This window comes from Enterococcus sp. C63, from assembly GCF_040887215.1.
GTDB classification, from domain to species: Bacteria; Bacillota; Bacilli; order Lactobacillales; family Enterococcaceae; genus Enterococcus_B; species Enterococcus_B hirae.
The window spans coordinates 1-57671 of the sequence record NZ_JBFOFI010000006.1 but is presented as its reverse complement, the minus strand read 5'-3'; the positions used below and the strand labels follow the sequence as shown (position 1 = coordinate 57671).

The window sequence follows — 57671 nt, the reverse complement described above, 5'->3', positions numbered from 1 at the left end:
AAGGACTTCTGGTTCATACCAAGAGACTGCTTCACTTACTTTAGAAAATAAACTTCCTGCTCTCGCATATAACGCTTGATAAGTCGTATTTGCTGTATCTTGGTCATTTTTTAAATGAGCATAGACATAAATGAGTTCCACTTTTCGGTAAACATCTAAAACAAATTCAAGCGCATTCAGAAATTCTGTCGCACCCTTTGCTAATGTTCCTTTATATTGATCGGAATTTTTTAATTCTTCTGTTAATTCTTGGTATTTTTCATCAAATTCTTGATCGCTAGAAAAGATTTTGGTGAGATCCCAAGTTAGTTCTTCAGGCAATTCTTCTCGTTTTGGTAATTGGGTCGTTTCACTCATTTAATACACTCCTTTATTGTTTTCACTCTTTTTTTCTAATTCATATTGAAAATAGAAAAATGAATAAGCCTACTAAAATCAGCTACTCTTAATTAGTGTATCATAATTTATTTCTGTTTGACATCAAGAATATCTCCTCACACTCCTGGTAAAGCAATTGGAAAATCTTTTTCTTATCAACCATTGAATAAAGCCAAGTTGTTTTATTTGGTTCAATTTTTTGGAGCCAATTGAGATACTTCCATTGTTGGCTTCTGCCTGCTTGTTCACTGATGATTTCTTCAAATAAAAGACGATAAAAGAAAACTTTTTCTTGAAAATAAAAAAAAATCGACTTTCTGCGTACATCCACGGAGATAAATAAAGTAAATGTTTTTTTCTAAGATAGAATTGTTTTTGTAAATGAACGTATTTAGACTGACGATAGTATAACTTTTTTTGTAACCATTTTTGACAGCCAACATTAGTAAGAACTTTTTGCCGATTTTGATTCTCCCACTGTTTTTCTAATAGACTTACAGGAGATTCACTAAAGAAAGGCCAGCTAATTGTTTCATAGGTTACTGTTCCAGAAAATAATTCTGCCAAATGACAAAACAAATATAATCTTTTTTCCAGCCAATCAATTTTCCATAAATGAGTGCCCATGGTGTCATTGTACATACAAAAGTACTTTTCTCTCATTTTTAAACGATCATTTTTGAAAAAAGCAGAACCTAAGATCCACCAAACACGATAGTTTTTGCTTAGATACCCTTTTGTTCGTTCTTTCATCCGTTCATAATCGAGAACTGAACACTGAATTTCAATGGCTAGATCCCCGCAAAGGATATCTGGTCTTTGTCGAAGGGCTGGTAAATAGGCTTCTAAGACAGGCGGATGAGTAACAAATTGTCTACACCACTCAAAAAAATATTTTTTGAGTTGGAGATGCTCCGTTGTTTCTTTCTCACTAAAACCAAAACAATCCTGTAAATTTTTGTGAGCAAAATGTGCTGTTTTTTGCTGCCCAGTTTTTAATATCACTGGTTCCTTACAAGCTGGGCAGAAAAGACTTTGCCGTTTCGTACATGTTGTAGCCAGAAATCTTTTTCCATGTTTATCGATTGCAACCATCATAAATTAGCTGCCCCCCTTCTAAAAGAAAATACGTCAAAAAAAGAACCTGATCATTTTCATTGATCAGATTCTTCAAATTGTTTCTTTGATTATTTGCTGCTTACGCAAAATAAAATTTTGTACGTTCCAAAGCATTTCGTTCCATAAGTAATTGCGCATATTCGTTCAATGTTTCAATGGTCCGATCGCTTCTTTCTGCAAACTCTAAAATTCGAGCTACTTCATTCGCGACATCTGTTTGGTTTAAATCTTCCATCCAAAAATGTACGGCTAAATAGTAGATACCATCTAGTAAATACAAATCTGTCCAGGCTGATTCCAACTCGACATCATTGGCTAGTTGAATCATTTGTTCAAAGTCTTCAAAAGCAAAAATCGCTTGGTGTTCTGTTTCATCGGAAATGCGTTCAGTCGTTTCTTCTTCATTATTTAAGATTTGTTGCTGGATAAATTCAGTTACATCATCAGAATCTAAAGAGTCTTCGTCTTCTTGGAGCATTTCTTCATTCGGTAAGTTTTTACTAATAAAAAGTTCTAAACCGTCTCCTTTAGGAAGCACTTGAAATGTAACAGCTTCGCTACTGCGGAACTCATCTTCAATATCAACTTCTTCTAAAATACTGTAGAAAAAATTTTCGATCTCTCTATGGTTACCAAGCAAGTCTAAAAATGAGACGCCTCGCTCTTCTAAATCTTCATGACCGATCATTACTCGGATCGTATTTTCATTAATATGTTCCATTTCCATCTGGCTACACCTCACTTTGCCACAACTATCAATATAACTTCATTGTAGCGAAATAAGCTTAAATGTAAAGAAAAAAAATTACCATTTAAAATCAAAATAAGTTTTTTATTTAACCTTGACATCATTTTTTTCACTTAGCTAAACGTAAAAAAGAGCTTAGGACAAAAAGCCACTCCTAATGCGAGAACGAATAAACGGCATTCAAAAAGTAATCCTTAACAATAAATCGAATTTTTGAGACCAAGTATTTTGGTTTTCTCAAATCTTGCTATCAGCAAAAGAATAAAATTCATTTACATGTTACATCTAGTTATATGTACTTTCTATTCTGGTAAAAAAAAACTTAGAAAAACTACAAAAATAGTTTTTCTAAGTTAACGTTTATTTTCTATAATCCAGCCATTAATTGTGCTTGACGCAATTCCAATTGACGTACATCACGTGGTAAGAAACGACGGATTTCATCTTCATTGAAACCAACTTGTAGGCGTTTGTCATCGATCATAATCGGACGACGCAACAATCCAGGGTTATTTTGAACGAGTTCTAACAGTTCTTGCAATGGTAAATCATCAAGATCCATGTTTAGTTTTTGGAAAACTTTTGAACGTGTTGAAATAATTTCTTCTGTGCCATCTTCAGTCATTTGTAAGATTGCCTTTAATTCTGAACTATTTAATGGTTCAGAAAAGATATTTCGTTCAACAAATGGAATTTGATGTTCTTGTAACCACGCACGGGCCTTTCTACAGGAAGTACAACTTGGGGAAGTATATAGTGTTAACAACGTGCACCACTCCTTTTCATGACTAATGTCACTTTTTTGTAACAGAAGATCATTATAATCTTCCATCTGTTTCTATTATACATAATCAACTTTTAAATAGCTAGCTTTTTTCATAATATTTTATCAAAAAAATGAAAGTTATCTAAGATTTATATTCCGTAAAACCAACACTTTACGTTTAGTTAGCAATTAAAAAATGAGAGTTTTCAAATTTAATTCAAATATAACCTGCCATTGAAACAGGCTTTAAAGTTGTACTATTATTTTATTACTCACCCCACAAAAAAACGGTTTCTTTGAAAAAATTATGTTTTTTATTTCTGTCTGCTTTATTTTGTTTGCTATTACAACAGTCCTTTTAATTGAACCTAACCCTTATTTTGTCCGCTAATTAAGCACCCTTTTATATTACAATGGTTATAAAATGAAAATCACTACAAAACGCCTTATCGCCATCATTAAGTGTTATTTTATATTTTAATCATTTTCGTTTTTCTGTATTAAAAAAAACATTCTTTATCAAGTAAAATAGGATTATTCTATTAAAATTAGTCAGAATTTCGTTTCATTGAGGATTAATTTATTCATCAGATAATCAAATGATATTCAATTTTACTATTTTAGTGAAAAAAACTGAAACTTGAAAAGCTTATTCTGTCAAGAAAAGCGAAATATAGTAATAAAAACCTTTATTTAACAACGTTTTAACCGGTATTTTTCTGATACAATAGTCGAGGATTTATGAAAAAAATGATGAAAACCGAAAGGCGTGTAGAATTTGATTAAGTCAGTTGTTTTTGACGTTGATGATACGATGTACGATCAACAACAGCCATTTAGAAATGCGGTAAAAAAAGTAGTGCCGCTTGTTTCAGATATAGATATGGGACCATTATATCTCCGGTTCCGTCATCACAGTGATGAAAATTTCCCTAAAGTGATGGCAGGAAAATGGACCTTGGAGTATATGCGTGCACATCGAATCAGCCAATCACTAAAAGACTTAGATTATCCACATATTACTGAAGAAGAAGGTCTTTATTTCCAACAAGTTTATGAAGAAGAATTAGATAATATCTGTCTTCATGAGGAAGTAAAGAAAACATTGGACTTCTTGACTGAAATGAATATCCCTCTCGGAATCATTACCAATGGTCCCACCGATCATCAAACCAAAAAATTGAATCAACTTCAATTAGCAAACTGGATTCCTTCACAGCATATGATCGTTTCGCAAGCAACAGGATTTCAGAAACCAGAAAAAGAGATTTTTCAACTTGCTGAAGAACGTTTCAATCTAACTGCAGAAGAAACTCTATATGTAGGCGATAACTACGACAATGACGTATTAGGTGCTAAAAGAGCTGGTTGGCAAGCGCTTTGGTTTAACCATCGTGAACGAAAAGTTGATGGTCCATTGAACTGTGATATCGAAATCACCTCATTTGATCAATTATTAGAAACGATGAAAGTAATTTTCAGCTAAAGCATCCATGCACAGCTCCTAGCAAAACAAATAACTAAAAAACTCTCGAAACATAATCTTGTTTCGAGAGTTTTTTATTATTGAGTCTTAAGATTTAATTATTTTTTGTTTCAAAATTTTTTAGTCTTCCAGGTCTCCGACACTCAGAATCATCCGGATATCATCTTCCGTTAATTTGGTTAATTGGTCTTCATTTCCTTGGATGACTTTTTGGAATAACTCTCTTTTTTCTTGTTGTAACGAATCCATCCGCTCTTCAATCGTTCCTTCTGCAATCATGCGCCAAACTTCGACCACATTTTTTTGTCCGATACGGTGCGCACGTCCTGCCGCTTGTTCTTCAATGGCTGGATTCCACCATAAATCATACAGAATTACCGTGTCTGCTCCCGTTAAGTTGAGTCCGGTTCCGCCAGCTTTCAATGAAATCAAAAAGACATCTCGTTCTCCTTCATTGAATGCATCTACCATCGTTAAACGATCTTGCGGTTTGGTGCTTCCTCTTAAGTAAAAAGTAGAAATTCCTAATTCTGCTAGTTCTTCTTGTAAGATGGTCAACATACCTGTAAATTGAGAAAACAACAGAACCCGCCGATTGTTTTCTTTGGCTGCGACCAGTAGATCTTTGACTTGTTCTAGCTTTCCTGAGCCACCTTCATAATCCTCCAAGAATAATCTTGGATCACAGCAAATTTGGCGTAATCGTGTCAAACCAGCTAGAATACCGATGCGATTCTTTTTAAAAGCTTCTGAGTCCATAGTAGAAATCTCTTCTCGCATCTGACGTAAATAAGCCAAGTACACGGTTTTTTGCTCTTCTGTCAATGCAGAATAAAGATTCATCTCGGTTTTTTCTGGTAGATCGCTTAACACGGTTTGCTTATCCCTTCGTAACACAAACGGACGAATCATTCGGGCAATTTCTTCAGGTGCCAGCTCTCTAAAGCGGGTCTTATTCGGGAAAAATCCCGGCATAATCGTTGCAAAGAGCGACCATAGTTCTTCTAAATTATTCTCAATTGGCGTCCCACTTAAGGCAAAACGTTGCGGTACACTTAATTCTCGTAGCGCTTGAGCTGTTTTGGTACTACTATTTTTAACCATCTGAGCCTCATCAAGGATCAAATAATTAATCGCATGTTTTTGATAATCTGCTAAATCTTGTCTTAAACTAGCATAAGAAGTGACTCTGATATCTGCCTTACGAGCTAATAGTTCTTCTCGTTCCTTTTTATTCCCGTTGATTACTTGGATGCTCAAAGAAGGAGCAAATTTTTTCACTTCTGCTTGCCAGTTATAGATCAAACTAGCAGGAGCGACGATCAAAGCAGAGAGTTCGCCTTTTTCTTCTTTTTCTGAAAGCAAATAGGCAATTGTCTGAAGGGTTTTTCCTAGACCCATTTCATCTGCTAAAATTCCGCCAAACTGGTAATTTCCCAGCATTTTCAACCATCGAAATCCTTGTTTTTGGTAATCACGCAATTCAGCTTGTAGACCTGCTGGCAAGGATACTTGATATTGTTCAGGTTGTATTAGATCTTGGATCATTTTTTGATAGGAGTCACCAAAAGTTGCTGAACTTCCTGCTAACTTATCTTGAATGATCAATCCTTGGTTTTTAGGTACATGGATCGTTCCAGATTCTGAACGGATCGATTCACGGAATTGTTGCAAGATTTGACTTGTTTGCTGAAACTCTTCGGAATCAAAGGACAGTACTTGCCCATTTTCTAACGTATAGAAAGCATCATTTCGCAACAAACTTTGTAAGACCTGATTGATTTCTTGTTCCTCAATCCCAGTCACATCAAAACGAATATCTAACCATGAACTGGTTTCTTCCACTTCGATCTTCGGTTGATGTCGATGTGCATCTAAATACAATTCCCGAAGTTTTTTCCCAAGGCGGAGCTCACCAAACTGACGAAAAACGGCTAACTCCGTACGGAAAAAAGTATACAACTCTTCTCCTGTTGGCAATAAACGTTCATAGCCTGTATCATTTCGTTGGTAGCGATACATTTTGAACAAGTCTAATACGCGTTGTTCTTGAGCTTTGTCTCTTAATACTTCAGAAGCATTTTCAGCAATAACTTCATGTTTTTTATCTGTTGAAAAAACGACTTCATCATAGACAAAATCAACACGAGCCTGGATCTTGCCTTTCGATTTTCTAAAGAAGAAAATAAATTCCACTGGCACGTCAGCAACTTCTGCTTTCACTTCATCCGCTATGCTCACTTGACCAATTTCAGATAGCAATGGAATGATTTCTTTGAATAATGAGGATAGTTCTTGCTTAAGAAACAATACTTCTGGTTTCTCAAATCTTCTCATAAGCTGTTTCCAAGTTAAATAGACTGCTTGTTGACGTTTTGTTAATGAATAAAAAGTTCCTTGGATCATTCCCCATTGATAATGAGTAAAGAACAACTCAAAGTCATTCAGTGCGCTTAATTGATAGGCCTCTTCTTTTTTTGTTACTTCAAATTCTAAGGAAGGCTCATTATCAGAAAATCGAACCCCTTGATAATTCACTTCTCCGATCTTCATTTGGAGTTTTGTCGTTTGGTTCATCTGTTCTAACAATGTTTTTGCTTGTTCGATCGGTAATAACAAATAACGTTTATCTAATTTCCCTTTGACTTGTAGACCGTTTACACCTAAAAGAAGTTGCGTTTGGGCACACTCAGCTAACGTTTTTAAGATTACTTGATCTTCTCCTTGAAAAGCTCGTTGATCTAGATGGAACTGGTATTGTTTATTCACAGTGTAGCGTTCATTTTCCATATAGGAATGTAAAAAATCAAAAATGTTTTTAACGATATACGTTTTCTTTGGCTGATCTAAATAGCCAATCCGCAAATAAACGGCTAAAATAGCTAATTCCGGATGATAATGATTGGTCTCAATCGTTTCTACTTGATATTCCACAATTAATGGTTGCGTCCGTGGTGAATGGTTTTTGACAGTTAGCCTTGAAAAACCTTTCGTTAAAATTTCACCTTCGCTACTTTTTTTGACTGGTTCTAACGTAGTTTGATCTGCCTTGATTATTCGTGAAAGATTCTTAGAGCGCAAGTACAGTTCGACTGCCACTGTATGCTTACAATAATGATGTTCTTCCCAATAAGGGCATTGGCAGAAATCGACTTCTTTGGCTGTCCCATCTAAATCGACCATATACAATTCACTGCCTAAGACTTCCGCATGCCAAACTTTTTCTTCTTGGTCAGGGACAACCGATAATACCCGTCCTTCTTGCAGATATTGACGTCCTCTTGCAATGACTTTTTCTGGAATGCTCCATTTCATCAGTTAATCCCCCTCTTATCCAAGATGATAGCGTACTTTACTTTGTCCGCTACCTTCTGTTTCGATTCTGATTTGTTGTACTACTCGTTCTTTTAATTCTCTCACATGGCTGATGATCCCGATCATACGACCTTCACTTTCAATTGTTTCTAATGCTTCAATCGCCATTTCAAGTGCTTCTTCATCTAACGATCCAAATCCTTCATCAATGAATAACGCTTCGATCAACACACCACCGGCTTGTGTCTGGATCACTTCAGCTAAAGCCAACGCTAAGGATAAAGCTGCAATAAAACTTTCGCCACCAGATAGCGTATGAGCCCCACGTGTCAGACCTGCTTCATCATCATAGATATTGATCTCCAACCCTGTTTTCCCACGGTAACTTCCCACTTCATCTGCAAGCTCAAATTGGTAACGATTTTTCGTCAGACGTTGCAATCGCACATTTGCCACTTGTAGTACTTCTTGTAAATACACTTGTAGTACGTATCTTTCCAAGCTGGTTTTTCTAGGGTTTTCCCCATTCATCGTTTGCGATAATTGTTGTAGTTGGATCAATTCATCTAATTGTTCTTGACTCGCTTGATAAATCGAAGAAAATTCTTCGATGATTTGCTGATTCTGCTGTTCTTGCTCTTGCAAGTGATAACAATGTTCCTGTTGTGTTTGAACCGCAGCTTTTAGTTCATCTAGTTGTTGCTCCAATTGTTCTAAATCAGGAAGTGTTTCAGCTAAAGCAACATAGTTCAACTGGCTTAAGCGGTCTTCAACGATTAATCGTTCTTTCTCATATTCGTTGACCAGTTGACTCTTCTCTTGGTATTCAACTGTTTGTTTAGCAAATGCCAATACCTCATCTGCTTCTTTAAAGTAAGCTTGCTCTTTTATTTTTGCTGAAATTTGCTCTTGGATACGCTGAATTTTATTTTCAATTTTTGCCTGTTGCTCATGAATATTAGCCATTTGCGCTTTTAACAAACTGATTTCTTGAGAAAAACGAAGTTCTTTTGTTTTTTCTTCTGCTAACCATTGGGCTTTCATCGCAACATTTTCTTCTAATTGGTTGACATCCTCAATCAAAGTCTGAGTATTTTGTCCTTCTAACTGTTTCGTCAAGGTAACAAGCTCCCCTTGTACTTGTTGGAGCTCTTCTTTGTTTTGGCTGATTTGTTCGGTGATCTTCTTTCGCTGATCTTCGATAAGACTTAAACGTTCAGTTAGTGTTTGAGTAGCGATTTTTGCCTGTGTGATGGCCTCTGCACGCGAATCCAAATCATGCTGGATTTTTTCTAAGGATACAAGAGGATCATCTGCTATGGCAAATTTAAACGATTGCTGGATCAAATGTTGTAATCGTTCTTTGCTTTTTTGGATCTCTACTTGTTTTTCTGTTCCGAAGTTTTCCAAGTCAGCTATTTTTTGTTCTATTTGTGCTTTTTCTGCTTCACTACGCCCTATTTCTTGATTGATTTGTTCAAGATTTGTTTCTGCCTCGGCTAAATTTGCTTCCAGTTGGACAAATTCTTCTTGATTAGGCAATACATACTCATTTTGTTGTTTAGGATGCTCCGTTGACCCACAAACTGGACAAGGTTGCCCTGGTAATAATAGCAATTGCAACTTCGCAATTTGTTGGCTTGCCCATTGACTCTTTAAAAGATCAACTTGATTATTTTGTTTGCTTAACATTACTTGTTGAGCTTGGAGTTTTGTGATCAGTTCGGACAACTTGGTTTGATTCATCTTTAACTGTTCTGTATTCTGGTGATTTTCTGTAAGGATAGTTTGGTACTTTTCTTGCTCATGCCGAAGTTGTTCGTAACACAATTGATCACTGTGCAAGCGATCTTGGTCAAGCAGCAGTTCTGCTAGTCTTTGTTCTTCTTCTTTTAACTGGACTTGTTCTTGAAGAATTTTTTGTTCTTTTTCTTCTGCTTTTTTCTTAGCCTTTTGTAACTCTTCACTTTCATTTTGCTTTTTTTGCCATTCTTCCGCAATTGGGATTAATGACTTCATGACTTGTAATCGATTCGCTGCATGTTCCATTTCTTGTTGGGCATTTTTTCTTTCAGGTTCATCTTTATGCCACTGTGCATACGCTTGTTCTTGTTGAACGAATATTTCAGAACAAGTCTGTTCTTTATCAATCAGTTCTGCTTGTTCTTTCTGGTATTCTTGGCTTCGTGTCAACGTGTCGAACAGTCGTTCAGAAAATTCATAATGAGTGATCCATTGTTTTATTTCATTGATTTCACTTTCTTGCTTGATCAATTCTGCATGTTTTTGCTCTAATTTTTGCTTTTCTTCCTGACGTGTTTGCAATGTTTGCGAATGATAATAGGTATCTTCTAATTGCTTTTGTTGTTCTTGTAAATGAACCAGTTTATTTTTTTCTTGGAGAAGTCTTTCTTGTAATGTTGTTTGCTCTGCCTGCCAATAAGTGAATAACGCATCAAAACTTAAGGTTTCAGGAACCGTTCCTGTGTCCAAAGGGATAAACCGTTTTTGCAGCAAACTCAATTCTTGCTCAAGATGATCTAATTTTTTTTGATGTTCTTTGGCTTTTTCTTTCAATTGTTCATTAAGTTGTTGGAAAAATTGCGTGCCAAACAAATTACGTAAGACAATTTCTTTCTCACTACTTGATGAAATTAAAAAATTACGAAATTCTCCTTGAGGTAGTAAAACGATCTGAGAAAACTGTTTCGCATCCAGATTCATTAATTCTTTGATTAATTGATCCACTTCACTACGTTTCGTGTATTGGCGCATTTCTTTGCCCGCTTCATCAAAGATCGTCAAAGAAACTTTTGCTGCTTGCTTTCGATTGCCTTCACCTTTACGTTTGGCCAAGAGTTGTTCTGGCTTACGTTCAATCTCATAATTCAGGCGCTGATGCTCAAATGAAAAAAAGACACACGTTTCTTCTTCAGGCGTAGCAAAAAGAGACCGCATTTCTTTACCAGTCCTGATTCTGCCAGAAGTTTCACCAAACAATGCATAAGTCATTCCATCAAAAAGAGTCGTTTTTCCTGCACCTGTTTTTCCAGTAATCAAAAATAGTGGTGCTTCGGTCAATTTCGCAAAATCAATTGTCTCGTCAATAAAAGGACCAAAATTTTTTAGTCGTAATTTCTTGGGTTTCATTACTGATCATTCCTGTCCGTGAGTTCTTGTAGCGTTTCTTTTAACCAGATTTCCTGCTTGTTCGTCAACTGTTCCTTGGTCATTTCTTTGAAAAAGCCTTGTGCGATCTTATGTGGATCCTTTGTCATCATCTTTTTTTGTTTTCCCTGTTTCAGTTCTACTCGACCGTTTGAACGTTCCACACCAAGTATCCGTGGATAGATTTTTCTTAATTGATTCATCATGTTAGGGATAATCGTTCGATCTTCCAAATAAATTTGGAGATAATTTTCACGATTGATCGTCTGATAAAAATCTGGATTCAACAGCTCTTTAAAACTTGCTGTTATTTCTTCAATATCATATAACGGGGTCAGTTCTCGAAAATTCAAAGAGACGTCCTCTTCTAAATCTACGATCCAAACACCTTTTTTTTGATTGATTTCTGACAATGAAAATTTTAAAGGCGACCCACTGTAACGGGCATTTTTTTGATTCAATGCTGCTTGATTGTGGAGGTGTCCTAATGCGACATAATCAAATGGTTCAAGTAAATCTCCTGGAACAGCATCTAATCCGCCTACTTCAATTTTGGTTTCTGAATCTGATTTCATACTCCCGGTCACAAAAAAGTGACTCACTAACACTTGTTTTTTTGTTGAGTCAAACTGCGTTTTCATTTTCTCAATGACTTTTTCCATTGCTTGTTGAATGGTGCGTATCTGCTCATCTTCAAAATATATCCTCGCTGAGATTGGTTCAAAATAAGGCAAAAGGAAAAATTGCGTATCCTTGAATATGATTGGTTGAAAGGCTTCTGCCAATCTAGTTTGTAAATAATAATCGGACTGACTGAACCAAGGTGTTCCTGTCGAAAGACGAATACCGCTATCATGATTTCCGGATATCGCAAAAATCGGAAATCCTTCCCGTAGATTCCATTCGACCATCAATTGATTGAACACTTCAATGGCATCCACTGACGGAACACTTCGATCATAAAGATCTCCCGCAATCACGATTGCATCAACATTTTCTTCTTTTGCAATTGCTAAGATCTGGGTTAAAACATGCTCTTGTTCCTTGATTCGATCGTATCCTTGTAGTTTTTTTCCAATATGCCAATCAGCTGTATGTAAAAAACGCATCTCATCACCTCAAAAAATGTCCTTCTAATTATTATAACACTTCCCCTCATTACATGATACCTAGGATCATTACGGACTAAAACAAATAGACAATGAAAAAAAGTTGCTGATTCCGTATAAACATAGATAGTCCCATGCTTAGAAAGAATCACAACTTTTATCATTACCTTGCGCTTTGATTTTTATTGAAAAAGAATCATTTACTTTTTATTTTTGATTTCATATTTAAAGTCAGGATTGACTTCTTTGTCTAGTTGATCGAAAGCGGCTTGTGTTCTACGTTCGATTTCTGCCATTCCTTCTTTGTCTGTTTTTTTGATATCAGACAAATCGATTGGTTCACCAAAACGCACAACCACACGTTTGCGCTTGAATAAGTCACCCAAAGTCAATGGTCCTTGGTAGACAGCAGGAACGATTTTTGCTTTTGACATTTTAGAAATCAATGCCATTCCGCCTTTTAATTCCGTTGCATGTCTTGTTCCACTTGGGAACATGATCAAACCTAAATGAGTAGATTTTAAAATTTTAACAGGCGTTTTGATGACACTAGGTCCTGGATTTTCTCTTTTTACTGGAAACGCATGGGCATGTGTCAAAATAAATCGTAATACTGGATTTTTGAATAATTCTTCTTTTGCCATAAAGCTAAATTCTTTAGGCGAAGCTGCTACAGCAAGATATAAAGGATCCCACCAAGTTCGATGTGGCGCTACCAAAATATAATTCTCATCTTGTGGTAAAACTTCTTTATTTTCATATCGGGCATTGCCGTTGATCACTGCTAAGATCACTCGGACTAGCCCTCTCATAAATCGATAGAACATAGTCTCTTCCTTTCTAGGTGTATGGTCATAGTATGCCTAAATTTAGGAAACTTTACAAGGTACCTTGGTTCTTTTTTATAAAAATAGTATAATACAATCACTTAGTTTTTTCATTTTGGAGGGAACCCATGCTTCACGAAGATGAACGGATCGATCAATTATATGCAAATGATATTAAAATCATTCAAAGTCCTCACGTTTTTTCTTTTTCACTAGACGCTGTTTTACTTGCTCATTTTGCACGTGTACCGAAAAAAGGACAAATCGTTGACCTCTGTGCAGGAAATGGTGCAGTCGGTCTTTTTTTGAGCAAACGAACGAATGCGTTGATTGATGGAATCGAAATTCAACCACGTTTAGCGGATATGGCAAGACGTAGTATCCAATTAAACGAGCTAACACACCAAATGACCATCCATACGCTTGATTTAAAAGAAAGTTTATCCGTTGTTCGTCATAATTCATGTGATTTAGTCGTCTGTAATCCCCCTTATTTTAAGGGATTACCAACCAATAAAAAAAATCCGAATGAGCATTTAGCGATTGCTCGACATGAAATCCATACTACCCTTGAAGATGTGATCCAAATTTCTAGTAAATTATTAAAAACCAATGGACGCTTTGCAATGGTCCATCGCCCAGACCGCTTTTTAGAAATTATTCAGTTACTAGAAAAACACCGTATCGCCCCTAAAAAAATTCAATTCGTTTATCCAAAAATGGGGAAAGAGGCAAATATTTTGTTGATCGAAGGAATCAAAGAAGGCAAATTAGATGGCTTTAAAGTTGCTTCACCGTTGATCACATACATGCCTGATGGTAGCTATACAAATGAAATCCGAGAAATTCTTTATGGCCAGTGAGCATTATTTTTATGTCTTAGCTTGTAAAGATGGCACGTTTTACGGTGGCTATACGACGGATCTTTCAAGAAGATTAGCAGAACACAATCATGGGACAGGAGCTAAATATACCCGATTACAAAAAAGGCGCCCCGTCAAAATGATCCATGCTGAGGTGTTTGCAACTAGGAGTGACGCAACAAAAGCCGAAGCAGCCTTTAAAAAACTCACGCGCACTCAAAAAGAACGGTATTTAAAGACACAGCCCTCTCACATGTTGCCAGAACAATAATTTGGGTCAATATTACTGGGGCTGAATCGACCTTTTAAGGGAATGTACGAGAACTAAACAAAAACACAAAAATTAGTTTTTTGGCTGTTGATTGTTACCTACTTCAAACAATTGAAAAGACATCTTGAGATCCTTTCAAATGAGTTCAGCACTTATTGATAGAGGAAAATCGGCTCTATAATTTATGGGACTGATGATGTATCGAGGTTGCTTACGAAAGCTTCCAGAAGAATCCCCACATAAAGACAGTCAAACGTGTAGCTTACGGATTTAAATCATTTGAGAACATGAATATTAGGATCTTTTTGAGCAATCAATTAATTGACGTTAAATAACAAAAAATCCGGGTCAGAATGAGGTTCATTCTGATCCGTATTTGAATTTATACCACTCATCGGTTCTTATTGACAAAGAATTAAAATAATGTTGAGGCGTTTTATGGATTTGATGATTTTTACATAAAGTTACAACCAAAAATCAAAAATTATTAGCAGTTATAAGTTTAAAACGATACTTTGTGAAAATATCGGCAGCATTTAAAGGTAACGTGATAAATTGAAATAGGAAGTATGGTGTCAAATTAATTTAAGGAGGTGAAGAATAATGAAAAAAGTGATACTAAAAGGCTTAATTTTAACTACATACATGGTAATGACGTGTTCAATGATTATTATAGATGAAGTTGCTTTTGCCAGTGAAAACACTATGGCTGGTACTGAAGAAGTTATAGCCGAACCCACTAATAATATACAGTATGACATGTCAGGATTAATGATACATAGTAGCGCCAGCACGCTTAATTTTTCTGAGTATGTTTATATGCAAAACAAACCACATGGATCAAGTCGTTGGATTCCAAGCTTGACAAAAATTTGGCAAGTTAAATATAAAGACGGAAAAAAATACCAAGGCTATGTGAAGTGGACGGGCAAGTATAAAAACGGCACGCATATTGGTGCATATTATCAATACACTGGCGTATTAACTTTATAGGAAAGATAAAGTTATGATTCTTGTATAAACGAAAGGTGACAGTATATTGAAATTAAAAACGATTCGTTCTATTAGAATAGTCAAAGTAATACAGTTCTTACTTAGTTTTTCTTCTGTCTACTTACTAATAAAAGGATCTAAGTATGTATTTTTAATACCATTATTATTTGGTTTTCTCTTGGAACTAATACTTCCAAAAGAATATGGTGGTGGACTAGTTAAAAATAAAAAGAATGTATTTATAAATTCAGAAAAAATTTGGATTGAACCACTGATTGAAATTATACTTTTGATTTTATTTATTATTTTTTCAACTATTAATTGACCTAGGAAGAAGAAGATGTTTCATCTCAAAGATTCTATCTTATTCTTCTCCTTATTAAGAAAACTTCCAGAAGCGCTGGATGATCGCTTTTGAGCGAAACTTCAAAACCTTCTTTCTTATGAAGAAGGAATTACCAATGCACTGATTTACCCTTACTCTAATGGAAAAATAGAAGCAAAGAATCCCCCCATAAAGACAGTCAAACGTGTAGCTTACGGATTTAAATCATTTGAGAACATGAATATTAGGATCTTTTTGAGCAATCAATTAATTAACGTGAAATAACAAAAAATCCGGGTCAGAATGAGGTTCATTCTGACCCGGATTTAATTTTATAGCACTTATCAGTCCTTATTGACAAAGAGCTGGAAAATCAAGATGTCTTATCTCTTATTCAACTATTCCGTACTACCATTTCCATTAGCAGAACTAGCTACACTACCACTATTAGTATTCGTATCATTTTGGGTTGATTCACTTGAAACAGTTTTCTTCGTTTTATCTTTCCCTAATAAAGTTTCACTTACTAAATGGATATAGTGTTTCATTCCTTCTGGATTTGGATGTACTTGGTCATCATAAAACCAATCATTGTGGCTATTACTATAATCATACCAGTCGATCAATGTAAGATTATCGTATTTTTTAGCCATTTGTGCTAACAAGGCATTCACATCGTTTTGCCAACGTTTTGTAGGAACGCGGACATTTACCCAGTAAACTTTACGATCTCCTAAGGCACTCATGATGCTATCAAATTGCGATTCAGAAAAGGCTCCATTTGTTCCTAAGCCAATCAAAACCGTATCTTTCAATAAGTTTTGTTTTTTCAGTTCTTCAATATATGGCTCACTCGCATATAATTGTCGACCAACGTCTCCATCAACAACAACTTTAGGATATAACTCCTTCAAATCAGTCGCTGCATCTAACATGACTGAGTCCCCAAATGCTGTCAATTCTAATTTCTGCGCTTTCTTTCCTTGTTTAGCTGTTAGCCCATATTTATCAAGAACTGCTTGATCAACGGTGTTGGAATTATTATCTTCATTTTTCTGGCTTTCCTCCGCCAATCTTTTACTTTCAGCAATTTGTGCTTGTAATTTTTTTTGATCCGCAGTCACTGAATTCTTAGGTGCTGTAACAAAACCAACAAGAGCGATCAAAACCATCAATGTTCCCGGAATGACCCAAGGTTTTTGCTTGCTGATAATCGGCTTAGTGAACCAGCCTTTGACTACTTGAATCGTTTGTCCATAATCGAATCGTGCCAAAGGACGTTCAATGTAGCGATAAGAAAGTTCGCTAATGATCAGGATCAATGAAATCTCGATCAATGTATGAAGCAAAACATGATCCGCAATATTCGCAACTTTTGCTTCATAAAAAATCATGACTGGAAATTGATACAGATAGATGCCGTAACTTCGTTTACCGATCCAAGAAAACACGGGATTGGTTAACCATTTGTTCACACTTGCGCCTGGATGCGCTGTTACCGCAACTAAAACGACACAGAAGAGACTAACTAACAGCATGCCCCCATAATAGACAAAACTATAATGATCATCTAACAAGAAAAAGAAGAGGATCAATGCGATCAGTGAAATCAATCCGGCTAGATTCAACACCCGTTTTGCTTGCTTTGGAATATTTTTTTTCAATCGGGTACTTGGCCAGACAAAAGCCAAAGCACTTCCTAACCAAATTGAAAACAATCGCGTATCTGTTCCATAATATACTCGAGTTGGATCGCCGCCTGGCGTAAACAGGATCATCATGAGGATCGCAGAAATAAGTGATCCTCCTAAGACTGTATAAACGATCCACTTCTTTTTACGTACAAAAACCATTAACAAAACAAAAAGAATGGGCCAAACTAAGTAGTTTTGACCTTCCACCGCCAATGACCAAATATGGGTAAACGGTGATTCATTGGCAAATCGATCAAAATAAGACAAACCATTTTTTATTTGCCACCAGTTGTTGACATACAATAAACTACTAACGACTGTTCCTCGTAAGTTATTCAATAACCCTCGTTGAAATAACGTAATATAAGCAGATGCAGTGATTAGTAAAAACACTAATCCTGGATATAACCTTTTCATTCGTCGGACATAAAACTGCCAAATATTGATTTTGCCATTTTGTTCCCATTCTTGCCGTAATAAATCAGTGATCAAATAGCCTGATACAACAAAAAATATCGGGACGCCCAAATAACCACCCTTCAAACTTGTAGGGAGCAAATGGTACAAAATCACTCCTACTACTGCCAAAGAACGAATACCGTCAAAACCAGTAATGTAGCGACTATTTTTTAACCTTTTTTGTTTTTCCATTCAATATTCCAACTTTTCATAAACTTTTTTCATTTGTAATATACGTGTATTGTACAAAAATAGCAAGAAAAATTCATGTGATTTTCGCTATCATTTCTATCTTCCCATAAAACTTTGAAAAAAAGAATAACTTTTTCCGCAACTTTAATAAAAATTCAACTATGAACAACGTATAACTAAAAATAACCTTGAAGTCTCAGTAAGATTACATCTAACTGAAAGAATCACTTTACTAAGATCGTTACGACAAATTTAGCAAAATGAAGGGTGAAAATCTCAAAACAGGATAAACTGTTTGAAGATTCTCACCCTCCAGATACAAATCAAGCTACACAATGCCCAACTTTATCAAACGATTTGTAGAATAAAGTTGTTTCCAGCCACACTGATCGATTCATTTATTTGGATATGTCACTTTTTCTGTCAATAAGTTGCACTTGCACTAAACGCCCTCTTCATAAAACCGACCAAGAATTTGGACATTTTCGGCGATACTGACAAACGCTTGTGGATCAGAAGCTTTCATCGCTTCTCTTAACAAAGGCAACTCATAGCGTGTAACGATCGTCATCAACACCGTTTGTTTATCGTGCTTGTAAGCTCCTTCTGCCTCATTGATGATCGTGATTCCACGACGCATACAGTTTTGGATTTCATTGACTACTCGTTCGGGATGCTTCGTTACGATCATCACTTGCATTTTCTTTTGTTTCGTATACATCACGTCGGTTACTTTCCCACTGACAAAGATCGAAAGTGCGCTATAAAACATGTATTGCCAGCCAAAAAGGATACCAGCTACGAAAACAATCAATGCATTGAAGTAAATCGAAATTGAACCAATCGATTTTCCTGTCTTTTTACGAATAGTGATACTGACGATATCCAAACCACCTGAGGATAAGCCATTTCTTAAGGCTAACCCGATCCCTAACCCCATCACAGCTCCCCCAAAAATCGCGCAGATGATTGGATCAGTTGAAAGAACCGTTAGAGGAAGGATATGGATACAAAGTGACGTCAATGTCACGGTGATAAATGTAAAAATCGTAAACTTCTTACCGATCTTCACCCAAGCAAGAACAAATAAAGGAATATTCAATAAGTATAAAGTCGTTGAGACGGGTACTTCGAATCCAATCAACGATTTAGATAAAGTAGTCAGTATTTGTGCCAAGCCAGTGATTCCGCTTGAATAAATATGTCCTGGTTGATAAAAAAAGTTTAGTGCTACTGATGCAATCAATGCATAAACGATAGATACCGAAAGCTTGGTCGTATAATCATGATGCGCCCAATTTTCGAAAGTTTTTTTCATTGCTTTGTATTTCCGGTTACGATCTCGTAATTTTCATATGAATTCGTATGAAGAGACAATCATTGGCTGGAAGTCAATTTCTCTCTTTACCCGGAATTTCCTTTCTTAATTTTAATTTGGATAGTGAGTAAAGATACGTAGTATATAATGAAAGAACGAACGATTACGTTCAGTGACTACTCTATAATGATCCATCATTACACTAACCAAAAAGAAGGATTCATTCTTCGCCTATCGCATCACTAAACGTAGCATCCATTGAAAATATGGGTTAAAACTCAACTGACATTATACGCTATGACTTAATTATAAATCGTTTTGGAATTAAATCAAGACAACATAAACAAGTACGAGAGTCTTTTTACACCTAGTCCAGACTCCCGTACTTATTATTTATAAAACGATCAATGGAATTGAGTTACTAGTCTTTTGTTCAATACGAATAAACTTAGTCCATGCTGGTTACATCAATATTCAAGTCAAATAATTGGGCATCTGATACCGTACTTGGTGCATCACTCATGACATCTGCTGCTCTACCATTTTTAGGGAAAGCAATAACTTCACGAATGTTTTCTTCACCAGCAAGTAACATCACAAAACGGTCCAAGCCAAGAGCAATACCGCCATGTGGTGGGAAACCATAATCCAATGCAGTTAATAGGAAACCAAATTGTTCTTCCATTTGTTCCTTCGTAAAGCCTAAAGTTTCTAAGACTTTTTCTTGGATTTCACGAGTATGGATCCGGATTGAGCCACCGCCTAGCTCATAGCCATTCAATACGATATCATATGCTTCTGCATAGACACTAGCTGGATCTGTACTCAAGCGTTCAAGATCTTCTTCTTTTGGCATCGTAAATGGATGATGAGCGGATACGTAGCGTCCTTCTTCTGCAGAATATTCAAATTGTGGCCATTCTGTGATCCACAAGAAATTGAATTTTGATTCATCAATTAAGCCTAATTCTTTTCCTAAGCGTGTACGGATTGCCCCTAGTGTTGCAGCTACGATTTCTTTTGTATCCGCACCAAATAATAAAATGTCTCCAACTTCAGCGTTTGTCGCTTGAACGATTGCTTCTGTTGCATCTCCCATAAATTTAGCGATTGGACCTTTCAAGCCGTCCTCTTCTACTTTTAGCCAAGCTAATCCCTTCGCACCAAATTGGCTAGCGTATTGCCCAAGATTATCTAAATCTTTACGAGAGTAGTTGCTTGAAGCATTTTTAGCATTTAAAACTTTGACGACGCCACCTTTTTCAAGAGCCATTTGGAAGACTTTGAAATCAACATCTTTGACGATTTCACTTAAGTCGATCAACTCCATCTCAAAACGTGTATCTGGTTTATCACTACCGTAGCGATTCATTGCTTCGTCATACGTCATGCGAGGAAACGGTAAAGTAACGTCGATTCCACGAACATCTTTCATCACTTTCGCAATCAAGCCTTCGGTATAATCTTGGATTTCTTCTGCCGTCAAGAATGTCGTTTCAATATCTACTTGAGTAAATTCTGGCTGACGATCACCACGAAGATCTTCGTCACGGAAACAACGAACGATTTGGTAGTAACGATCAAACCCTGCGTTCATCAATAATTGTTTAAACAACTGCGGTGATTGAGGTAAAGCATAAAAGTGCCCTGGGTAAACACGCGAAGGAACAAGATAGTCACGAGCCCCTTCTGGCGTTGATTTTCCTAAATAAGGTGTTTCGATATCCATGAAATCATTATCATCTAAATAATGACGGATTGCTTTCGTTGTTTCATTTCTCATTTTGATATTTTTCGTCATTTTTGGACGACGCAAATCTAAATAACGATATTTCATACGGATCTCGTCTCCGACTGTTTGATCGTCTTCAATCAAAAACGGTGGTGTTTTTGCTTTGTTCAAGATAACAATTTCGTTTGCGAATACTTCATATTCACCAGTGACCATTTTAGGGTTGATGGCTAGCTCCTCACGTTTACGAACCACACCAGTGATTTCAATCACGTATTCACTCCGACATTTATCCGCGATTTCCCATGCTTCTTTATTGACTTCAGGATTGAAAACGATTTGGACGATTCCTTCTCGGTCACGTAAATCAATAAAGATTACTCCCCCTAGGTCTCTTCGCTTTTGTACCCACCCTTTTAATGTAACAGTTTGATCTAGTTCTTTTGCTGAAATCAAACCGCAATAAGTTGTTCTTTGTGCCATTTTTCTTTTTCCTCCTACTCGAATAAAGTCATTTCATCATAGACTTCATCAAAATGTTCATAAACTTCTGTTAAACTAAAGCTTTTTTCTTTTCTATTAGCCATTGATTTGACTGTGACCGTTTGGTTTTCCAGCTCATCTCCGCCAATAACTAACACTAACTTAGCATTCGCTTTATCAGCCGTTTTGAATTGTGCTTTTGCTTTACGATCCATAAAATCACGATCAGCTGAAAACCCAAAATTGCGGATCGTTTGCACCAGTTTCAATGCTTCGATATTCGTTTCTTCGCCTAAAGCCACAACATAAGCATCTAATTCATTAAATGCCGGAATCACGACTTCTTCTGCTTCCATTGTTAACAGCAAGCGTTCGATCCCCATCGCAAAACCAAAACCGGGTGTTTGAGGTCCGCCTAGTTCTTCAACCAAATTATCGTAACGTCCACCTGCACAAATCGTCGCTTGTGCGCCCATCTTTGGTGCATCACTCATAATCTCAAAGATTGTATGTGTATAGTAATCCAACCCTCGAACCATCGTGCTATCGATTTCGTAAGGTATATTAAGTGCATCCAACATAGCAACGACCATATCAAAATGTTTTTGTGCTGTTTCGCTTAAGAAATCTAAAATCGATGGTGCATCAGCAACAAACTTTTGATCACGTTTGTCTTTACTATCTAACACCCGCAACGGATTCTCATGCAAACGACGTTGTGAATCTTCACTCAACTCTTTTTCAAATGGTGAAAGATAGTCGATCAATGCTTGACGATATGCTTGACGCGTTTCTTTATCTCCTAGCGAGTTGATCACTAATCGAATTTGAGTGATTCCTAATTGTTTGAAGAAATCAAGGGCCATAACCATACTTTCTACGTCAGTTGCTGGATTGTCAGAACCAAAAGCTTCTACTCCGATTTGATGGAATTGACGTAAACGACCTTTTTGAGGGCGTTCATAACGAAACATTGGTCCCATATAAAATGTTTTATAAGGTTTTGCATATTCTGGTCCAAATAATTTATGTTCCACAAAAGAACGAACGATCGGTGCTGTTCCTTCTGGACGTAAAGTGATGTGGCGTTCCCCTTTGTCATAGAAATCATACATTTCTTTTGACACGATATCCGTTGTATCCCCTACACTTCGAGAAATGACTTCATAGTGTTCAAAAATAGGCGTGCGGATTTCATTGTATTGATAATCTCTAAACAATAAACGCGCTGTTTCTTCCACGAACTGCCATTTTTCTGACTCACCAGGTAAAATATCATTTGTTCCTTTTGGTCTTTGGAAACTCATTTTTTTCTCCCCTTTACTTTTCTATGTAAAAAAAAATCCACCCTTATTCATTACGAACAAGGGTGAATGACTAATTCATACACGGTACCACCTATTTTTGAAAGATTGCTCTTTCCTCTAACGATTAACGCTCGTACACGGGACGGCTTTTCACTCGTCCATCTCCAGAGTGTCTTTTAGAACCTAAAACTTTAGATCATTTTCAGCCTTGATGATCCTCTCTTGTAAAGCTTCAGAAACTTACTCGCTCTTTCATTGATATTTTCAATATTACCTATAACCTACTAAAAACAAGGCGTAAAGTCAAGAAAAATCTGTAAATCAGCTGAGAATTAATAAGGTGCTAACCGACTAGCTGAATGAAACATCTCCTTAATTACTAGCCTCCTTCATTCCAGCACACGCTCATTTTTTTCAGAGCTAACTTCTTCTGTCACGACCTTCTCTGTATTTTTCTAAAAATCTTTAAAGAGTTGATCAATGGTATGGTAATCAGTGGACGATAAATGAATATCTAATGCACGAGCATTATCTCTAACTTGTTCCGGTTTTTTCGCTCCAGGTATCACGACAGAAATCCGTGGATTTTTCATATACCAAGCTAAAACGAGTTGAGCAATACTAGCTTGATTGTTTTTCGCAATCGGTGCAAGTTGTTCGACAGCCTGAATGATTTTTTCAAACCTCTCTCCTTGAAAATCCGGATTCTTCTTACGAGGGTCATCTGGCGCCATACTTTGAAGACTATTTAAGTGATATTTTCCCGTTAACAAGCCGGAAGCAAGTGGAAAATAAGGGACGAAACTAATGTTATGTTGTTCAAGATAAGGCCAACGTTCTTTTTCAGCTTCACGATGGATCAAACTAAATTTATCTTCAACAACATCAACATAACCATCTTGATTTGCTTCTTTCAGTTGAGCCATTGAAAAATTAGAAACACCGATTGCACGGATCTTCCCTGCTTCTTTTAGTTTGTGCAACGCAGCGACTGCTTCATTTTTTGGCGTTTCTTTATCTGGAAAATGGATATAAAAAATATCAATATAATCAGTTTGTAAACGTCGGAGTGCTTCTTCTACAGAACGGGTCAAAAATTCTGGTGAATTATTGAATACCCCTTTTTGTCCAGGAACATGGGCAGCTTTAGTGGCAATGATCACCCGTGAACGATCAAATTCATTTTCTTGCAAGACTTCACCGATCAGTTCTTCTGAACGTCCATTTCCATAAGCATAAGCAGTATCAATTAAATTGATGCCGTTTTGCAAAGCGGTTCGTACAACTTCTTTCCCAGTTTCATCTTTTAAGTTAGCAAAGAGATTATGACCACCGATCGCATTCGCTCCTAAGCCAAGTTGTTCAGCGTAAACTTGTGAATGTCCAATTCTTATTTCTGCCATTCGCAATTCCTCCTTTTTTCTTTAGTCTAAAACAAAAAGAAAAAAAGCTAAACTAAAAGAACTTTTGAAACAAGAGGTTGTGAAAGAAGCGATCAGCTCCGAGCGAATAAGAGAGGATTTTTTAAAATAGCTTCTCATATTTTAGAAAATCATCGCTTATTGCTGAGGAGTTGCTTCTTGAACACCGTTTACTTGTTTTAGAATAAAAAATAAAGCGCCCCCCAAAAGTTAGTTTTTTAGTCTAACTTTTGGGGGGCACTACAGAATGAGATTTATATTTCAGACTTTTTATTTTCTACGTACTATTCTTTATATAAGAGTACACGACTATTAGGATAAGTTGGAAATTGATTACTAGGGATCGTCCAATCTTGTTCAGGTACTGAAAATTCATAATGATTGACTAATTGGTCAGAAAAGACCCGTAAACTGTGTAAAGTGATCCATTCTCCTGCACAGCGATGCATTTGTCGAAAGTCTCCTCCACCTTGAGCAATCATCTCATATTCCTCTTCGTAAGAAAGATCTTTTGCTTTCCCTAAATAACGTTTGATTATGAATGAATCTGGCACATCGATTGTACGCTCATCATGATTCGTCCCATATAGATCCAAAATAACCCAACTATCTTTAGGAATAAGATAGCCGTCAACTGACACATCTTTTAAAGCAATTGCTGGCAACATTGGGAAAAATGGATAGTAACGGCGCATTTCCTGAATAAACGGATCTTGAAGTTCTGTAAAGTCATTTTTCAACTGCTGTTTTAAGTCTGGTCGACTGAATAAAGCATGTCCCATCAAAGCTGCCCAGACTGTCAATGCTACAGTTGGTCGAATAATATTGAGCAATTCCACCGCAGCCACTTCGATTGGCAACAAATTACCATCAAGATCAGTTGCTTGGGCAAAAGCATATAAAGCGACATCTTCTTTACTTGGAACAGGGTTTGCTCGTGCATCCTCAATCAACCTTTGAGCCCATTGTTCAGATTTTTTACGATTTTCAACCCCTTTGATATGATCGATTGGCGACGTAAATGTCCCACTGATCATAGAAATTTGGTAATCAGCGAACTGATTGATTTCTTCATCGGTCAATTCTGCTAAGTTGATTCCTGACCATTCACAAATCGAAGTAAATAGTACTTGTTTACTTAAATCAAATAATTCAAATTGTCCATGTTGTTCGTTTAACGCTTGAGACAAATTTTTTTCTAAAATTTGATGGTACGTATCCATTCTTTCCGGTGTCATCAAATCCATAAAAATCGATTTGCGATGATGGTGTTGGGCACCGTCTAGTGTTTGAACACCATCTTTCCCAAACAACGTTTTTAATACTAATTTAGGCATTGCTCCTTTTCGTTTGAAATTCCTTGGATCATAAAAAATTTGAGCGGCTTCTTTTCCATAGATCACAATCGCTTCTTTATTGAAGATTTTTGCTTTCACTACTGGCGCATTTACCTCTTTACGTAATTCCTCTAACAAGTGATAACCTTGCTCATATCGTTTTTTAATCTCGGTTATCTTTATATCGACTACTGGTACCTCTTTCATCTTTTATCTCCTCCAATAGAACACTTCATCTATTATTAGCTTATCTTTTTTTAGATAGCTGACAAAAAAAGTGTTCTAAAACCAAAAAGACCAAATGGACTCGATTTTAGGACTATTTCTCCTCTAAAATCACTCTTTTTTCCTTAAAAAATAGGTTCCCCCATCTGTATGACACTTTTCGAGTAGGCACACAAAAAACCGATCACTCAAAGATTCATCGCTTGTGCGAATCACTGAGGATCGGTTAAAGAAATTGACGAGTCCTGCTCATCTTATTTCAATCAATTATGAATATACTAGCATCTCTTATTTATTTTGAGAATCAATAATGATAGTAACCGGACCGTCATTGATCAAAGATACTGCCATGTCAGCTCCAAATTGGCCGGTTGCTACGGTAATCCCTCTATTTCTAATCCCTTCATTAAAAGCCTCGTATAGTGGAATAGCTGTTTCGGGACGAGCTGCTGAGATGAAACTTGGACGATTTCCTTTTTTAGTATCTGCAAACAGCGTAAATTGGGACACACTCAAAATTTGTCCTTCGACATCTTCTACACTACGGTTCATTTTTCCTTGTTCATCTTCAAAAATACGCATTTGTGCAATTTTTTTTACTAAATAATCAACATCATCTTGCGTATCTTTTTCATGAATACCTAGTAAAATAACCAGCCCTTGATCGATCGTCCCAACTTCTTGTTGATCGATCGTCACTGAAGCTTTACTTACTCGCTGGACAACAGCTCTCACGTGTTTTCCTCCTAACCATTGGTTCGTCGCACGCTATACACATCTGGTACAGCTTTGATTTTATCCACGATGCTCTTTAGGTGAGCAAGATTTTGGATCCCTACTGTTAAATGGATCGTTGCCATTTTGTCTTTGTTGGTTCTCGCTTCTACGCTGTTTAAGTTTTTAGTCATGGTATTTACCGTTTGTAAGACATCATTTAACATGCCGGAACGATTATAACCATAAATTTCCAGATCAGCATCATATTCTTTTCTGGTATTCGAGGTATCTTCCCATTCAACTTCGATCAGGCGTTCGGCCACATTCGGCTTGTCTACTTGGACATTCGGACAGTCTCTTCGGTGAATTGAGATTCCTCTTCCTTTAGTGATATAACCCACGATATCATCTCCAGGGATCGGGTTACAGCAACGACTGATCCGAATCAACAAGTTATCGACACCTTGAATCACGACACCACCTTCATGGCGAACCTTCATTTTTTCCGGTTCTTTTTTCGGTTGGTTCATGATTTCTTCAGCTTCTTGTTTTTGTTGCTCGATCTTTTGTTCTTTTCTTTCTTTTTCAGTCAAACGGTTCGCCATCGTCAATGCACTGACTTCACCATAACCCACAGCTGCATACATATCATCTTCCGTTTGATAATTCAGCTTTTCTAAAGCATCTTGCAGCTTACTTTTTGCTAAAATTTCTTTTGGTGCAAAGCCTAGATCGATAATACATTTTGTGATTGCTTCATGTCCTTTGATGATATTTTCTTCTCTGTCTTGCGCTTTGAAGAAACGTTTGATTTTATTGCGAGCTTTACTCGTAGCAACTAATTTCAACCAATCTCGACTTGGACCAAACGAATTAGGAGAAGTCAAAATCTCAATAATGTCTCCATTTTTCAACTTATAATCTAATTGAACCATTTTGCCGTTGATTTTGGCACCCGTTGTTTTATTTCCAATGTCAGTATGGATACTATAAGCAAAATCTAAAGGTCCAGAACCTTTTGGCAGTTCTGTCACGTCCCCTTTAGGAGTGAAAACATAGACCTTATCACTAAAGATATCTCCTTTGACACCTTCCATAAATTCTGAAGCGTCATAACTTTCATCTTGCAATTCAATGATTTCGTGGAACCAGCTTAATTGTTTCGTGATACCATCTGGTTCGACCTTATCATTTTTACCTTCTTTGTATGCCCAATGTGCAGCCACCCCGAACTCGGCGATTTCGTGCATTTCTTGAGTTCGTATCTGGATCTCTACCGGATTTCCAGCTGGTCCAATGACTGTTGTATGCAAGGATTGATACATATTTGCTTTAGGCATAGCAATATAATCTTTAAACCGCCCTGGCATTGGTTTCCATTTGGTATGGATTGCTCCTAAAACAGCATAACAATCCTTGATAGAGTCAACGATTACCCGTATTGCAAGTAAATCATAGATTTCATTGAATTGTTTCTTTTGGTCTTTCATTTTCCGATAAATAGAATAAATGTGTTTAGGACGTCCATAGATTTCTGCATAAATATCTAGTTCTTCTGTTGCTAGACGAATATCTTCGACTGTGGCGTTGACATATTTTTCTCGTTCTTCTCGTTTCGTTTGCATCAAATGCACGATTCGATAATATTGTTTAGGATTGAGATAGCGAAGTGCGGTATCTTCTAATTCCCATTTGATTCGACTGATCCCCAAGCGATGAGCTAATGGTGCATAAATTTCTAAAGTTTCTTGGGCGATTCGACGTTGTTTATCTTCACGAAGATGTTTTAGCGTACGCATGTTATGTAGTCGATCAGCTAATTTCACCATAATTACACGTAAATCTTGCGCCATAGCTAATAACATCTTTCGATGATTTTCTGCTAATTGTTCTTCATGTGATTTGTATTTGATTTTCCCTAGTTTCGTTACACCGTCAACTAACATCGCAACGTCTGGACCAAATTCTTCTTTCAAATCATCCAAAGTAACGTCGGTGTCTTCTACAACATCATGCAAAAAACCAGTTGCAACAGTATGGGGGTCCATTCTTAAATCAGCTAAGATCCCAGCAACTTGGATAGGATGGATAATGTATGGTTCGCCTGATTTACGAAACTGGCCATCGTGAGCAGCCGTTGCATAATCGCAAGCTTTTTGAACAAATGCTACATGATCAGGTCCCATGTATTGGCTAACCAATTTAATCACTCCAGGACCTGTCAATAATTCTTCTTTTGGCATGGAACATCCCCCTTTCAAAGGTTACGAACAACAGCTGTTGCTCCGAATAATATTAAAAACCATTCTTCTTTTTTATAACATAACTAGAAACAAACTCATGCACACCATTCATTTGATGTCATCCGTTGTTTACAATAAAATAATTGTTTTTATTATACAGATTGTTCGGAATTTTTTCAATTTTTCCTGATTTTATTCAGTTATTATCAGTGAGTGAGCTCCCACTGATAACTTGCCGCACTTAAAAGATAAAGGGGTGCCGTCTCCGTACGTAAAATCCGTGGTCCTAATCCACATAAGATTCCACCTTTTTCAACAAAGGCTTCAACTTCTTCAGGAGCAAGACCTCCTTCAGGACCAAAAACGGCTAAAATCCGACTACCATCAGTGAGTTCTTGGAATACCTTAGCTAAATTGGCTAGTTCTCCTTGTTTTGCTGACTCTTCATAAGCAATCAACAACACATCATAAGCAGATAGTCGATCAAAAAGAGCTTGCTGACTTTCCAATAATTCCACTTGGGGCGCAATCTGTCTATGAGATTGTTCAGCTGCTTCTTGAGCAATTTTGTTCAAACGTTCTTGACGTTTGTTTCTTTTTTTCGCATCCCATTTTACAATAGATGTTTTAGCTGGAAAGCCAATAAATCCATGCGCCCCTAATTCTGTTCCTTTTTGAACGATCCAGTCTAGTTTATCCCCTTTTGGATAACCACTGGCAATCGTGATGTTATTGGGTAATTCCTTTTGGCTTTTTTCTTTTTCAAGCTCGCTCAAATAAACGGTATCTTCACTGATTTCTGTGATCTCCGCACGAATCGATACTTGATCGTTGAATGCTAAATAGACTTGATCTTTTGGCGCCATGCGCATGACCCGTACGATATGATGAAATACCTCTCCCGAAAGTTCGAAGCGTGTATTTGGTTGATACGCCTCTTCTAAAAAGTAACGTTGCATTTATTCCACCTCAGGCTTTTTCAAGATAATTGCATACCAATCTTTTTGTTGGAAAATTTGATCAACGACAAAGCCCTGTTCTTTCATGGCGTCAATGACCATTTGTTTTTTTTCTTCGATGATACCAGATACGATCAGGCGCCCCGTTTGTTTTAATAAGCGCCAAGCATCAGGGATCATCAACAAAATAATATCTGCTAAGATGTTCGCCACGATAACATCACTTTCGATTGTGATGCCGTTCAATAAATCATTAGCAGCTACGTGAACATCTTTGGCTACTTCATTCATATCCATATTTTCTTTCGCTGCACGAACAGCCACTTCATCCAGATCATAGGCATAAACATCTTTGGCTCCTAAATATTTTGCTGCGATACTTAAGACGCCAGAACCAGTTCCTACATCTAAAAGTGTTTCTCCACCACGCAATACCGCTTCTAATGCTTGCAATGTTAAAGAGGTAGTTGGATGTGTCCCTGTTCCAAATGCCATTCCAGGATCTAATGTAATGATCTTTTCTAATGGATCACTTGTTTGATACGCTTCCCAACTAGGCACGATCGTTAACATTCTGGTGATCCGTACTGGGTGATAATACTTTTTCCAAGCAGTTGCCCAGTTGCTTTCTTCCACTTCACTAACGGTGATGATATTTTTACCGATCGCCAAGCCAAATTCTGGGAGTTGAGCTACACGGTCTTTGATAAAAGGCAAAATCTCTGGTAAAAAAATCGTTTCAGGGAAATAAGCCATCACCAGTGCGCCTTCTGTTAATGAAGTAAAATCTTCTTTATTCAAGATTTCCCCATATTGATCAGACTTGAAATTTTCAACGTCTAAAGCATCTTCAATCGCAACACCGCTTGCTCCTGCTTCCATTAGTATATTAGCCACAGCTTCCACTGCTTCACTGGCGGTTTCAACTTTTACTTCATTCCATTTCATGACATTCACTCCTTAATAACTTGGATAAGGCAAATAGACGTCCGTCTCATTTTGCTGTTTTTCTTCGACTAGTTTTGCTAACTGTTGATTGTCCCAATTCAACTCAAACACTGCCGTTTCATCATCTGCATCAAGAAAATCTAAGAGATCACTTTGCCCTTGCGCTAATACTTCGTTCAAATACTCAATCAATGCATCAATGACCGATTTGGCTATCCCTTTCTTTCCTTCATAAGGAATAACCGCTAAATAATCTTTTTCATCAAAATGGGATTTTTGTGGATTGAACAATAAAATGCCATCTTCAAATTCAATGATTTCTTCTTCGGAAACTACACCTTGGGCATCATCGATTTCCAAATGCGCTTTATTTTCTGCAAATAGTCGGACAATGATTTCAATCGTATGGTTTTTCGTATCCCAGTCTAATGCCACATCATAATCAGTGATTGTTTTTTCGATTGTTTTGTCTAAGTAGTCAAGTAAGTTTGTTTTTTTCATTTTCTCTTCCTCCAGCCCCAGTCTTCCTCCACCAGGTTCTTTCTTTGTAATGATAGATATGGATTTCCAGCCACTACAAAACGTAATGGTTTGTCTGTCCATTCTCCTTTGTTAGGAATACCGATCCTTGGCAAAGCCATGATTTTCTTAGGTATTTTTGTTTTTTCAAAAACAAAATGCAACGGACTGTCTAAAATCGATTGTCCATAAAGTTCTTGTGGTAATCCTAATGCTGCTACCAATTTTCCGGGACCGTTACTAATATCAGGACCAGTCTTCCCGCCTCTGTTAATGCTCATTTGAGCCACACCAGTTGCAGGCTCGATTGCACGAATCATTACCCCTTGTGGAATCCCTTCAGGTTGCGTAATAATATTTAAAATACGGTGGGTGTGCATCGTATAAAGATAAATCGTTCCTGGCTTTTCATACATCGCTGCCACTCGTGGGGTTCTGCGCATCCCAAAACTATGAGCCGCTTCATCTTCTGGACCAAGATATGCCTCTGCATCAACGATGTAACCACCAACGGTACCAGTTGGCGTAACATATTCTAAATACATCCCTAAAAGATCTCTGGCAACTTCGGGTGTTGTTTTATTCAATAAAAGTTCATCTAATTGCTCTTTATTTGTCATTTTATTCACCACCCTTATCATACACAATATTGAAAGCATAAGCTATGGAAACCAAGAAAAACCTACAGCAATAGACAGGCAGATAAGAATAGCCGAAAAATCCCAAAAACAGGAAGAACTATCTTCGGATTCTCCGGCTTATTTTTCAGAACTAGACACTTCTGTCACAGCCTTTTATAGGATTTTACATAGACCGTTCAAACCAGAACAAGGTTTAGCATTCATTATTTACCGATCACCAGTCGGCGAGTATAGATCCCCTGACCAGAATGCATCACTGCATCATCAATGATCGACACGAGACGATCTTCACGTGTGACAGGAGGTGTCCAGTTGGAATCAATGACTTCATCAAGTGTTCCTTCATCCACTTGTTCCAAGTACTCAATCGTCAATGAAACACTATTAGCTAAATAATCTGTAAGTAGTTTTTTGTCTGTTACGACGACTTTTTTTGCTTCCGCAGGTGTGTGTTGCCAATCTTGCGTATCATCAGGCAGATCTAATGCAAATTTTCCAGACCAGTCTTGACTAAACCACAGTGGTTCACTATTTTTCAAATCGGATATTTGAAGGTCTAATTCTCGAGCAGTATGCCAGATCAGCCAAGTTACTGATTTGATCAAAGGTGCCGGCATCGTATTTGCTTCTGCTACATCTAGCTGGTCTAACGTTTCTTCAAACCGTTCTTGTGCTCGTAACAATGTTTCACTCAATAATCGTGTCGCTTTCATTTTTCTCCTCCTCCAAGCCATCTATGTCTTCACTCCCTTTATTTTACCTCAAATCAGAATAAACGAGGAAACTGGTGCTTTATTTTAAAAGTCCCCCAGTCCTTTCAATAAAGATCCTCTCTGTTAAACTTAGCCTGAATATGAGTAAACTCGTTTCCTTTCACTTTACGGTTTACGGCGTTCTAAATTAGCGTTACCATAAAGTGAATTGTCCTAATGTATGGTATAATTAACGAACGAAAAATAAAAAAAGGAGGCCGTTTTATGCAGCAACCTTTAGCTTATCGGATGCGTCCACGAACGATCGATGAAGTCGTAGGACAAGAACATTTAGTTGGTGAAGGAAAAATTATTCGGCGAATGGTTGATGCCAAAATGTTGTCTTCCATGATTTTATATGGTCCACCAGGAACTGGTAAAACCAGTATTGCTAGTGCGATTGCTGGCTCAACCAAATTTGCCTTTCGCATGCTCAATGCAGCAACTGATTCCAAGAAAGACTTACAAGTAGTTGCCGAAGAAGCCAAGATGAGTGGCACTGTCATTCTCTTACTTGATGAAATCCATCGTCTTGATAAAACGAAACAAGATTTTTTGCTCCCTCATCTGGAAAATGGACGGATCATCATGATTGGCGCAACAACTGAAAACCCCTATATCACGATTAATCCTGCTATTCGCAGTCGAACACAGATTTTTGAAGTAAAACCCTTAAACGAATTAGATATCCAGCAAGCGGTTCGATCAGCTCTAAGTGATAAAGAGCGTGGGCTTGGTAATCTAGCTATTGAATTAGACGAAAACGCTTTGCTTCATCTATCACGGGCAACGAACGGCGATCTTCGAAGCACACTCAACGGCTTGGAATTAGCGGCTCGTTCGACCGAGCCAAATGAACAGGGGATCATTCACTTAACTCTAACGATCGTTGAAGAATGTATCCAACGAAAAGCACTTACTCATGATAAAGATGGAGATGCTCACTATGACGTGATTTCAGCATTTCAAAAATCGATCCGAGGAAGCGATGTTGATGCAGCACTTCATTATTTAGCCCGTTTGGTTGAAGCTGGTGACCTGGCAAGTATCTGTCGGCGCTTGATGGTGATTGGTTATGAAGATATTGGTCTAGGAAACCCTGCTGCCGCAGCTAGAACTGTCAATGCTGTCTTAGCTGCTGAACGTCTAGGACTTCCCGAAGCAAGGATTCCTTTAGCAGATGCCGTAGTTGATCTTTGTCTCTCTCCTAAATCAAATTCTGCTTATGCCGCTTTAGATGAAGCGATTGCTGATATCCGCTCAGGCAACGCTGGCGAAGTGCCCGATCATTTACGAGACAGTCATTACCAAGGAGCCAAGGCATTGAATCGTGGGATTGGTTATCAATACCCTCACAATTTTGATCAAGCCTGGGTGAACCAACAATATTTACCCGACAAATTAAAACAAGCGTCTTATTATCATCCGAAGACTACAGGAAAATATGAACAAGCGCTTGGGCAACAATATCAGCGAATCAAAGAATGGAAAAAATCAGGAGGCAATAAGCCAACGACATAGACTTGATTTTCCATGAGCGCTCTCATTGCTCTTTTTATTTCCATATGCTACTATAGAGGTGGGAAATCTGTGATGTTCGAATTGTCCTCTTTGTGTGTTGACCGAACATTTTTATTGATATCTTGGGACCCGTCTTGTGTCACTGCTGGTAACATGCCTTATCATTTGGTAGTTCGAGGCTACGACCGTGGGACCCACCTGCTTAAATTCGCGGGATCAATACTACAGGACGAACAACGGCATTAACGGAGATTACCATTTTTTGAAGATTAAGGGGCTATGCCAATTACTTGGTACAGCTCCTTTTTTTTCGAGTAGATCCCTTGAAAAATATTATTTGACCAATCTTTAGACTTTTGGAGGAATTTCTATGATTCAACTTTTAATGGGCATTGCCGCATTATTATTATTATTTGTTAGCTATTATTTATTAAAAAAACAACCCATCTTTTTCGTATTAATAGAAGAAACAGAAAAAAATCGTGGCTATTTACAATTCTATGGTGCCATTTACGCTTTCCTAGGGGTGTTAGGTATTTTTGTCGCCTTCTTCAATCAACGATTTATTGCTTTGGCTTACCTGCTCTTGGTCATTATTGTTGCTTCTGTCTTCAGTTTTACTTTCGCTCGGAAAATGGTCAAACCAAACAGTAAATAATTCTCTTTTTGTTCAACTTGTTTTACAATAGAATTATAAATGATTGATTTATCTGAAGGAGTGAATGCTTATGTTACAACAGTACAAAAAAATTATGGTTGCCGTAGATGGCTCTGATGAAGCTGAATTAGCTTTTAAAAAAGCCGTAAACGTTGCTATCAGAAATAATGGAGAACTTTTATTAGCACACGTGATTGATACTCGTTCTTTCCAAACCGTTTCATCATTTGATGGCATGTTGGCAGAGCAAGCAACTGAAATGGCGAAGCAAACGCTAGCTGATTATGAAGCAAATGCTAAAAAAGCGGGATTGAACAATGTTACTACCGTGATTGAATACGGCTCGCCGAAACAAATCATCGCTAAAGAAATTCCTGAGGATAACCATGTAGATTTAATCATGTTAGGTGCAACAGGATTGAATGCTGTTGAACGTCTATTTATTGGTTCTGTTTCAGAATATGTGATTCGTAACGCCACTTGTGATGTTCTAGTGGTACGTACTGATTTAGAGAATAAATTACCTGAAAAAGAATGATTAATTACTAAACAAGCGGTTGTGACAAAAGTATGTCACAACCGCTTTTATTTATTTTTACATATGCTAAAGAGCTTGGCACGTTCTTTTGTTCCAAGCTCTTTTTTAGATTATTTATCCAATCAATCATTTTTTCTAACCTAATCGATTTCATGATAAAAATATTTCTTTGTCATCAATTCGCCTATTTATTTCCTTTAGGAAGTACAATAATGTGCGCATCATTATAAGCTTCTTGTGCTTCTTGTACTTTCGCTAACAGTCTGTCTTTATAAGGTACATCCACAAGACGGTGGACAAGATTCAATGCAGTATTAATATCATTTTGAGTATTGTTTGTACTTGGTTTACCATTAAAAAACAGACGATCCACCACTGGCGTTGCGTTTGATACAGCAATTAACTGATCGTATTTTTCATGCAATTCATTGGTCGTATAGCCTTCTAAAAATGGAATGTTTATATAAGGAAGTTCACCTAGTTTTTCTGCAAGATCGATCATTTCTTCTGTTGTAAAACTACCTTTAGGATTACCGATATCTCCATCAATAAAGTGTTTATCCATCGTCTCATTCGCAACTTGCCATTTTTGCATCAATGTATCGTATGCTTTTTGTGCTTGATTGACTTTTTCCAACAACGCTGTTTTTTGATCACTATCTGGTAAGCTTTCGACTTGTTGTTTCGCCGCATCAATTTGAGCTTTAGTATTGCCTACTTTTGCTCCATTTCCATCAAATAGATTATTGACTGCATCAGTAGCATGTTGAATCACTTCATCTGCAAGTGTATTCTTCTGTTCCGGTACTGGCACACTTGATGCGTTCTGTTCTTTTGTAGTGGAAGATGTTGTTGTTTCTTCTACTTTTTTATTTTCTTTTTCTTCTGAAGCGTGTGTTTGACTTGTTTCACTCGCCTGACTTGATTGATTTGATTGATTTGCTTCTTCTTTTTTCTCATTTTTTTCCGAAGTAGTAATAGTGATGCCTTCTCCCGCCCCATTTTGATCTGCATGGACCATTGGTGTCACTACTCCAGATAAACTAGATAATACTAATGCACTCGTAGTTGAAAACGACACTAAATTCTTTTTCAAGTTCCCCTTTTTCAATTAAAAACCACCCTTTTTTGTTTATTTGATTTAAGGAAATAATAACCTATTCGGGCTCGCTATTTTTTTTAATTATTTAAAAAAAAATGTCATTTTTTTAAATAGACTATTTTATAAAATAAAAAACAATGTTAAAGTTACTCACTTCGGTAAAAAAATTTTTGTTTGTGACACTGGCTGTTCTTCTATTTCTATTCAAGTAACTTTTTATACGAGTCGTTAATGCTTCAGCTATAAAAATAGTCAGTCTTTATTCGTTGAATCAATGAAAACCACTTGCTTACTAACGATTTCTTTTCCTTGTTCATCTAAACTAATCAAAGTAATAGATTTAGTTAGCGCCGATACCTTGTTTTTCGCGTAGACTTCAAATTGATTATCCTTTAACAATTTAAATCCTGGAAAATACTCTTTTCCATCCACTACTAACTTAAATTTCTTTACTGCCCCAGCATAGGTACCTGTAATATATTCATTTCCTAATTTATAGTCATTTATATCTAAGTAGGGAGATTGGACTCTAACTAAACCAGATTTTAACAAATCTCCTTCTGAATTCAGAGCAACCAAAACGACTCTTTTACTTCCACGTAATATTTTATCTTTCGCATAGACTTCAAATTGATTATTCGCTAATCGTCTAAAACCTGGAGTGTATTCTTTCGTGCTTCCTGTGGTCCCCACCCTCAATTTAAATTTAGCAACATCACCAATAAACTCACCTTTGACATAGTTTTCTCCTAATGTGTAATTGTTAATGGTGAGTTTCGGTGCTTGAACTGAAACGTTTTGAGAACTTGTCTCTTTTCCTTTTTTATCAAAGATTTTTACTGTGACTGAAAAAATTGAAGGCGGAATTTTCTTTCCAATATAAAGTTTGAACTGATTATTTGGTAACAAAGTAAAACCTGGGGTATATTCTTTATCGCCAACAATCAGTTTAAATTGATTGATTTCCCCTTCGTAAGCACCAGTCATGTATACATTTCCATAAATATAGGGGTCGATTGTACAGGAAGGAGTTTTTTCGTCAAATTCTTTTTGTCCATTTTTTTCTTTAGAATTTGTCATTTTAGTCTGTTTTGAATCATACATTTCTTGCGCTTGAACAATTTTTTCAAATAATTTTGTTTTTTGTACACTTTCTGTTAATTCCATTACTTGTAGCTTTACTTCATTAATTTTTGCTTGGGTATTACTTGTTTTTGCTCCTGTTTCATCAAACAGAAGTTTCACTGCCTCAGTCGCTTTCTTAACGTTTTGATCATTAGGAATGTTCGTTTGTTTCACATCTGAATGTTCACCTGAAATATTTGCCTGGCTGATTTCACTTTTCATTGTTTTCTTTCCTGAGACTTCATTTTGTTCTGCGTATACAAATGGACTGGCAGTTATAGATGAATTAGCTAATATTAGTACACTCATAATCGTTATCGTTAATCGATTTGTTTTTCTCAATTCAATCTCCTCCCTTTTTTTCATAATACTTTATTTTATTTCTATATTTTTTATTGATTTAAAAAAGAACATTTCTTTTTTTCAATCAATCACTTTTTATAGACAAAACAAAAAAACGAAGTGAACAATGTTCACTTCGGAAAAAATTTATTCTTAAAATTATGATACGTTCGCTACACTATTTCATACCTAAAAAAGGCTAACAACTATTTCATTAGAATATTTATTTACGTAAACGTTCCACGTCACGAGCGATCATCAATTCTTCATCAGTTGGAATGACAAGTACTTTGACTTTTGAATCTTTTGTGGAGATATCTAATTCTTCCCCACGTTTTTTATTCATTTCAGGATCAATTTCACAACCAAACCATGTCATGCCTTTAATGATTTCACTACGGACGTGCCCATCATTTTCACCAATTCCAGCAGTGAAAACAATTGCGTCAACGCCGTTCATCGTTGTCACATATCCACCAATATATTTACGGATACGGTCTACAAAGATGTCATATGCCAAATGGATATGCTCTTGTTCATAGTTTTTCTCAAGATCACGCATATCACTTGATAAACCTGTTAGACCTAACAAACCTGATTTTTTGTTTAAAATGTTGACCATTTCATCAATATCAATCTCTAATTTTTCCATTAGATAAGGTAAAACAGCTGGATCGATGTCCCCTGAGCGTGTTCCCATTGTTACACCTGCCAGTGGTGTGAATCCCATCGAAGTATCAACTGATTTTCCACCATCTACTGCCGTAATTGAAACACCATTCCCTAAGTGACAAGTGATCAATTTCAACTCTTCGATTGGTTTCTCTAACATCTTAGCCGCACGTTCTGCTACATAGCGATGACTTGTACCATGGAAGCCATATTTTCTTACTTTGAAATCTTCATAGTAAGAAACAGGTAAGCTATACAAATAACTGCTTTTTGGCATTGTTGCGTGGAATGACGTGTCAAACACAGCCACACTTTGGATATCAGGTAAGATTTTTTTAAATGCTTTGATACCCATTAAGTTAGCAGGGTTATGCAATGGTGCAAACTCTGCTAATTCTTCAATGCGATCCATCACAGCTTCATCCACGATTACAGAATCAGCATAAGTTTCTCCACCATGAACGACACGATGTCCTACCCCAGTGATTTCATCGTAAGAACTTAAGATTTGTAATGCAATCAGTTGATCTAACAACATTTTTACTGCTACTTCATGGTCATCGATGTCCATGATTTTCTCAAATTTTTGATCTTCACCATATTTGATCGTAAAAATTGAATCTTCTAAACCGATTCTTTCGACAATTCCTTTAGCAATTACGGTTTCTTCTGGCATTTGATATAGCTGCCATTTTAAACTTGAACTTCCAGCGTTGATAGCAATTGTTTTAGACATATAATTCTCCTTCTTAGTGCGTGATTAAAGAGAAGACGATTTCCATGTTTCAAATTCTTTAAAAAATTCAGTCACCTTCTCTGGTTTCTTTAGTGAATCAAGTTTTACAAGTAATACTTCTTGTGCTTGTTTTGCCTTTGTTCCTTTTTTCTGCAAGATCAAAATACTTTTTTGTGATTGCTTGTTACGGAATAATTCATCTGGTAATTGGATCATTCCTTGAAGATATCCTTCTTCTTTAAACCATCTTTTGACTTCTTCACTTTGTTCTGTTTCTAAGAAGTTACTTGGCATCAAAAACAGACCGAATCCATCTGGTTTGACATACTTCATTGCCTGTTCTAATAGCAGATGATGGGCATAACTATGCCCTTGTGTGGTGCTTGTTAAAAACTCTTTTGCTTTTTGATCATTCGGATAATAACCAATCGGTAAATCGCTGATAGCTACATCCACTGGATCAATCAGTAATTCTTGTAAGCCATCTTGGTGAAAATATTGAACATTCGCCTGAGTCAGATCACTTGTTGAAGCAGCAACCGCTAATAACGTATCGTCAATATCTACACCCATCCCTTCCGCTTGGTATCCCGCACTTGATAGGTTTAAAAGAACTGTTAATAACAAGTTGCCCATTCCTGCTGCAATGTCCAAAATCTTGATTGGCTCTTCTTTATTTGTGAATAGCTGTTCAATTAAAAAGACAAATAAAAAACCAATACTATCTGGAGTAAGTTGATGGTTCGCTTGAAGATGTTCTGTCTGACTCCCCTTTAGTAACAGTAGTTGTGACAGACGGCGCCACTCTTCTGGTTCAAAGGAAAGTTGACTGAGTTCTTTATACAAAGCAGAAATCTGTTGCTTGATTTCTTCAGACGGTACTCCATCTACCACTCGTACTTGATAGTTGTCGATTAAGTTTTCAGCATTTTCGACATAGGCTTCTAAAAAGGAAGTTCCCAATGCATTTTGTAAAAGCTGAATCGCTTTTAGGTTTTGTTCAAACCCCTGTTCCATTTTTTCTGGTAACATGGTGCACCTCATTTCTAGATATATTATAACAATTATTTTACCTGTTTAATTTTAACGAACTATGAGCAAAATTTCAATCGTTTTCACACTTTTTTGTTTGTGAAATAAAAAACATAAACGTTATGTAAACAGCGGTAACACAGAAAAGAGTGCGTTTTCATGGATTCACTCACTTTCTGTGTTACTTTCTGTATCACTGTTAAGCATTTCTATGAACTGAAAATGCTGAGATTCGATCTGAATTTCGATCGTTAGCTGATTCGCTTTTCTTTTGTAATGAGCCTTTCCTAAATTATATTGATACATTCCCTGTTCTTTCAACTCGTTACTTTCAGATAAAACCATTTGTTTGATTATTTTTGCTACATAATAATTTTTGATGCGTTGGTTCAAATCTACTGTCGAGCGATAAGTTTGTACAATGATCGACAATAATGAACTACAAACTAAAAACAATAGTAAGGTTGAGAATAAGATATTACTACTGAACCCCTTGTTATGCTTTTTATGATAGTGGCTTGGTCCAAATCCCCTCATACTTCTCTCCGTTTATAAATTCGATTAAAAATGTGATAGCTGCAGTAGAATCTCTCACTTCCCAATGCTTGACTTGTGTTAACACAGGTTGGTGTCCCCCTGATACTTCTCGTTTACGTATCAACGCATGATATTGCTCAAATAAATAGGTTTTCTCTTCCATCTCATAATAAATACGGTTATCTTTAATGACGACATTTTTTCCTTTTTTTATTTCTTCTTCAAACTGAGCTAAAAAAATCAGCCACTCTTTTTGATCCTTTCGTTGTAAATATTGTTCCACTTTCGTTGTTTGCGTGATTAAAAGACTGATTGAAAGTAAAACAGCACTTAAAATGGCAAGCGAAATCAAACATTCAATCAGTGTAAAGGCAGCTTTATTCTGGTATTTTGGTAATCTCAATCACTTTGTCTCCTTGTGTGAGCTTCACTTTTTCGATCTTTTTCTTTTTAGCGGTTATGGTTGTCTGACTATCTGGTCCATTTAACGTTCGGTTCGGTATTTGTTCATACATTCGGTAGGTTTTTACATCTTCATATAGTCTGCGAAGTAATAAGATTTCCTGATTATTTTGCTTTTCTGCAGTTAATAAATACAAATTCCCCTGACTGACAAGAAAGATACACGATAAGGTAATGGATAAAGCTATTACTGTTTCTAATAGAATAAAAGCATGTCTATTCGATTTTTTTAATATATCGGCCACTCCCTAGCTGAAATTGATAAACGATTGTTTGTCTTTTATTTGTCCAATAGAACCGATAGGCTTGCAATGAACTTTCGTTGCCGGTTCCCGCAGCGAATATGAGCTTTTCCATCTGTTGGACAGTAATTTCATCTGGCACCTCTAAAGTTGACCAACCGAGATTTGGATTGGGTACGTCAAAAACAATTTGATTCTTTGATTGATCGTAAAAGATTCTTGTAGCTTGTTGGCTGACAATGGCTATTTTCTGCGTGGCATATATCCGACTTTCAAATTGTGCAAAAAATTGCTCTATTGTCATCTGCTTTTGCCAAGCTGAGACTGAAAGTGAAGGGAATAGAAATAATCCTAAAGTGATCGTCAAAACAAATAAGGTTTCAATCAAAGTATAACCAGTAAGGCAAATTGGTTTATTTTTGGTTATAGGCATCTGCATGTTCTTGCTTTATATATCCCTCCTTTAAGAGTTCTGCGATCGTTGGGACTTTCCCATTATTTTGCAAAGAGTACAATTCTTTTTGAGCATCGACCAATTGCATCACTGCTTGTTTGCCTTCTCGATTGACATGATCTCGATAGCGGGAAATATTAGGGATGAACAAGAGAACTAATGCGCTGATTACTAATAAGACGATCAGCATTTCGATCAACGTAAAACTTTCAACATTCCTTAATTGTTTTCGTCTGAAATTGACTAGATATTTCATAATAAAACCTCCTCAATGTTGCCATAAACTGGCAGTAAAATTGCTGCATAAATCAATAGAATCAAGCTGGCAATTCCTAGAAAAAGGACTGGCTGTATCCATGAAAGTCCACGGTTCACCTTTTGGAAAAAATGCTGTCTTGCTAATTTACTGTAAAACAAAAGTTCTTTACCTAAGTTTCCTTTTGCTTCCCCTTGTAAAACGATTTGACTAAATTCAGCCGTTAAAAATGAATAAGTCTCAAACTGCTGTGCTAAAGAAATTCCTGATTCTAACCCTTTTGTCAGACGAAATGCTAATAGTTGGATCAAACTCCCTTGTTTTGTTTCTTTCAAACAAAAAATGATTTGGCGCAATTCTAATCCCTCGTAGAATAATTTTCCAAATTCTAAAGCGATATAAGAAGACTGGTAGAGGGAAAAAAGCGAACCAATCAATGGTTTGTTGCTGAACCATTCCCCTCGTTGAATCATATCCATTTTTAGGAGCCTGATCTTGATAAACAGACATAATAAACCAACAGACAGTAAAACAAGAAGAACATACCAATGAAAGGACTGCAAAAATCGGATTCCCCAATGCGTATCCATGACCATTTCCGAAGTTAATAACTGTGGCAAAATAAATTGGCGTAATGCAACTAAGATCCCTAATAAAAACAAACACAGTAAACACGGATAACTGATCATCTTTTTTAATTCTTTTCGAAATTCTGCTACGAGACGAAATTGTTCTGCCATCCCATTCAATGTTTGGATCAAATTCCCATGCGTACTGGCTAACTCGATTTGCACAAGCTTGTCTTGAGTAAAACCCAATGCTTGTAGAACCTCATAAAAAGAATGTCCTTCTTGCAATAAGCGGTGTCCTTGCTGTAAATAAATATGGGGGACGGGTGTAATTTTCAATAATATTTCCGTTGCTTCTTGAATGCTAAATCCATGGTCAAGTAACTCCCCCATCAGTCGAATATACTTTGCTTGATGGTTCAGTGACATTTTCTTAGAAGGCAAACGATCGCCAGCGACTATTTTTTGCTTCTTCATAGCTTTGGTCCCACCCTTTCCTCTCAAAATCATTGTAGGTAAAGTTGTAACCCCATAAAGCCGCTGCTGCTTGTGTTTGGTCTAAAAGGATTTCTTGGTAGATTACGCCAGATAAACATTCAAAAAACTCATCGCTTCTGCCAACTAATTCAAGAATTCTCGCTTCTGTTCCATCTAAATGGCGGGCATGAACCGTCGCAAATACACGGTGACCTGTCAACGCTGCTCGAATTGCTACATTCGCTGTCTTGCTATCTCTGATTTCTCCAATGATCAATAAATCTGGACGATGACGTAACGCAAGCTTCAGCAATTCCTCATACGTTTGTTCGATTTTGTCGTTTACTTGTAATTGTAAAAAGGCTGTTTCTTCAATTTCTACTGGGTCCTCTATTGTAATTACTTGTACCTCTTTGTCTTGTGCCAAATAGTACATCAAAGAAGTTTTTCCTGATCCAACTGGTCCGCTGAACAAATAGAGCCCACGCTTTTTACTCCGCTCATTGATCACCTTTAAATCCTCAGGACAAAAACAGCGGAACTGTTTTTCAGACAAATCATAAAGTAATCGAATCACCAAACTTTCTCTTTGTAAGTAATCACCTACAGAAGACAGTCTCAGTCTGACCTCTTTTTCTTTTAAGACGTAAGTCATTGCACCTAATTGCGCTTTTCTTCTCTCACCGATATCCATCTCTCCTAAATATTTAAAGCGTGAGATTAATTGTTGTCCAATATCTGATGCAATACTTTTTTGGAATGTTCGTTTTTTACTATAGCGGTAATAAATATTGAAATCAGTTTGATTAGGCATTATATAGATATCTTGAACACGTTTTTTATAACTTTCATTAATGAGATCATCTGATATCTCCTTTATATCCATCTTATCCCCTCCATAAAAAACATACGTCTTTTTTCTAATACTATTTTATTTTTGTATCATTAAATGCTAAAAGATGGGCAAAATCCGAATTTATGTTATACTATTAAAAATTTATTTTGGAGGGAACATGGTGGAATCATTACGAACAAAGCATATTTTAGTCGCTGGGAAAAAAGAACCAGCTGATCTGGTAATCAAACATGCACAAATCGTCAACGTTTTTACAAAAGAAATCCTAACCGGTGATGTTGCGATTTGTGACGGTAAAATCGTGGGGATCGGTCAATACGAAGGCAAAGAAATCTATGATGCAAAAAATCAATACCTCGTACCAGGACTTATTGATGGGCATGTGCATATTGAAAGTTCACTTTTATCTCCAAGCGAGTTTGCAAAAATTTCTTTATTACATGGCGTCACCTCGGTAATTACTGATCCTCATGAAATAGGAAACGTAGCAGGAAGTATTGGGCTTGATTTTATGATTGAAGACGCCCAATCCGTACCAATGAATATTTTTATCATGCTGCCATCCTGCGTTCCTGTAACACCTTTTGAAACAAGCGGCGCAGTGCTAGACGCCCAATCATTCATTCCTTTTCTTGATCGTCCTGAAGTGTTGGGACTTGCTGAAGTGATGAACTACCAAGCTGTTGCAAATAACGAAAAAACCATCATTGATAAATTACAATTGATGCATGAGAAAAATATGAAAATCGATGGTCATGCAGCTGGTATTCAAGGAGATGAGCTAAACGTCTATTTGACGGCTGGTATAAAAACCGACCATGAAGCGACTAACGCACAAGAAGCAAAAGAACGTCTAGCTTTAGGGATGTATTTAATGATTCGAGAAGGGACAGTTGCAAAAGACCTCGAAGCACTCCTTCCCGTTGTAACACCAGAAAATTCACGACGTTGTTTATTTGTCACGGATGATAAACTGATCGATGATCTGGTTGCAGAAGGCTCTATCGATCACATCATACGCCAAGCAATCCATTTAGGAATGGAACCATTACAAGCTATTCAAATGGCCACACTAAACGCTGCCGAATGTTTTGGCTTTAGTCAGCTAGGCGCCATCGCACCTGGCTATCAAGCTGATTTCTTCTTAACCAATGATTTAACGACCCTTCCAATCAATACTGTCTTTTCTAATGGAAAAATCGTGGTAGAGGATGCACAATTGAATCTGGAACAATTTCCGAGACAAAAAAATACTTATGCTCAAAAATTACCAAAAATGGATGTGAGACCATTAACGGTCGATTCTTTTGCTTTACCACTTTGTACTGAAAAAGCCCACATGATCGAAGTCATTCCTAATAGTTTATTGACCAATGATTGTCTCGTAGAAGTAGACACAAAAAACGGTGTCTTTGTTCCTTCAATTGCCAACGACCAACTAAAAATTGCTGTGATCGAACGTCACCATCGAACAGGAAATGTTGGCGTTGGGATCGTTAAGGGATTTCAACTAAAGAAAGGAGCTCTTGCAACAACTGTTGCGCATGATTCCCATAACATCGTCGTGGTGGGAACGAATGACGAAGATATGTTAATAGCAGCAAACCAATTAATCAAAAAAGGTGGCGGAATGATCGCTGTTGCAGATGGTCAAGAGTTGGCTTGTTTACCCTTACCAATCGGTGGCTTAATGTCTCAAGAACCTTTTTTAGCTGTGAATGAGCAGTTAGTTTCCTTAACTAAAGAAGCACATGCGTTAGGTGCCAGTCAATCATTCGATCCATTTTTAACACTTTCATTTTTAACATTATCTGTCATCCCCGAATTAAAGATCACAGATAAAGGCTTATTTTCATTTTCTAAATTTAACTTGATTGAACCTTCTATATAAAATAAATACGAAAATATTTTGTCCTACAATTTTTCCTTGCTCGAACAGCTGCATCTACAACCAAAAAAGCAACCGAAACAAAAATGTTTCGGTTGCTTTTTATTAAATGAAGTCATTATTTCTTCGTTTTATCTGGAAATTGAGCTTCAACACGATAGATTCTTTGACCTCTTGAAGAAAATTTTTCTTCGTATTCAGTCATGATATTTCCTTCATATTTACTTTGATGTAAATCTAACCATACTTGTTTGATGATCATGCCGTATTGAGAAAAACTAGCTAATGAATATTCAAATAGTCCTTGGTTATCTGTTTTAAAATGGATTTCTCCTTTAGGGCGTAGAATTTGTTCATCCACCGCTAAAAATGTATGATACGTTAACCGGCGTTTTTCATGTCTTTTTTTAGGCCACGGATCAGAAAAGTTCAAATAGATTTGATCAATCTCACTATCTGCAAAATATTCCGTCAACGCTGAACCATCAACATGCAATAGTTTTAAATTTGGTAATGGTTGTTCAATTAATTTATCTAAAGCAATTGATACAACGCTGACTTGCATTTCTACCCCGATATAATTGATTTCAGGATGAGCCTTAGCCATTCCTGTGATAAACTGACCTTTTCCCATACCAATTTCAATATGGATCGGCTGCTCATTGCCAAATAGTTCGTTCCACTTACCTCTCCACTTGGTTGGTTCACTTATTACTAGATCTGGATGCGCTGCTAGCATTTCAGCAGCACCTGGGCGATTACGTACACGCATGAAAACTCCATTCCTTTCTTTCCTAAAAAAATAAAGATCAGACAAGTGATGTTCTACTCTTCTGATCTTAACTCTGAATAAATAATCGACAATAAATGCTTTATTCGTACACCGTACTCATTCTTTTTGACTCTTTGCTCAACCACTAAAAATTCTCTTCAACTGTAAGATCTCTTCATTCATTCGTCGATGATCTTCACGCTGACAATATCGGGTAATCTCTTGTAAAAGATTCATCGCAGCATACCAATGTAATTTTTCTAATATCTCATCCGTTGGGCGAATCCCATAAGTAACGAGCCATTGATTCCAATTAGATAATGGAACATAATTCCCTAAAATCGTGGCAATATCCACCGCTGGATCAGCAAACATAATTGAATCCCAATCAACTAGATACAAATAATTTTTGCACACTAACCAGTTCCGATGATTGACATCTCCGTGTACAACTGCAAAGTTCTCTTTATCCATCTGTGGAATTTGTTGACGCAAAAACTGGTGAACGATTTGTAAAAATCGATTCTTTCTGAGTGTCTCAGGTAACTCCAGTTCATATTGTTGCAACATTTTTTCTGGTGTCATCACTCTACCACCGATCCGAGTCAACATCGTTTTAAGTGAAGCAGAATGATGCAAATGATACAAGACATCAATAACATCATTTCGCTGGCCGATCTCGGTCGGAGTTAATAAACGTCCTTCTAGCCATTCCTGTGCTGTTAAGGTATCGCCATTTCCTGTCCGTTTCGTCCATACCAGTTTTGGTGTAATTCCTTCTCGGGATAGTGCAGCAAGCATTGGAGTCGTATTGCGTTTAATAAAGACCTTATCTTCATCGCGCATGCCTATGTATGTTTTTCCCGTATCACCTTTGATTGGGCGTAAACGCCATTCTTGGTCTAACTGAAACTCCATCATGCATTCTCCCGTCCTCTAAACTCTATGATTTGCAGTACTTATTATTCTAGTCGCCTAAGCCCCGAACGTCAAGCACATATACGTTCTTTTTTCCTGTATTCCTCTCTAAAAAACCATCTTTTATCAAAAAAACGAGAGAAAAAGCAAATCTGCCTTATTCTCTCGTTTTTTCACCTCTTTTATTCGTTCATTTTCTTGATCCGAGTCGGTGTATAGATTTTAATAAACAAGCCGATGACGATCAAATAACTGATAATCGGTATAAGTTTGTCTAGCCCATTTAATACGATCGCACCAATCAATCCAAAAAGACTAGCGGCAATCAGCAAAAGATTTAACAATAACTTTTGCAGCGCAACTTCTTTTTGCTTTTCCGTGATTGGATAAAGTTGGACAAGTGTCATGTAACGAAATTGATTGTATAAAGGAATCACTTGGAATCCGATCAAATAGATAAAAAGCGCCCCAATAGCAGTTATAAAATAAACATCGTCAATACCTGCAATCAAGATACTTCCAATCAACACTAAGCGTAAGAAAAGACCACTGAAATCAGAACCTCTAATAAATCTTCTGACATAAAGATAATAATAAGTATTATCTTTCGTTTTCTTCGTATGTTGAAGCAACGGGTCTAAATACCTTCTTCTTTTGACTTTAGAAGTGATTTCCGGCACGTCAGTAAAAAGATTGATGAATTGATAGATTTGATGTAAACGTTGCTCTTCTTTTTGTATCATTTTTTCCCAATCCAACCGATACGTCATATTTTTCCATAAAAACCAAAAGTAAATATTTAATTGAATCAACATAGCTAACAATCCAAGCCAGAGCCATCCATAGACCGTAAGCAACAAGATCAGCAATGTCGAAAGATACCAAGAAGCTTTCCATACCATCAATTTTTTCTCTTCAATTCGGAAAAGCTCCACTCGTTTGATTTGTAGTTGACTACTCTTCAATCCCCAGAGAATCAGTAAATAAACGAAATAAAAAGAAAAAGGCTGCCCGGTTGTCACAACCACGAGGGGCATTGAAAAGCCACAAGCTAGTCCTAAGAACAGAAAAGGAAATAGACTGGAATAAAGAAAAGCTCGTTGGAGATACTGATGCATCTCCTTTTCTTTCGGTAGTAGAAAAACCAGATCGGCCGCTTGCGTGAAAGTGGCAAATTTACCAAAAAACAAACAAATAAACCAAAAGATCGTAAGGATAATCCCACCCATTTGAAAAGGAGTCGTTAACGTTTTTAACCAGTTTGAATAGTAAAAGCCGACTCCGCCAAATAGAAATAAGCAAACCAATACAAAATGATCATTTAGTACATAACGCAAATACTTCATCATTTTTTTCTGGTGTTTTGCTAATCGCAATTGAAAGAAATTATTCATGATCCTGCTCCTTTGTCAAGGAGATATAAATTTCATCCAGAGAAGAATCAGGTAGTCGGAATTCCTCCTGTAAGTCTTTTAAGGTTCCATCTGCACGTATTTCTCCATTGTGCAGAACTACAAAACGATCACAATATTTTTCTGCCGTAGCTAAAATATGCGTAGACATCAAGATCCCTGAACCTTCATTTTTCATTTCTACCATTAGTTCTAAAAGAGCATTGATTGCTAATGGATCTAATCCTAAAAAAGGCTCATCAATAATGTACAAAGAAGGCTCGATCAAGAAAGCACACAAGATCATCACCTTTTGTTTCATCCCTTTTGAAAAATTGGCTGGCAACCATTCCAAACGATTCTCTAAACGAAACGTATGTAACAATTTCTCAGCTCGTTGCATCGCTATATCGATTGGAATATCATACGCCATCGCAGTCACTTCGATATGTTCTCTTAAAGTTAGTTCTTCATATAAAGAAGGCGTTTCAGGTATAAAACCGATTTGTTTTCGGTATTCTTCAGTATTTTTTTTCAAACTCAGATCATTAATCGTGATAGATCCTTTTTTTTGTTCTAAGAGGCCAATGATATGTTTGATCGTTGTACTTTTTCCAGCGCCATTTAAACCGATCAATCCCACCATTTCGCCAGGCTGTACACTAAAACTAATATCTTTTAAAACAGGTAGATGTCCATAGCCACCTGTTACATGTTCCACAATTAGACTCATAATTTTTCCTCCGTCGTTCGATTGTTTTTATTATACCATGAAGAAAACGAAGTCAATTTATTTTTTTTCATACAAATCTTTGAACATATGGTAAAGTTAACATAAATAATATTTTTGATGGAAAGGATGTTTCCTATGGAAAACTGTATCTTTTGTAAAATTATTAAGCAAGAAATCCCTAGTTATAAAATCTATGAAGACGAAAAAGTCTATGCATTTTTAGATATATCCCAAGCGACAAAAGGACACACACTAGTTATTCCAAAACAACACGTTTCTGATATTTTTGAATATGACGAAGTACTAGCAGCTGATGTCTTTTCACGTATCCCTAAAATCGCTCGTTCAATTGAAGAAGCTTTTCCTGAGATGCAAGGACTGAATATCTTGAATAATAACCGTGAATTGGCTTATCAATCTGTATTTCATTCACATGTCCATTTGGTCCCTCGCTATAGTAAAGAAGATGATTTTTCGATCCACTTTGGTAACCATCAGTCAGAATATAGTGCGGAAGAATTGCAACAAATTCAACATACCATTGTAAAGCAGGTGAAGAACATTGATTAAAAACTTTTTAAAAGGAATCGTTTTTGGAACGACCGTTGGAGCTATATCTGGATTGTTATTTGCTCCTAGAAGCGGGAACGAAACCAGAAAAAAATTGATCGCTGAACTAGACGAAGCAACGGAATTAACAAATGATTTAAATAACAGTCTTAATAATTTCAAACAAGCATTAGTGGACACAAAAGAAACAGCTAATACTTTGATCCCCGCTTTTCAAGAATCAATGAAAAAAGATATTGAAAATTTTAAATTTCAAGCAGAACCAAGAATTGCACAAATCCAAGAACAAGTTGAAAAATTAACAAATGATTTGCCACAAGACATGCAATAATGCGGAATTTTATAACACTTTTGATTTTAATTTTATTGTTTTTTTAATTTTTAGTTAGGAATGTGATCAAAATTTGAATTTTATTTGAAACTATCACGAGAACGTTTTTATTAATAAATAGATATGGTATAGTTATTATTGTAAGAATAATAATAAATCACAGGAGAGCAATTTTAATGAAAAAGAAAAAAATAATTTTAGCTGCAACTAGTGCGCTAGCTGTATTAGCATTAGCTGCTTGTTCAGGTAGTACAAATAAAGACATCGCCACAATGAAAGGCGGAACTATCACGGTTGAAGATTTTTATAATGAAGCAAAACATACGCAAAACAACCAACAATTAGTTCAAAATATGATTATTTACAAAGCCTTTGAAAATAAATATGGCGATAAAGTAACGGATAAAGATGTCAATGCTGAATACAAAAAGAATGAAGAAACTTACGGTGACACCTTTAAATCACAATTAGAAGCAGCTGGTTATACAGAAGACTCATATAAACAAGCACTTAGAAGCAGTTTAGTATTAAAAGCTGGTATAAGTGCTAACGTCAAAGTGACAGAAAAAGATTTAAAAGAAGCTTGGAAAACTTTCCATCCAGAAGTTGAAGCACAAATCATTAAAGTAAGCAGTGAAGATGAAGCAAAAGAAGTGAAAAAATCAGCAGATGACGGAACTGATTTTGCGAAACTGGCAAAAGAAAAATCAACCGATGAAGCAACTAAAAAAGATGGCGGAAAAATCAAATTTGACTCTCAAACGACAGATGTTCCAACTGAAGTGAAAGAAGCAGCCTTCAAATTAAAAGACGGTCAAGTATCTGACGTTATCTCAGCGACAAATACAACTTCATACTCAACAGATTATTATGTTGTAAAAATGGTCAAAAACCAAAATAAAGGCGATGACATGAATAAATACAAGAAACAATTAGAATCAATCGCCCGAGATACAAAAGAAAGTGATCAAGACCTACAAAAAGAAATTATCGCTAAAGTATTAAAAGAAGAAAATGTAAAAGTCACAGATGATGCCTTTAAAAATGTATTAACGCCATTTACTATGGAAACAGCTAATACCAATACATCTGAGTCTAAAACAAAATCAACAAAATCTTCTGAATCTAAAACAACTGAATCAACAAAATCTTCTGAATCATCAACAACTGAATCATCAAGCAAATAAGATGAAAAAAACAGACCTATCCTGGTCTGTTTTTTTTTTGACGCTATAATTTCTAAGAAGGATCGTAATTTCCACCTTATTTTTTATAAAAGATAAGCATAGATTAAAACACCAAAGTAAATGATTGACTTTGATGTTTTTTCGCTACCTATTCACTTTGACAAAGAGCTGATTTTTAGTAACTGATTCTGGTCATCAGTGTAACGATCGTTGCAAACATAGCAAAAATACAAATAAAGACGCCCGTAGTCGTTAAAGTAATCAAAGCAATCTTGGATTTGTTTCTCAATTTATAAGCCATATACAACAAACATACTGAGAAGAAAATTCCCAATACCCAGAAAAATAGCGGATCTCTTTGAACGCCAAGAGATTGGATATAATGATTCATTAACTATTTTCCCCCTATTAGTAAAACGGTTTCTCATCTGACTACAATCTTACACTATTGTAGATTTTTATCAATAACAAAATAAATTTTCCAATAATAAAGACACGTAGGCTCACAAGTAGTTCGTGTTAGGCTACGTGCCTTTAGTTATCTATAGTTCTTTGGGAACATAGAAACTACGATTTTCCATTCCAAAAATCCGTTCAGTGTATTTTCCAGGTTCTGTTTGACGAATCGACGTCAACATCATTTGCATTGAAGCATCGAGATTATCGATCTGATGTAAGATTTCTGCTTCCATGATCCGTGGTCGAACAGGCGATCCGTATTCTAATAAGCCGTGATGTGCTAAGACCATATGTCTTAATACCAAAACATCTTCATCTGCTTCATTTATTTTCAATGCGATACATGCTCTCGTGATTTCTTCATCTACTAGTACCAAATGCCCCACTAGATTACCAGCTAAAGTATATTCCGTACTCATCGGTCCAGATAATTCAATCACTTTTCCGAGATCGTGTAAAATGATTCCTGCGTATAACAACGATCGATTCAATTCTGGATATTCATCAGCAATCGTTTTACCTAAATGCAACATAGTCAATGTGTGGTAAGCTAATCCACTCGCAAAAGCATGATGATTCCGTTTTGCTGCGGGAAATTCAAAAAATTGCTTTTGATATTTATTTAGTAAATGACGGACAATCCGATTCCAATGAGCATTTGTTATATCAAATAATAATTGATTGATTTCTTCTTCCATTTCTTCTTTTTTCAAAGGAGCCCTTTCCATATAAAAACTAGGATCACTTGGCTCTTCAAGTTTAGTCAATCGCATATGCAAAATCTTTACTTGTGGGTTTCCTTGATAGATTTCCCGCTTCCCACTTAAGAAAACAACTGTCCCAGCAGTAAACTTGTTGATCTCTTCTTCAGAAGCATCCCAATATTTGCCATCAATCGTTCCAGACGTATCTTGAAAAGTAAATGCAATAAATTTTTTTCCGTTTTTCGCAACTCTGACATCAGCATTTTTAATTAAAACAAACAATTCAAATTGTTCATCGACAACTAATTCACGAATTTTTTTCATTCTTTATACATCCTTTAATATATTCACAGATTGTTGAAGCTCCTGATAATAGCTTACCATTTCTTGGTCAGAAGAAAAACAAATAACTTGATAATTTTGACCGAAATCAGCTAACAATTTGGCTAATTGATATTTTCTTTGATGGTCATAATGCAACCAACCGTCATCTATGATGATTGGACAGATCGAACGTTTTGATTCTAAAGATAGGTAGGCAAAGCGCATGGCCATAATCAGTTGATCTTTCGTTCCTGTAGATAATTCATAAATGGGAAAATCAGTTACACCGTCTGTTAGTGTCAAAGTATCATTTCTCAATAAAATCTCTTGGTAATGATTTTGTGTTAAGACTCCTAAATAGTGACCAGCAGCTTTTAATAATTGTGGTAATTGACGTTCACTCATTTCTGTAGACAGATCCCCTAAAAAAGTCCCAGCGACCATTAGACCTCCCCAATGTTCCATCAGTTGTTGCAGTTGTGCTCTCAATAAACTTTCTTCTTGGTACATCTCATCCAACGTACCATCTTTTTGTAATTCCTCGATTTGGATCTTTAACCGCTGACGTTGTTCGATCAATTGTTTTTCTTCAAACTGATACTGCCGTTGTTTCTCTTGATTATGATACAGTTCAGTACTTAATTGCTCCCGTGTCCGTTTTTTTGGAAAAAGTGGCGCGAGAATCTCATCCAACTCTTTTAGTCGTTGAAGTTGTGTTTTTGTTTGTTGTGCTTTTTGCAAATAAGCAGCTACTTCGGATGGATAAGCAAGTCCGACCTGTTCCATCTGTCCGCTATAGTGTTCGATCAAACTTTTTTGTTTCTTTTTCAATTGGTTGATTTCTTGTTTCAATAGTGTATTTTGTTGATAACTTCTAGCGAATTTCAATTGTTCCATTTCTTGGATGAAGTTCGTTAAAAGCACCATTTTTTCAGCGATTCCTTTATCTTGTAACGGTAACCATTCCTTAATCAATTCAAACTGACGATCAAGCTGTACCAACTTTTGTTGAATCTCATTTGCTCGTTCTTGTTTCTTGATCAAGCGGCTATACAAGTCTTGATAATCGGATACTTCATGCCCATATTCCTTCATCGCTTCTAAGGTATTCATCGTTCCTAAGTGATGGACCTTTGTAAAATCGAAAGCTTTTTGTTGGATTTTTTGTTGTTCAATCACTAGCTTGTTTTTACTTTGATTAATCTCTTCGATTTGGGCTAACGTATTGTCTAATTGTCCCAGTTTTTCTTGCCACTTACCTTTGATTTCTGATAAATCACTTTTCTGACCATTCAGTGATTTCCTTTCATAAAATGAATACCCCAATGTACCTAAGGCTAATAAAAAGACTCCTAGTTTCCAAGGCATTGGTAGGAAGATCCCCACCACAAAAAAGAATCCGCCGATAATAGCAAACGGTGTTTTGTTCTTTGAACGAACTTCTGAAGGTGCCGACTGTAATAATTCTGGATGTGTGGCTTCTAATTGGTTGATCTCCGCTTCAATCGTCCGCTGCTGCTCTAAGACGATTTCTGATCTGATTGATAATTGATTGACTTGTTCTTTCAACAAACGATTTTCAGAAAATAGTTGTTGCCACTCTTCAGTATGCAAAAATTCTTGTGGCTCTTGTGTCCGTTGCCATTGCCAGCTTTGCTCTAAAATTTTTAATTCTGAATCAATTTCTCGTTCTTCCACTTGGAGTCTTTGCCATTCATTCAGCCAATATTCAATTTGTGTTTGCTGTTGTTGCAATTCTTTTAGTACTTGCTCTTGTTCCAAATAGAAATAATATCGTGCCGACTGTTGATCCATTCCGCTATGTTTTTCTAAAGTAGCTTCGAGCTCATCTAGGCGTTCCGTCATCTGCTGATAGCGTTTAGTGAATTCCTCTAAGTCTAAAAGCAACTGTTCTTCAGGAACTTGTGGTAAGGTATTGGCTTTAAGTGTTTGCCACTCTTCGTATAAAGAATAATTCAGCTCTTGCTGCTTGATCTGAGAAATTTTTTCGTTTATCTCTTGGAGTTTTTTTTGTAGCTCTCTTTGATCTTGACTGTAGGCTTGTTCTTGTCGAACGAGTTCACCGAAAAAAGATTCCTGCTCTTGTTTTTGATGGACTCTTTCTTGAAGGTTCTTCCACTCATTCAATTTCTGATTGATAAGCAGTTTCTGCCCTTTTTTCTTAAAAAGCTGTTGGGCTTGCTGATAATATTCTTGTCTTTTTTGAAAAACATACGAACTGCCCGTAATCCCTAATGAGATCAGTGCATCATGTAATTCTTTTTCTCGTAGATGATCTAGTTCAGTTAACTGTTCTTGTTGAAAAGTAAAAACCTGCTGAAATAAATCCTTTGTTAGTGGAGAAAGTAATTTCTCTAATAATTCATCACTTCCCTGTTGCTCATTAAAAAGGACTTTGGATTTCCCACGATTTTGCTGTTTGTAACGTTCAACTAGTATTTCTCCATGAACTGGATGTTCTAACCAAATTTTCCCACCATAGGCAGCCCCATCTTTCGGCGTATAGTCTTTTTTCTTCTTTCCTTTTGAAGGGAAGCCAAATAATACAGCCTGAATAAATTGGTAAATCGTTGACTTGCCTGCTTCATTTTCACCGTAGATCAATTGATTTCCAGAAATAAAATCAAATGTTTTTTGTCTCCACTTACCAAATGCAGCTATTTCGATTCTAAGGATTCTCATATACTTTCCTCCTCAAACACAAAATCTTGCTCCAGTATTGCCTTGGCTTTAGTCAAGGTACCTTCCTGATACTCAGGTAAATCATTCATCAAGCGAACCGCATCAGGATGACTGTACATCTCACCTAAAATCTGATGGAAATCTTCACTTACCCGATAAGTTTCAAAGAGTTGGTCAACTAATGTCTGTGAGACCTTCAACGATACTCGATTCATTCTTTCATCTTCCTTAATAGATATACGCCAAATAAGTAAATTTGTAGATAGGTTGGCTATTTTTTCCATTAAATACTCAAGTAATTCGCCAGAATAGATTCGATCAATCACTTCTTGGTTCAAGTGATGATACTCTGTTACCTTTAAATCTAACAACGTCAGTTTTGGATTTCCCATAGTTAACTGCTCTTGGATCACTTGTAACACGTCTTGCGTAGTCCGAGCAGTTTTTAAAGACACGGTCTTACTCTCCCAGTATACTTCTGCGACCTCTAGCGGAATCGTCTGGCATTCACTGGAGGTCAATTCAACCAATAAAACATTTCTAGCTGTCTGCTCTTTTTGGGTATGGCCTTGAGGTGCCCCTGGATAATTCATTGTTTCTTTTTCGTTTAAAGACATTGGCACATGGATATGTCCTAATGCCCAATAATCATAGCCTTTTTCCTGCATTTTAGACGGCTGAAAAGGTGCATAGTTTCCCCGCTGATTGCTCCCTATTTCGCCATGATACAGACCGATATGATAATCCACTGAGTGTCGTAAAGGAAATTCAGCAACTTTATCTCCCTGTATCCATTGGTGTAAATAACTAAACCCGCTGATGGCGACCTTTTCCCCTTTTTTAGATAAAAATGTCTTTGTTTCTACCTCTTCCGAAGTAAATAAATGGACATTTTCGGGAAAAGTAAACCAGTAGCGCTCTGATTGATAATAATCATGATTTCCAAATGTCAAATAGACAGCAATCTCTTTTTCATTCAATCGTTCGATTTGATCAAAAAAATGTTTTTGGATTTTTAATGAAGGACGATTTTGATGGAAGGTGTCTCCCGCAAGTAAAACAAAATCAACTTCATTTATTATAGCCTTGTCTACAATATTTGCTAAAACTTTTAAATTAACCTCTAATAATTTTTCCTGTACCGATTTATCTAAATTTACTAGTCCTTCAAAAGAGCGATCGATATGTAAATCAGCTGCATGGATGAATTTAACCATCGAGTGTCCTCCTTTTTACTCAAGATGAATTTATGCCTTATCCGGCTTTATTTGAATAATTTTTATAAAATAGGTACTGCTTTATAAAATTATATGCTCTTTTATCATACCATTTTCATTGCTTTTTTTCATCAAAAACCGAAAATTTGTTCGCATTCACTCGAATAGATTACTCCGACCAATTCTCCCCTTGCTTTATGCCTAACTTTTTTGTATTTTATGGTAAAAGTAGAAGCATGAGGATTATTTACTCCTTTTTCTCTAAAAGGATAGAAAAAGAAAATGGGGAATTAACACACTGTCTTTTGATATGTAGCGTAACTTGTATTTCCAGCTGTCTATCTTTAAACTGTTTGCAAATTTCAGTGTAATTTTTTTACTTGGCAGCCTCACTTCGTCAAACAACCTGTTAACTATATTTAATTTTGTCACCTTTTATCTTTTACTAAAAACCAGCTAAATAGGAGGAATGCCTCGCTTTTCCGTCTTCATTGTTTTAATATTCCTTTGTTTGTAAAAAAGCTAGGAACAATCCCAAATACGATTATTCCTAACTTTTTATTTTCTCTTAATTTATGCA

The 57671-nt window shown here is 36.5% G+C and carries 52 protein-coding genes, 1 other RNA gene and 2 pseudogenes (1 of these 55 running past the window's edge); 15 read left to right on the top strand and 40 right to left on the bottom strand.

Features of this window, described 5'->3' with window-relative positions; all coding sequences use genetic code 11:
* The 4 genes from pepF to spxA form a co-directional block, all read right to left on the bottom strand.
* Positions 1 to 357 carry the beginning of an oligoendopeptidase F gene (gene pepF / locus AB3H90_RS09830; RefSeq protein ID WP_034699929.1) on the bottom strand. 1458 nt of this gene lie to the left of the window's left edge, so only the first 357 of its 1815 coding nucleotides appear in the window; its start codon is at positions 355 to 357; its stop codon lies off the left edge, out of view.
* A gap of 123 nt (positions 358 to 480) precedes the next feature.
* Positions 481 to 1476 (bottom strand): competence protein CoiA, encoded by a 996-nt coding sequence (locus tag AB3H90_RS09825; protein ID WP_368016652.1) that lies wholly within the window; start codon positions 1474 to 1476, stop codon positions 481 to 483.
* A gap of 100 nt (positions 1477 to 1576) precedes the next feature.
* Complete coding sequence (locus AB3H90_RS09820) at positions 1577 to 2224, bottom strand: adaptor protein MecA (RefSeq protein ID WP_010720865.1); 648 nt, start codon at positions 2222 to 2224, stop codon at positions 1577 to 1579.
* A 388-nt stretch (positions 2225 to 2612) separates the two neighbouring features.
* Positions 2613 to 3011 (bottom strand): transcriptional regulator SpxA, encoded by a 399-nt coding sequence (gene spxA, locus AB3H90_RS09815; protein WP_002296384.1) that lies wholly within the window; start codon positions 3009 to 3011, stop codon positions 2613 to 2615.
* A 778-nt stretch (positions 3012 to 3789) separates the two neighbouring features.
* On the opposite strand from spxA, the gene AB3H90_RS09810 reads away from it, so the two are divergent.
* On the top strand, positions 3790 to 4497 hold the full coding sequence (locus AB3H90_RS09810; protein WP_010720866.1) for an HAD family hydrolase: 708 nt from the start codon (positions 3790 to 3792) through the stop codon (positions 4495 to 4497).
* A 120-nt stretch (positions 4498 to 4617) separates the two neighbouring features.
* On the opposite strand, the gene AB3H90_RS09805 is transcribed toward AB3H90_RS09810, so the two are convergent.
* The 4 genes from AB3H90_RS09805 to AB3H90_RS09790 all read right to left on the bottom strand — a co-directional run bounded on the left by AB3H90_RS09805 (position 4618) and on the right by AB3H90_RS09790 (position 12916).
* Positions 4618 to 7812, bottom strand: coding sequence for an SNF2 helicase associated domain-containing protein (locus AB3H90_RS09805; protein ID WP_368016651.1), 3195 nt, complete (start codon positions 7810 to 7812; stop codon positions 4618 to 4620).
* Positions 7813 to 7827: 15 nt separating this feature from the next.
* A complete protein-coding gene (locus AB3H90_RS09800) occupies positions 7828 to 10962 on the bottom strand; it encodes an AAA family ATPase (RefSeq protein WP_368016650.1) in 3135 nt (1044 codons plus the stop codon).
* Positions 10962 to 12089, bottom strand: coding sequence for an exonuclease SbcCD subunit D (locus AB3H90_RS09795; protein ID WP_010737095.1), 1128 nt, complete (start codon positions 12087 to 12089; stop codon positions 10962 to 10964). The genes AB3H90_RS09800 and AB3H90_RS09795 overlap by 1 nt, the downstream gene beginning before the upstream one ends.
* A 200-nt stretch (positions 12090 to 12289) precedes the next feature.
* The gene (locus AB3H90_RS09790) at positions 12290 to 12916 is read right to left on the bottom strand and encodes a 1-acyl-sn-glycerol-3-phosphate acyltransferase (RefSeq protein ID WP_010720870.1); all 627 of its coding nucleotides are present in this window, start codon (positions 12914 to 12916) and stop codon (positions 12290 to 12292) included.
* 128 nt (positions 12917 to 13044) lie between these two features.
* Here AB3H90_RS09790 and AB3H90_RS09785 point away from each other — a divergent pair, with 128 nt between their 5' ends.
* The 6 genes and pseudogenes from AB3H90_RS09785 to AB3H90_RS09760 form a co-directional block, all read left to right on the top strand.
* Positions 13045 to 13779 carry a tRNA1(Val) (adenine(37)-N6)-methyltransferase gene (locus AB3H90_RS09785; RefSeq protein ID WP_010720871.1) on the top strand — a complete coding sequence of 245 codons (735 nt, stop codon included), beginning with the start codon at positions 13045 to 13047 and terminating at the stop codon, positions 13777 to 13779.
* On the top strand, positions 13769 to 14050 hold the full coding sequence (locus AB3H90_RS09780) for a GIY-YIG nuclease family protein (RefSeq protein WP_053766274.1): 282 nt from the start codon (positions 13769 to 13771) through the stop codon (positions 14048 to 14050). Before AB3H90_RS09785 ends, AB3H90_RS09780 begins: the two co-directional genes overlap by 11 nt.
* Before the next feature lie 227 nt (positions 14051 to 14277).
* A pseudogene (locus tag AB3H90_RS09775) lies at positions 14278 to 14385 on the top strand (transposase); the annotation flags it as partial.
* A gap of 268 nt (positions 14386 to 14653) precedes the next feature.
* Positions 14654 to 15043, top strand: a complete 390-nt coding sequence (locus AB3H90_RS09770; RefSeq protein ID WP_368016649.1) for a hypothetical protein — start codon at positions 14654 to 14656, stop codon at positions 15041 to 15043.
* 46 nt (positions 15044 to 15089) lie between these two features.
* Entirely contained in the window at positions 15090 to 15368 is a 279-nt protein-coding gene (locus AB3H90_RS09765; protein WP_081128426.1) for a hypothetical protein, read from the top strand.
* A 27-nt stretch (positions 15369 to 15395) separates the two neighbouring features.
* A pseudogene (locus AB3H90_RS09760) lies at positions 15396 to 15653 on the top strand (transposase); the annotation flags it as partial.
* Between the two features lie 113 nt (positions 15654 to 15766).
* Here AB3H90_RS09760 and AB3H90_RS09755 read toward each other — a convergent pair.
* The 13 genes from AB3H90_RS09755 to AB3H90_RS09695 form a co-directional block, all read right to left on the bottom strand.
* A complete protein-coding gene (locus AB3H90_RS09755) occupies positions 15767 to 17713 on the bottom strand; it encodes an acyltransferase family protein (RefSeq protein ID WP_010720873.1) in 1947 nt (648 codons plus the stop codon).
* A gap of 442 nt (positions 17714 to 18155) precedes the next feature.
* The gene (locus AB3H90_RS09750) at positions 18156 to 19031 is read right to left on the bottom strand and encodes a YitT family protein (protein WP_010720874.1); all 876 of its coding nucleotides are present in this window, start codon (positions 19029 to 19031) and stop codon (positions 18156 to 18158) included.
* 448 nt (positions 19032 to 19479) lie between these two features.
* Positions 19480 to 21246, bottom strand: coding sequence for an aspartate--tRNA ligase (gene aspS / locus AB3H90_RS09745; protein ID WP_034699943.1), 1767 nt, complete (start codon positions 21244 to 21246; stop codon positions 19480 to 19482).
* Between the two features lie 14 nt (positions 21247 to 21260).
* Positions 21261 to 22553, bottom strand: a complete 1293-nt coding sequence (gene hisS / locus AB3H90_RS09740) for a histidine--tRNA ligase (RefSeq protein WP_010720876.1) — start codon at positions 22551 to 22553, stop codon at positions 21261 to 21263.
* A gap of 455 nt (positions 22554 to 23008) precedes the next feature.
* Positions 23009 to 23956, bottom strand: a complete 948-nt coding sequence (locus tag AB3H90_RS09735; protein WP_126343149.1) for an aldo/keto reductase — start codon at positions 23954 to 23956, stop codon at positions 23009 to 23011.
* Positions 23957 to 24258: 302 nt separating this feature from the next.
* Complete coding sequence (locus tag AB3H90_RS09730; RefSeq protein ID WP_368016648.1) at positions 24259 to 25518, bottom strand: cytochrome P450; 1260 nt, start codon at positions 25516 to 25518, stop codon at positions 24259 to 24261.
* Positions 25519 to 25824: 306 nt separating this feature from the next.
* Positions 25825 to 26271 carry a D-aminoacyl-tRNA deacylase gene (gene dtd, locus AB3H90_RS09725; RefSeq protein WP_368016647.1) on the bottom strand — a complete coding sequence of 149 codons (447 nt, stop codon included), beginning with the start codon at positions 26269 to 26271 and terminating at the stop codon, positions 25825 to 25827.
* An 11-nt stretch (positions 26272 to 26282) separates the two neighbouring features.
* Positions 26283 to 28496, bottom strand: coding sequence for a bifunctional (p)ppGpp synthetase/guanosine-3',5'-bis(diphosphate) 3'-pyrophosphohydrolase (locus tag AB3H90_RS09720; RefSeq protein WP_010720880.1), 2214 nt, complete (start codon positions 28494 to 28496; stop codon positions 26283 to 26285).
* A gap of 206 nt (positions 28497 to 28702) precedes the next feature.
* Entirely contained in the window at positions 28703 to 29455 is a 753-nt protein-coding gene (locus AB3H90_RS09715; RefSeq protein ID WP_368016646.1) for a 16S rRNA (uracil(1498)-N(3))-methyltransferase, read from the bottom strand.
* On the bottom strand, positions 29456 to 30403 hold the full coding sequence (prmA, locus tag AB3H90_RS09710) for a 50S ribosomal protein L11 methyltransferase (RefSeq protein ID WP_368016645.1): 948 nt from the start codon (positions 30401 to 30403) through the stop codon (positions 29456 to 29458).
* A gap of 12 nt (positions 30404 to 30415) precedes the next feature.
* A complete protein-coding gene (locus AB3H90_RS09705; RefSeq protein ID WP_053766270.1) occupies positions 30416 to 30904 on the bottom strand; it encodes a DUF3013 family protein in 489 nt (162 codons plus the stop codon).
* A complete protein-coding gene (locus AB3H90_RS09700) occupies positions 30901 to 31542 on the bottom strand; it encodes a DNA-3-methyladenine glycosylase (RefSeq protein WP_010737082.1) in 642 nt (213 codons plus the stop codon). Before AB3H90_RS09700 ends, AB3H90_RS09705 begins: the two co-directional genes overlap by 4 nt.
* A gap of 224 nt (positions 31543 to 31766) precedes the next feature.
* Positions 31767 to 32276, bottom strand: coding sequence for a DinB family protein (locus AB3H90_RS09695; RefSeq protein ID WP_010737081.1), 510 nt, complete (start codon positions 32274 to 32276; stop codon positions 31767 to 31769).
* A gap of 264 nt (positions 32277 to 32540) precedes the next feature.
* On the opposite strand from AB3H90_RS09695, the gene AB3H90_RS09690 reads away from it, so the two are divergent.
* The 4 genes from AB3H90_RS09690 to AB3H90_RS09675 all read left to right on the top strand — a co-directional run bounded on the left by AB3H90_RS09690 (position 32541) and on the right by AB3H90_RS09675 (position 35032).
* On the top strand, positions 32541 to 33836 hold the full coding sequence (locus tag AB3H90_RS09690; protein WP_010720886.1) for a replication-associated recombination protein A: 1296 nt from the start codon (positions 32541 to 32543) through the stop codon (positions 33834 to 33836).
* Between the two features lie 61 nt (positions 33837 to 33897).
* A non-coding RNA gene (gene ssrS / locus AB3H90_RS09685) (6S RNA) lies at positions 33898 to 34092 on the top strand.
* A gap of 114 nt (positions 34093 to 34206) precedes the next feature.
* On the top strand, positions 34207 to 34494 hold the full coding sequence (locus AB3H90_RS09680) for a hypothetical protein (RefSeq protein WP_010720887.1): 288 nt from the start codon (positions 34207 to 34209) through the stop codon (positions 34492 to 34494).
* A gap of 70 nt (positions 34495 to 34564) precedes the next feature.
* A complete protein-coding gene (locus AB3H90_RS09675) occupies positions 34565 to 35032 on the top strand; it encodes a universal stress protein (protein WP_010720888.1) in 468 nt (155 codons plus the stop codon).
* 184 nt (positions 35033 to 35216) lie between these two features.
* Here AB3H90_RS09675 and AB3H90_RS09670 read toward each other — a convergent pair whose 3' ends face one another.
* The 11 genes from AB3H90_RS09670 to comGA form a co-directional block, all read right to left on the bottom strand.
* Positions 35217 to 36143: a toxin Cry1Ac domain D-VI-related protein gene (locus tag AB3H90_RS09670; protein WP_368016644.1), complete on the bottom strand. Its 927-nt coding sequence runs from the start codon at positions 36141 to 36143 to the stop codon at positions 35217 to 35219.
* A gap of 243 nt (positions 36144 to 36386) precedes the next feature.
* The gene (locus tag AB3H90_RS09665; RefSeq protein WP_094940556.1) at positions 36387 to 37601 is read right to left on the bottom strand and encodes an immunoglobulin-like domain-containing protein; all 1215 of its coding nucleotides are present in this window, start codon (positions 37599 to 37601) and stop codon (positions 36387 to 36389) included.
* Between the two features lie 223 nt (positions 37602 to 37824).
* Positions 37825 to 39009, bottom strand: coding sequence for an acetate/propionate family kinase (locus AB3H90_RS09660; protein ID WP_010737077.1), 1185 nt, complete (start codon positions 39007 to 39009; stop codon positions 37825 to 37827).
* Positions 39010 to 39033: 24 nt separating this feature from the next.
* Complete coding sequence (locus AB3H90_RS09655; RefSeq protein WP_010720892.1) at positions 39034 to 40041, bottom strand: class I SAM-dependent methyltransferase; 1008 nt, start codon at positions 40039 to 40041, stop codon at positions 39034 to 39036.
* Positions 40042 to 40206: 165 nt separating this feature from the next.
* Positions 40207 to 40578, bottom strand: coding sequence for a competence type IV pilus minor pilin ComGG (gene comGG / locus AB3H90_RS09650; RefSeq protein ID WP_368016643.1), 372 nt, complete (start codon positions 40576 to 40578; stop codon positions 40207 to 40209).
* Entirely contained in the window at positions 40547 to 40981 is a 435-nt protein-coding gene (comGF, locus tag AB3H90_RS09645) for a competence type IV pilus minor pilin ComGF (protein WP_207428578.1), read from the bottom strand. Before comGF ends, comGG begins: the two co-directional genes overlap by 32 nt.
* The gene (locus AB3H90_RS09640; RefSeq protein WP_242690586.1) at positions 40956 to 41177 is read right to left on the bottom strand and encodes a hypothetical protein; all 222 of its coding nucleotides are present in this window, start codon (positions 41175 to 41177) and stop codon (positions 40956 to 40958) included. The genes comGF and AB3H90_RS09640 overlap by 26 nt, the downstream gene beginning before the upstream one ends.
* Positions 41178 to 41256: 79 nt before the next feature.
* On the bottom strand, positions 41257 to 41721 hold the full coding sequence (comGD, locus tag AB3H90_RS09635; protein WP_178287183.1) for a competence type IV pilus minor pilin ComGD: 465 nt from the start codon (positions 41719 to 41721) through the stop codon (positions 41257 to 41259).
* On the bottom strand, positions 41696 to 41992 hold the full coding sequence (gene comGC / locus AB3H90_RS09630) for a competence type IV pilus major pilin ComGC (protein ID WP_063627553.1): 297 nt from the start codon (positions 41990 to 41992) through the stop codon (positions 41696 to 41698). Before comGC ends, comGD begins: the two co-directional genes overlap by 26 nt.
* A complete protein-coding gene (comGB, locus tag AB3H90_RS09625; RefSeq protein WP_181915122.1) occupies positions 41989 to 43038 on the bottom strand; it encodes a competence type IV pilus assembly protein ComGB in 1050 nt (349 codons plus the stop codon). Before comGB ends, comGC begins: the two co-directional genes overlap by 4 nt.
* Complete coding sequence (comGA, locus tag AB3H90_RS09620) at positions 42995 to 43924, bottom strand: competence type IV pilus ATPase ComGA (protein WP_010737071.1); 930 nt, start codon at positions 43922 to 43924, stop codon at positions 42995 to 42997. The genes comGB and comGA overlap by 44 nt, the downstream gene beginning before the upstream one ends.
* A gap of 130 nt (positions 43925 to 44054) precedes the next feature.
* Here comGA and ade point away from each other — a divergent pair, with 130 nt between their 5' ends.
* Positions 44055 to 45785: an adenine deaminase gene (gene ade, locus AB3H90_RS09615; protein ID WP_368016642.1), complete on the top strand. Its 1731-nt coding sequence runs from the start codon at positions 44055 to 44057 to the stop codon at positions 45783 to 45785.
* Between the two features lie 115 nt (positions 45786 to 45900).
* On the opposite strand, the gene trmB is transcribed toward ade, so the two are convergent.
* The 4 genes from trmB to AB3H90_RS09595 all read right to left on the bottom strand — a co-directional run bounded on the left by trmB (position 45901) and on the right by AB3H90_RS09595 (position 49596).
* A complete protein-coding gene (trmB, locus tag AB3H90_RS09610) occupies positions 45901 to 46554 on the bottom strand; it encodes a tRNA (guanosine(46)-N7)-methyltransferase TrmB (protein ID WP_010720901.1) in 654 nt (217 codons plus the stop codon).
* Positions 46555 to 46692: 138 nt separating this feature from the next.
* Positions 46693 to 47475: a phosphotransferase family protein gene (locus tag AB3H90_RS09605; protein WP_010720902.1), complete on the bottom strand. Its 783-nt coding sequence runs from the start codon at positions 47473 to 47475 to the stop codon at positions 46693 to 46695.
* Between the two features lie 179 nt (positions 47476 to 47654).
* The gene (locus AB3H90_RS09600) at positions 47655 to 48866 is read right to left on the bottom strand and encodes an ABC transporter permease (protein ID WP_207496530.1); all 1212 of its coding nucleotides are present in this window, start codon (positions 48864 to 48866) and stop codon (positions 47655 to 47657) included.
* Positions 48859 to 49596 carry an ABC transporter ATP-binding protein gene (locus AB3H90_RS09595; RefSeq protein WP_010720904.1) on the bottom strand — a complete coding sequence of 246 codons (738 nt, stop codon included), beginning with the start codon at positions 49594 to 49596 and terminating at the stop codon, positions 48859 to 48861. The genes AB3H90_RS09600 and AB3H90_RS09595 overlap by 8 nt, the downstream gene beginning before the upstream one ends.
* 135 nt (positions 49597 to 49731) lie before the next feature.
* On the opposite strand from AB3H90_RS09595, the gene AB3H90_RS09590 reads away from it, so the two are divergent.
* From AB3H90_RS09590 to AB3H90_RS09580, 3 genes are all read left to right on the top strand, one after another.
* On the top strand, positions 49732 to 50166 hold the full coding sequence (locus tag AB3H90_RS09590; RefSeq protein WP_010720905.1) for an HIT family protein: 435 nt from the start codon (positions 49732 to 49734) through the stop codon (positions 50164 to 50166).
* Complete coding sequence (locus AB3H90_RS09585; protein WP_010720906.1) at positions 50159 to 50497, top strand: YtxH domain-containing protein; 339 nt, start codon at positions 50159 to 50161, stop codon at positions 50495 to 50497. Before AB3H90_RS09590 ends, AB3H90_RS09585 begins: the two co-directional genes overlap by 8 nt.
* Positions 50498 to 50673: 176 nt before the next feature.
* A complete protein-coding gene (locus tag AB3H90_RS09580) occupies positions 50674 to 51684 on the top strand; it encodes a peptidylprolyl isomerase (protein WP_178306374.1) in 1011 nt (336 codons plus the stop codon).
* 175 nt (positions 51685 to 51859) lie between these two features.
* On the opposite strand, the gene AB3H90_RS09575 is transcribed toward AB3H90_RS09580, so the two are convergent.
* The 4 genes from AB3H90_RS09575 to AB3H90_RS09560 all read right to left on the bottom strand — a co-directional run bounded on the left by AB3H90_RS09575 (position 51860) and on the right by AB3H90_RS09560 (position 57091).
* The gene (locus tag AB3H90_RS09575) at positions 51860 to 52075 is read right to left on the bottom strand and encodes a hypothetical protein (RefSeq protein WP_010720908.1); all 216 of its coding nucleotides are present in this window, start codon (positions 52073 to 52075) and stop codon (positions 51860 to 51862) included.
* A 151-nt stretch (positions 52076 to 52226) separates the two neighbouring features.
* Positions 52227 to 53171, bottom strand: a complete 945-nt coding sequence (locus tag AB3H90_RS09570; protein WP_010720909.1) for a 3'-5' exoribonuclease YhaM family protein — start codon at positions 53169 to 53171, stop codon at positions 52227 to 52229.
* A 3-nt stretch (positions 53172 to 53174) separates the two neighbouring features.
* Entirely contained in the window at positions 53175 to 55874 is a 2700-nt protein-coding gene (locus tag AB3H90_RS09565; RefSeq protein ID WP_368016641.1) for an AAA family ATPase, read from the bottom strand.
* Positions 55871 to 57091 carry a DNA repair exonuclease gene (locus AB3H90_RS09560; RefSeq protein WP_088745263.1) on the bottom strand — a complete coding sequence of 407 codons (1221 nt, stop codon included), beginning with the start codon at positions 57089 to 57091 and terminating at the stop codon, positions 55871 to 55873. The genes AB3H90_RS09565 and AB3H90_RS09560 overlap by 4 nt, the downstream gene beginning before the upstream one ends.
* Between the last annotated feature and the right edge of the window lie 580 nt (positions 57092 to 57671).

Coding starts and splice junctions, on each gene's coding strand:
- AB3H90_RS09825 (WP_368016652.1), bottom strand. CDS start 1,476: ATGATGGTTGCAATCGATAAACATGGAAAAAGATTTCTGGCTACAACA.
- AB3H90_RS09820 (WP_010720865.1), bottom strand. CDS start 2,224: ATGGAAATGGAACATATTAATGAAAATACGATCCGAGTAATGATCGGT.
- AB3H90_RS09805 (WP_368016651.1), bottom strand. CDS start 7,812: ATGAAATGGAGCATTCCAGAAAAAGTCATTGCAAGAGGACGTCAATAT.
- AB3H90_RS09800 (WP_368016650.1), bottom strand. CDS start 10,962: ATGAAACCCAAGAAATTACGACTAAAAAATTTTGGTCCTTTTATTGAC.
- AB3H90_RS09795 (WP_010737095.1), bottom strand. CDS start 12,089: ATGCGTTTTTTACATACAGCTGATTGGCATATTGGAAAAAAACTACAA.
- AB3H90_RS09790 (WP_010720870.1), bottom strand. CDS start 12,916: ATGTTCTATCGATTTATGAGAGGGCTAGTCCGAGTGATCTTAGCAGTG.
- AB3H90_RS09785 (WP_010720871.1), top strand. CDS start 13,045: ATGCTTCACGAAGATGAACGGATCGATCAATTATATGCAAATGATATT.
- AB3H90_RS09780 (WP_053766274.1), top strand. CDS start 13,769: ATGGCCAGTGAGCATTATTTTTATGTCTTAGCTTGTAAAGATGGCACG.
- AB3H90_RS09770 (WP_368016649.1), top strand. CDS start 14,654: ATGAAAAAAGTGATACTAAAAGGCTTAATTTTAACTACATACATGGTA.
- AB3H90_RS09755 (WP_010720873.1), bottom strand. CDS start 17,713: ATGGAAAAACAAAAAAGGTTAAAAAATAGTCGCTACATTACTGGTTTT.
- AB3H90_RS09750 (WP_010720874.1), bottom strand. CDS start 19,031: ATGAAAAAAACTTTCGAAAATTGGGCGCATCATGATTATACGACCAAG.
- aspS (WP_034699943.1), bottom strand. CDS start 21,246: ATGGCACAAAGAACAACTTATTGCGGTTTGATTTCAGCAAAAGAACTA.
- hisS (WP_010720876.1), bottom strand. CDS start 22,553: ATGAGTTTCCAAAGACCAAAAGGAACAAATGATATTTTACCTGGTGAG.
- AB3H90_RS09735 (WP_126343149.1), bottom strand. CDS start 23,956: ATGGCAGAAATAAGAATTGGACATTCACAAGTTTACGCTGAACAACTT.
- AB3H90_RS09730 (WP_368016648.1), bottom strand. CDS start 25,518: ATGAAAGAGGTACCAGTAGTCGATATAAAGATAACCGAGATTAAAAAA.
- AB3H90_RS09720 (WP_010720880.1), bottom strand. CDS start 28,496: ATGCCAAAAGAAGAATTATTGACAGGTCCTGGAGTGATTAAATTGGTT.
- AB3H90_RS09715 (WP_368016646.1), bottom strand. CDS start 29,455: ATGCAACGTTACTTTTTAGAAGAGGCGTATCAACCAAATACACGCTTC.
- prmA (WP_368016645.1), bottom strand. CDS start 30,403: ATGAAATGGAATGAAGTAAAAGTTGAAACCGCCAGTGAAGCAGTGGAA.
- AB3H90_RS09705 (WP_053766270.1), bottom strand. CDS start 30,904: ATGAAAAAAACAAACTTACTTGACTACTTAGACAAAACAATCGAAAAA.
- AB3H90_RS09700 (WP_010737082.1), bottom strand. CDS start 31,542: ATGACAAATAAAGAGCAATTAGATGAACTTTTATTGAATAAAACAACA.
- AB3H90_RS09695 (WP_010737081.1), bottom strand. CDS start 32,276: ATGAAAGCGACACGATTATTGAGTGAAACATTGTTACGAGCACAAGAA.
- AB3H90_RS09690 (WP_010720886.1), top strand. CDS start 32,541: ATGCAGCAACCTTTAGCTTATCGGATGCGTCCACGAACGATCGATGAA.
- AB3H90_RS09680 (WP_010720887.1), top strand. CDS start 34,207: ATGATTCAACTTTTAATGGGCATTGCCGCATTATTATTATTATTTGTT.
- AB3H90_RS09675 (WP_010720888.1), top strand. CDS start 34,565: ATGTTACAACAGTACAAAAAAATTATGGTTGCCGTAGATGGCTCTGAT.
- AB3H90_RS09660 (WP_010737077.1), bottom strand. CDS start 39,009: ATGTCTAAAACAATTGCTATCAACGCTGGAAGTTCAAGTTTAAAATGG.
- AB3H90_RS09655 (WP_010720892.1), bottom strand. CDS start 40,041: ATGTTACCAGAAAAAATGGAACAGGGGTTTGAACAAAACCTAAAAGCG.
- comGG (WP_368016643.1), bottom strand. CDS start 40,578: ATGAGGGGATTTGGACCAAGCCACTATCATAAAAAGCATAACAAGGGG.
- comGD (WP_178287183.1), bottom strand. CDS start 41,721: ATGCAGATGCCTATAACCAAAAATAAACCAATTTGCCTTACTGGTTAT.
- comGC (WP_063627553.1), bottom strand. CDS start 41,992: ATGAAATATCTAGTCAATTTCAGACGAAAACAATTAAGGAATGTTGAA.
- comGB (WP_181915122.1), bottom strand. CDS start 43,038: ATGAAGAAGCAAAAAATAGTCGCTGGCGATCGTTTGCCTTCTAAGAAA.
- comGA (WP_010737071.1), bottom strand. CDS start 43,924: ATGGATATAAAGGAGATATCAGATGATCTCATTAATGAAAGTTATAAA.
- trmB (WP_010720901.1), bottom strand. CDS start 46,554: ATGCGTGTACGTAATCGCCCAGGTGCTGCTGAAATGCTAGCAGCGCAT.
- AB3H90_RS09605 (WP_010720902.1), bottom strand. CDS start 47,475: ATGATGGAGTTTCAGTTAGACCAAGAATGGCGTTTACGCCCAATCAAA.
- AB3H90_RS09600 (WP_207496530.1), bottom strand. CDS start 48,866: ATGAATAATTTCTTTCAATTGCGATTAGCAAAACACCAGAAAAAAATG.
- AB3H90_RS09595 (WP_010720904.1), bottom strand. CDS start 49,596: ATGAGTCTAATTGTGGAACATGTAACAGGTGGCTATGGACATCTACCT.
- AB3H90_RS09590 (WP_010720905.1), top strand. CDS start 49,732: ATGGAAAACTGTATCTTTTGTAAAATTATTAAGCAAGAAATCCCTAGT.
- AB3H90_RS09580 (WP_178306374.1), top strand. CDS start 50,674: ATGAAAAAGAAAAAAATAATTTTAGCTGCAACTAGTGCGCTAGCTGTA.
- AB3H90_RS09575 (WP_010720908.1), bottom strand. CDS start 52,075: ATGAATCATTATATCCAATCTCTTGGCGTTCAAAGAGATCCGCTATTT.
- AB3H90_RS09570 (WP_010720909.1), bottom strand. CDS start 53,171: ATGAAAAAAATTCGTGAATTAGTTGTCGATGAACAATTTGAATTGTTT.
- AB3H90_RS09565 (WP_368016641.1), bottom strand. CDS start 55,874: ATGAGAATCCTTAGAATCGAAATAGCTGCATTTGGTAAGTGGAGACAA.
- AB3H90_RS09560 (WP_088745263.1), bottom strand. CDS start 57,091: ATGGTTAAATTCATCCATGCAGCTGATTTACATATCGATCGCTCTTTT.